44 protein-coding genes are annotated in these 56,799 nt (G+C 71.7%); 25 read left to right on the top strand and 19 right to left on the bottom strand.

Translation table 11 applies throughout. From position 1 onward, the window contains the following. The first annotated feature begins 168 nt into the window (after positions 1-168). A complete protein-coding gene (locus ABZV00_RS30695; RefSeq protein WP_355612610.1) occupies positions 169-900 on the top strand; it encodes a hypothetical protein in 732 nt (243 codons plus the stop codon). A 37-nt stretch (positions 901-937) separates the two neighbouring features. Here the strand turns inward: ABZV00_RS30695 and ABZV00_RS30690 are convergent, their stop codons facing one another. Continuing rightward, the gene (locus ABZV00_RS30690) at positions 938-1,819 is read right to left on the bottom strand and encodes an RNA polymerase sigma-70 factor (RefSeq protein ID WP_355612607.1); all 882 of its coding nucleotides are present in this window, start codon (positions 1,817-1,819) and stop codon (positions 938-940) included. A gap of 233 nt (positions 1,820-2,052) precedes the next feature. On the opposite strand from ABZV00_RS30690, the gene ABZV00_RS30685 reads away from it, so the two are divergent. After that, positions 2,053-2,436, top strand: a complete 384-nt coding sequence (locus ABZV00_RS30685; RefSeq protein ID WP_355612604.1) for a DoxX family protein — start codon at positions 2,053-2,055, stop codon at positions 2,434-2,436. A 146-nt stretch (positions 2,437-2,582) separates the two neighbouring features. On the opposite strand, the gene ABZV00_RS30680 is transcribed toward ABZV00_RS30685, so the two are convergent. Then, the gene (locus tag ABZV00_RS30680) at positions 2,583-5,291 is read right to left on the bottom strand and encodes a glucosidase (RefSeq protein ID WP_355612601.1); all 2,709 of its coding nucleotides are present in this window, start codon (positions 5,289-5,291) and stop codon (positions 2,583-2,585) included. 42 nt (positions 5,292-5,333) lie between these two features. Between ABZV00_RS30680 and ABZV00_RS30675 the strand changes: the two genes are divergently transcribed. The 13 genes from ABZV00_RS30675 to ABZV00_RS30615 all read left to right on the top strand — a co-directional run bounded on the left by ABZV00_RS30675 (position 5,334) and on the right by ABZV00_RS30615 (position 24,100). Beyond that, positions 5,334-7,280 (top strand): amylo-alpha-1,6-glucosidase, encoded by a 1,947-nt coding sequence (locus ABZV00_RS30675; protein WP_355612598.1) that lies wholly within the window; start codon positions 5,334-5,336, stop codon positions 7,278-7,280. A 140-nt stretch (positions 7,281-7,420) separates the two neighbouring features. Next, positions 7,421-8,755, top strand: coding sequence for a glycosyltransferase family 4 protein (locus ABZV00_RS30670; RefSeq protein WP_355612595.1), 1,335 nt, complete (start codon positions 7,421-7,423; stop codon positions 8,753-8,755). A 389-nt stretch (positions 8,756-9,144) separates the two neighbouring features. Next, positions 9,145-10,356 (top strand): transposase, encoded by a 1,212-nt coding sequence (locus ABZV00_RS30665; RefSeq protein WP_355612592.1) that lies wholly within the window; start codon positions 9,145-9,147, stop codon positions 10,354-10,356. Beyond that, positions 10,353-12,143: a serine/threonine-protein kinase gene (locus tag ABZV00_RS30660; RefSeq protein WP_355612589.1), complete on the top strand. Its 1,791-nt coding sequence runs from the start codon at positions 10,353-10,355 to the stop codon at positions 12,141-12,143. Before ABZV00_RS30665 ends, ABZV00_RS30660 begins: the two co-directional genes overlap by 4 nt. A 119-nt stretch (positions 12,144-12,262) precedes the next feature. Next, on the top strand, positions 12,263-13,897 hold the full coding sequence (locus ABZV00_RS30655; RefSeq protein WP_355612586.1) for a serine/threonine-protein kinase: 1,635 nt from the start codon (positions 12,263-12,265) through the stop codon (positions 13,895-13,897). Between the two features lie 102 nt (positions 13,898-13,999). Then, positions 14,000-14,809, top strand: coding sequence for a metal-dependent hydrolase (locus tag ABZV00_RS30650; RefSeq protein WP_328418644.1), 810 nt, complete (start codon positions 14,000-14,002; stop codon positions 14,807-14,809). After that, positions 14,806-15,717 carry an amidohydrolase family protein gene (locus ABZV00_RS30645; protein ID WP_355612583.1) on the top strand — a complete coding sequence of 304 codons (912 nt, stop codon included), beginning with the start codon at positions 14,806-14,808 and terminating at the stop codon, positions 15,715-15,717. The genes ABZV00_RS30650 and ABZV00_RS30645 overlap by 4 nt, the downstream gene beginning before the upstream one ends. A gap of 360 nt (positions 15,718-16,077) precedes the next feature. Then, positions 16,078-17,136 carry a LacI family DNA-binding transcriptional regulator gene (locus ABZV00_RS30640; protein WP_355612580.1) on the top strand — a complete coding sequence of 353 codons (1,059 nt, stop codon included), beginning with the start codon at positions 16,078-16,080 and terminating at the stop codon, positions 17,134-17,136. A gap of 85 nt (positions 17,137-17,221) precedes the next feature. Beyond that, complete coding sequence (locus ABZV00_RS30635) at positions 17,222-18,526, top strand: extracellular solute-binding protein (RefSeq protein ID WP_355612577.1); 1,305 nt, start codon at positions 17,222-17,224, stop codon at positions 18,524-18,526. A 67-nt stretch (positions 18,527-18,593) separates the two neighbouring features. Further along, positions 18,594-19,562, top strand: coding sequence for a sugar ABC transporter permease (locus ABZV00_RS30630; protein WP_328418648.1), 969 nt, complete (start codon positions 18,594-18,596; stop codon positions 19,560-19,562). 1 nt (position 19,563) lies between these two features. After that, positions 19,564-20,457, top strand: a complete 894-nt coding sequence (locus tag ABZV00_RS30625; RefSeq protein ID WP_355612573.1) for a carbohydrate ABC transporter permease — start codon at positions 19,564-19,566, stop codon at positions 20,455-20,457. After that, complete coding sequence (yicI, locus tag ABZV00_RS30620; RefSeq protein ID WP_328418650.1) at positions 20,454-22,694, top strand: alpha-xylosidase; 2,241 nt, start codon at positions 20,454-20,456, stop codon at positions 22,692-22,694. Before ABZV00_RS30625 ends, yicI begins: the two co-directional genes overlap by 4 nt. Continuing rightward, entirely contained in the window at positions 22,691-24,100 is a 1,410-nt protein-coding gene (locus tag ABZV00_RS30615) for a GH1 family beta-glucosidase (RefSeq protein WP_355612568.1), read from the top strand. The genes yicI and ABZV00_RS30615 overlap by 4 nt, the downstream gene beginning before the upstream one ends. Before the next feature lie 108 nt (positions 24,101-24,208). Here ABZV00_RS30615 and ABZV00_RS30610 read toward each other — a convergent pair whose 3' ends face one another. Further along, positions 24,209-24,802, bottom strand: a complete 594-nt coding sequence (locus ABZV00_RS30610) for an NTP transferase domain-containing protein (protein WP_328426735.1) — start codon at positions 24,800-24,802, stop codon at positions 24,209-24,211. A 141-nt stretch (positions 24,803-24,943) separates the two neighbouring features. Continuing rightward, on the bottom strand, positions 24,944-26,653 hold the full coding sequence (locus tag ABZV00_RS30605; RefSeq protein WP_355612565.1) for a bifunctional 3'-5' exonuclease/DNA polymerase: 1,710 nt from the start codon (positions 26,651-26,653) through the stop codon (positions 24,944-24,946). A 149-nt stretch (positions 26,654-26,802) separates the two neighbouring features. On the opposite strand from ABZV00_RS30605, the gene ABZV00_RS30600 reads away from it, so the two are divergent. Then, complete coding sequence (locus ABZV00_RS30600; RefSeq protein ID WP_355612613.1) at positions 26,803-28,593, top strand: ABC transporter ATP-binding protein; 1,791 nt, start codon at positions 26,803-26,805, stop codon at positions 28,591-28,593. Continuing rightward, positions 28,590-30,356: an ABC transporter ATP-binding protein gene (locus ABZV00_RS30595; RefSeq protein ID WP_355612562.1), complete on the top strand. Its 1,767-nt coding sequence runs from the start codon at positions 28,590-28,592 to the stop codon at positions 30,354-30,356. The genes ABZV00_RS30600 and ABZV00_RS30595 overlap by 4 nt, the downstream gene beginning before the upstream one ends. 37 nt (positions 30,357-30,393) lie before the next feature. On the opposite strand, the gene ABZV00_RS30590 is transcribed toward ABZV00_RS30595, so the two are convergent. The 5 genes from ABZV00_RS30590 to ABZV00_RS30570 are packed head-to-tail and all read right to left on the bottom strand — an operon-like array spanning position 30,394 to position 35,423. Further along, positions 30,394-31,323 (bottom strand): carbohydrate ABC transporter permease, encoded by a 930-nt coding sequence (locus ABZV00_RS30590; RefSeq protein WP_355612559.1) that lies wholly within the window; start codon positions 31,321-31,323, stop codon positions 30,394-30,396. Next, the gene (locus ABZV00_RS30585) at positions 31,323-32,231 is read right to left on the bottom strand and encodes a sugar ABC transporter permease (RefSeq protein WP_328418655.1); all 909 of its coding nucleotides are present in this window, start codon (positions 32,229-32,231) and stop codon (positions 31,323-31,325) included. Before ABZV00_RS30585 ends, ABZV00_RS30590 begins: the two co-directional genes overlap by 1 nt. Positions 32,232-32,251: 20 nt before the next feature. Then, positions 32,252-33,688: an N-acetylglucosamine/diacetylchitobiose ABC transporter substrate-binding protein gene (gene ngcE, locus ABZV00_RS30580; RefSeq protein WP_328418656.1), complete on the bottom strand. Its 1,437-nt coding sequence runs from the start codon at positions 33,686-33,688 to the stop codon at positions 32,252-32,254. Between the two features lie 26 nt (positions 33,689-33,714). Then, on the bottom strand, positions 33,715-34,464 hold the full coding sequence (locus ABZV00_RS30575) for an SIS domain-containing protein (protein ID WP_328418657.1): 750 nt from the start codon (positions 34,462-34,464) through the stop codon (positions 33,715-33,717). Continuing rightward, a complete protein-coding gene (locus tag ABZV00_RS30570) occupies positions 34,461-35,423 on the bottom strand; it encodes a MurR/RpiR family transcriptional regulator (RefSeq protein ID WP_328418658.1) in 963 nt (320 codons plus the stop codon). The genes ABZV00_RS30575 and ABZV00_RS30570 overlap by 4 nt, the downstream gene beginning before the upstream one ends. 204 nt (positions 35,424-35,627) lie before the next feature. Here ABZV00_RS30570 and ABZV00_RS30565 point away from each other — a divergent pair, with 204 nt between their 5' ends. Continuing rightward, positions 35,628-36,617: a BadF/BadG/BcrA/BcrD ATPase family protein gene (locus tag ABZV00_RS30565; protein ID WP_355612554.1), complete on the top strand. Its 990-nt coding sequence runs from the start codon at positions 35,628-35,630 to the stop codon at positions 36,615-36,617. A gap of 206 nt (positions 36,618-36,823) precedes the next feature. Here ABZV00_RS30565 and ABZV00_RS30560 read toward each other — a convergent pair whose 3' ends face one another. The 3 genes from ABZV00_RS30560 to ngcE (ABZV00_RS30550) all read right to left on the bottom strand — a co-directional run bounded on the left by ABZV00_RS30560 (position 36,824) and on the right by ngcE (ABZV00_RS30550) (position 40,109). After that, complete coding sequence (locus ABZV00_RS30560) at positions 36,824-37,729, bottom strand: carbohydrate ABC transporter permease (RefSeq protein WP_328418659.1); 906 nt, start codon at positions 37,727-37,729, stop codon at positions 36,824-36,826. Then, positions 37,726-38,634 (bottom strand): sugar ABC transporter permease, encoded by a 909-nt coding sequence (locus ABZV00_RS30555; protein ID WP_328418660.1) that lies wholly within the window; start codon positions 38,632-38,634, stop codon positions 37,726-37,728. Before ABZV00_RS30555 ends, ABZV00_RS30560 begins: the two co-directional genes overlap by 4 nt. 62 nt (positions 38,635-38,696) lie before the next feature. Beyond that, positions 38,697-40,109 carry an N-acetylglucosamine/diacetylchitobiose ABC transporter substrate-binding protein gene (gene ngcE, locus ABZV00_RS30550; protein WP_355612550.1) on the bottom strand — a complete coding sequence of 471 codons (1,413 nt, stop codon included), beginning with the start codon at positions 40,107-40,109 and terminating at the stop codon, positions 38,697-38,699. Between the two features lie 191 nt (positions 40,110-40,300). Here ngcE (ABZV00_RS30550) and ABZV00_RS30545 point away from each other — a divergent pair, with 191 nt between their 5' ends. Next, entirely contained in the window at positions 40,301-41,725 is a 1,425-nt protein-coding gene (locus ABZV00_RS30545; RefSeq protein WP_355612547.1) for an acyltransferase, read from the top strand. Here the strand turns inward: ABZV00_RS30545 and ABZV00_RS30540 are convergent. From ABZV00_RS30540 to ABZV00_RS30525, 4 genes are all read right to left on the bottom strand, one after another. Then, on the bottom strand, positions 41,697-43,184 hold the full coding sequence (locus tag ABZV00_RS30540; protein WP_328418663.1) for a CoA-acylating methylmalonate-semialdehyde dehydrogenase: 1,488 nt from the start codon (positions 43,182-43,184) through the stop codon (positions 41,697-41,699). The two genes, ABZV00_RS30545 and ABZV00_RS30540, sit on opposite strands and share 29 nt — an antisense overlap. Continuing rightward, entirely contained in the window at positions 43,181-44,479 is a 1,299-nt protein-coding gene (locus tag ABZV00_RS30535; protein ID WP_355612544.1) for an aspartate aminotransferase family protein, read from the bottom strand. The genes ABZV00_RS30540 and ABZV00_RS30535 overlap by 4 nt, the downstream gene beginning before the upstream one ends. 128 nt (positions 44,480-44,607) lie before the next feature. Next, positions 44,608-45,408: a hypothetical protein gene (locus tag ABZV00_RS30530; RefSeq protein WP_355612541.1), complete on the bottom strand. Its 801-nt coding sequence runs from the start codon at positions 45,406-45,408 to the stop codon at positions 44,608-44,610. 25 nt (positions 45,409-45,433) lie between these two features. Next, a complete protein-coding gene (locus ABZV00_RS30525) occupies positions 45,434-46,303 on the bottom strand; it encodes a hypothetical protein (RefSeq protein ID WP_355612538.1) in 870 nt (289 codons plus the stop codon). A gap of 167 nt (positions 46,304-46,470) precedes the next feature. On the opposite strand from ABZV00_RS30525, the gene ABZV00_RS30520 reads away from it, so the two are divergent. Next, positions 46,471-47,466, top strand: coding sequence for a hypothetical protein (locus tag ABZV00_RS30520; protein ID WP_355612536.1), 996 nt, complete (start codon positions 46,471-46,473; stop codon positions 47,464-47,466). Positions 47,467-47,526: 60 nt separating this feature from the next. Here the strand turns inward: ABZV00_RS30520 and ABZV00_RS30515 are convergent, their stop codons facing one another. Continuing rightward, positions 47,527-48,210, bottom strand: coding sequence for a Tat pathway signal sequence domain protein (locus ABZV00_RS30515; protein ID WP_355612533.1), 684 nt, complete (start codon positions 48,208-48,210; stop codon positions 47,527-47,529). Positions 48,211-48,606: 396 nt separating this feature from the next. Between ABZV00_RS30515 and ABZV00_RS30510 the strand changes: the two genes are divergently transcribed. The 3 genes from ABZV00_RS30510 (at position 48,607) to ABZV00_RS30500 (ending at position 50,708) form a co-directional block, all read left to right on the top strand. Then, the gene (locus tag ABZV00_RS30510; RefSeq protein WP_355612530.1) at positions 48,607-49,377 is read left to right on the top strand and encodes a TetR/AcrR family transcriptional regulator; all 771 of its coding nucleotides are present in this window, start codon (positions 48,607-48,609) and stop codon (positions 49,375-49,377) included. Positions 49,378-49,567: 190 nt separating this feature from the next. Beyond that, a complete protein-coding gene (locus ABZV00_RS30505) occupies positions 49,568-50,197 on the top strand; it encodes a DUF6230 family protein (protein WP_328418670.1) in 630 nt (209 codons plus the stop codon). Between the two features lies 1 nt (position 50,198). Continuing rightward, positions 50,199-50,708, top strand: a complete 510-nt coding sequence (locus tag ABZV00_RS30500) for a DUF6114 domain-containing protein (protein ID WP_355612527.1) — start codon at positions 50,199-50,201, stop codon at positions 50,706-50,708. Between the two features lies 1 nt (position 50,709). Here ABZV00_RS30500 and murD read toward each other — a convergent pair whose 3' ends face one another. Beyond that, positions 50,710-52,056, bottom strand: coding sequence for a UDP-N-acetylmuramoyl-L-alanine--D-glutamate ligase (murD, locus tag ABZV00_RS30495; protein ID WP_355612524.1), 1,347 nt, complete (start codon positions 52,054-52,056; stop codon positions 50,710-50,712). 91 nt (positions 52,057-52,147) lie between these two features. Here murD and ABZV00_RS30490 point away from each other — a divergent pair, with 91 nt between their 5' ends. Then, positions 52,148-53,497 (top strand): hypothetical protein, encoded by a 1,350-nt coding sequence (locus ABZV00_RS30490; protein WP_328418673.1) that lies wholly within the window; start codon positions 52,148-52,150, stop codon positions 53,495-53,497. A 25-nt stretch (positions 53,498-53,522) separates the two neighbouring features. Here the strand turns inward: ABZV00_RS30490 and ABZV00_RS30485 are convergent, their stop codons facing one another. Beyond that, on the bottom strand, positions 53,523-55,337 hold the full coding sequence (locus tag ABZV00_RS30485; protein WP_355612521.1) for a PucR family transcriptional regulator ligand-binding domain-containing protein: 1,815 nt from the start codon (positions 55,335-55,337) through the stop codon (positions 53,523-53,525). 74 nt (positions 55,338-55,411) lie between these two features. On the opposite strand from ABZV00_RS30485, the gene ABZV00_RS30480 reads away from it, so the two are divergent. After that, positions 55,412-56,695 (top strand): serine hydrolase domain-containing protein, encoded by a 1,284-nt coding sequence (locus ABZV00_RS30480; protein WP_355612518.1) that lies wholly within the window; start codon positions 55,412-55,414, stop codon positions 56,693-56,695. Positions 56,696-56,799: the final 104 nt, after the last annotated feature.

Below are 56,799 nucleotides of genomic sequence, written 5' to 3'. Positions count from 1 at the left end.
GGCGACGCAAAAACAGGACGTGGAGCCCACGTAAGACCCGTAAGACCTGCATGCGCAGGCGGGGCGGCGGGCCGTGAAGCGTCTAGACCGGCTCAACCGGTCAACGTCGCCCGGCAACGGACGACTGCCAATCAGGAGTCACGTTTGCTCACTGAAAGGTAACGGGATGTGGACTACACCTTCGGCGCCAGCATCAGCGTGACGCCAGCCCTGACCGTCGCTGGAGAGGATCACCGGCCGGTCGTCGTACGCCCGCAGGTCTGGTTTGCCACCTATGCGCTGGTCCCCGGCCGGGCCGCGCAACGGAGGCTGGACCCCAATTTCCACGGTACGGACGACGTGACCTGGCTGTTGTGTCAGCGGGTGGGTGGACGGGACCTCGCCGTGGGGGCCGAGGGTCCGCAGTTCTTGATTGATCTTGCCGAGAGTCGGGAGGCGCAGAAGGCCGCCGCCCCCGCCGTCGAGGACATCGAGGCCTGGCAGGGGCGGCGCTGCCAGTGCGCGCAGGCGGCCGACGATGACCAGCGGTGCGAGGGGCCCCTCGACCTGATCCGCGTGCTCCAGAACGACATTGTGCTCCAGGGTTGCTACGGGCACGCGGTAGATGTCCTGAAGCGCGACCCGTCGGCCGAAGCCGAACCGGGCACGACGCCGGGATATACGACGGCGGCATTGGCGGCGGCGGCGCAGGGGGTAGCGGAACTCGGCGGGCCGCGGCGTCGCGACAGCCTCGACCAGGAACAGCGGCAGGTCCCGCCGAGCCAGGAAGGCGAGCACGGGCAGCCCGAGTCCGGCCAGCCAGCCGCCCAAGAGGTTCGAAGCATCCCAGGACCGTCCGCACCAGGCGACGGGCACACCCGCCCCGCATGGTGGCGCCGCCTGCTCGGGTCGGCCCGCTGACGACCCGATGGCACCACCAGTCATGCGGGCCACGGATTCAGCGGTGCAGGGCGGTCTCCCGCTGCATATGCGACAGCTTCTCGGGATTGCGCACAGCGTAGAGCCCCGTGATGAGGCCGTCGTCGATGCGTAGCGCCACGACCGTGTCGATCTCGCCGTCGAGCCGGAGGACCAGCGCCGGGTAGCCGTTGACCTCGGCCGGCTGTATCGACATGGCCGCGATCCTGACCTTCCTGGTGACCAGCAGCCGGGCGACCTTGCCGGCCCCCGTGACGGGCCGCAGCAGCGCTTGTTTGACTCCGCCACCGTCACCCATGAGCACGACATCCGGCGCGAGGATGTCGAGCAGGCTCTGCATGTCGCCGGTCTCGACCGCCCGCTGGAACGCCTCAAGCGCACCCCGGGCCTCGGCCGGCGAAACAACCCCGCGCGGCCGGCGCGCGGCGACATGTACTCGTGCCCGGTGGGCGATCTGACGGACCGCCGCCGGGCTCTTGTCGACGGCTTCGGCGATCTCGTCGTAGGCCAGATCGAACACCTCGCGTAGTACGAACACCGCCCGCTCGGTCGGGGCGAGCGTCTCCAGCACCAGCAGCATCGCCATCGAGACGTTCTCGGCCAACTCGACGTCGTCGGCGACGTCGGGCGTGGTCAGCAGCGGCTCGGGCAGCCAGGAGCCGACGTAGGACTCCTTGCGGCGGCCGAGCGTACGCAGCCGGTTGAGCGACTGGCGGGTGGCGATCCGGACCAGGTATGCGCGCTGGTCCCGCACCGTCTCAAGATCGATGTCCGCCCACCGCAGCCAGGTCTCCTGGAGGACGTCCTCGGCGTCGGCGGCCGAGCCGAGCATCTCGTAGGCGACGGTGAAGAGCAGGTTGCGGTGGGTGACGAATGCTTCGGTACCCGGATCCGCGCTCATGACTGCGCTCCCGGGTTCCGGAATGTGCTGGCCACCGGCGGCTCCTGTCCTCGATCTCGGCTGCGTCGCTCACAAGACACCGCTCCGCTGGTTTCGGTGACAACAGGCGCTTGTGACGGGCGTCACCTGGCCGAGCTGTCACAGGAATCGAGCCGGCGGCATCTCCTGCCCGAGCCGATGGCGACGCTGACTTCGAGACCAGAGTCGCCGACAACCCTGCGAGGAGAAACCTCATGAACGTCACTCTGTGGGTCGCTGCCGGACTGCTGGCCATAGTCGCCCTGGTTGGCGGCATCAGCAAGACTTTCGTGCCCAAGGAGAAACTGGCCGAGGCCCCCGGCGGAGGGTGGACCGAGCACGCCAGCGTCGGCTTCGTGAAGACCCTCGGGGTCCTCGAACTCCTGGCTGCGGTCGGTCTGATCCTGCCGGCCGTGCTCGACATCGCACCGGTGCTGGTGCCGGTGACCGCCGTCTGCTGGGTTGCGCTGATGGTCGGCGCGATGATCACCCATCTCCGCAATGGCGACGGCGCGTTCATTGCGCTGAACCTGGCCTATCTCGCCCTGGCCGCCTACGTGGCCTGGGGACGATTCGGACCCGAATCCTTCAACGGCTGACGAGTAAGGTCGCACAAGGCTGAGCGACCCGCAAGATCGTGCTCGATCCAGGATCCAGTGGCCTCGGGGCGTCGGGATGCCACTACATCATGGATCGAGCACGATCATGCCGCCGGCGTACGCCGGGCCGCCCGGCGGCGGTGGGGTCAGCGGCGCAGCGTGAGGATCAGGTCGGCGACCAGGGCGGTCCAGCCGGTCTGGTGCCAGGCGCCCAGCCCGGCCCCGTTGTCGCCGTGGAAGTACTCCGGGAAGGCGATCAGGTCCCGCCAGTCGGGATGGGTCTGGAAGATCCGGCACGCGCCGTAGATCGGCCGTCGACCCCAGTCGTCCTGGGTGAACAGCGAGATCAGCCGGGCGGAGAGGTCGTCGGCGATCTCGTCCAGCGTGCGCTTCACCCCGGAGCGGGTCGGATACTCCACCTGAAGGTCGTCGCCGAAGAACGCCGCGTAGTCGCGCAGTGCGCTGATCAGCAGGAAGTTCGTCGGCATCCAGATCGGGCCGCGCCAGTTCGAGTTGCCGCCGAACAGCCCACTGGTCGACTCGGCCGGCTCGTAGCCGACGCAGAACTCCTGCCCGCCGAGGGTGACCGAGAACGGCTTGTCCAGGTGGGCGCGGGACAGTGTGCGCAGGCCGAAGTCGGACAGGAACTCGTCGGGGTCGAGCATCCGGGCCAGCAGCCGGACGACCTGCTCCGGACCGACCATGGACAGCAGCCGCTGCTGGCGGCCGTCCGGGCCCAGCCGGCGGGTGCCGATCACCTCGGCGTACTCCGGGCGGTTGGTGAGGAACCAGCGCAGCCGCGCCCCCAGCTCCGGCAGCCGGTGCAGGGTCCGGGCGGTGAGTCGGGTGGTGGCGGCCAACGGCAGCAGTCCGACCACCGAGCGGACCTTCAACGGCACCTTCGTGCCGTCAGCGAGCCGCAGCACGTCGTAGAAGAAGGCGTCCTCGTCGTCCCACAGCCCCTGCTCGTACGCGGCGGCGGCGATGTACGCGAAGTGTTCGAAGAACTTGGTGGCGGTGTCCACCCAGGTCCGGTCGTGCTCGGCCAGCACGATCGCCATGTCCAGCAGGTTCAGCGCGTACATGGCCATCCAGCCGGTGCCGTCGGACTGCTCCAGCACACCGGCCACCGGCAGCGCCGCCGACCGGTCGAACGGCCCGACGTTGTCCAGCCCGAGGAAGCCGCCCTCGAAGACGTTGTTGCCGCCGGTGTCCTTGCGGTTGACCCACCAGGTGAAGTTGAGCAGCAGCTTGTGCATCACCCGGGCCAGGAACTCGTAGTCCCGGCCGCCGTCGATCTCGAACACCTTGAGCGCCGCCCAGGCGTGCACCGGCGGGTTCACGTCACCGAACGCCCACTCGTACGCCGGGATCTGCCCGTTGGGGTGCAGGTACCACTCGCGCAGCAGGAGCAGCAGTTGCTCCTTGGCGAAGCCCGGGTCGACCCGCGCGATGCTCACGCAGTGGAAGGCCAGGTCCCAGGCCGCGTACCAGGGATATTCCCACGGGTCGGGCATGGAGATGACGTCGAAGCTGGTCATGTGCCACCAGGCACTGTTGCGCCCGTGCCGGCGTCCGGCCGGCGGCGGCGTCGAGCCCGGATCGCCGTCCAGCCAGCGCTTGACGTCGAAATGGTAGAACTGCTTGCCCCACATCAGCCCGGCGATGGCCTGCCGCGCCACCAGCGCCTCGTCGGGAGTGGCGGCCTCCGGGATCACGCTGGCGAAGAAGCGGTTCGCCTCGGCCCGCCGCGCCCACACCACCGCCTCGAAGCCGTCGCCAAGATCCGCGCGGGGCGGCGGCGCGGCGGCCGGCGGCGACGCGGTGCGGGTCAGGCGCAGCCGGATCTGGCGCTGACCGCCGGCCGGCACATCGAGTACGTAGTGCAGCGCCCCCTTGGTGCCCTCCCCCGCCGGGTTGACCGTCGCCGCGCCGTTGACCACGTGGTCGTTGATGCCGTCCTTCGGGTAGCGGGAGCGGCCGGGCAGGCCCCAGAGCCGTTCGGCGTTGGTGTCGTTGTCGCAGAGCAGCGGCACGGGGTCGCCGTCGCCCTCCAGCAGCAGTTGGCCGAACACCCGGTGCTCGCCGACCAGCCTCGCGCCCTCACCGGTCAGCCGGGGAATCCGGTCACCGCCGGGCAGCCCCCAGGCCCAGGTGTTGCGGAACCACAGGCTGGGCAGCACGTGTAGGGTGGCCGCCCGGTCGCCCCGGTTGGCCACGGTCACCACCATGCACAGGTCGGTGGGGGACGCCTTGGCGTAGTCGACGGTCACCGCCCAGTACCGGTCGTCGTCGAAGATCCCGGTGTCGACCAGCTCGTACTCGGTGTCGTCCCGGCCGCGCAGCGCGTTCACCGCGACCAGTTCGTCGTACGGGAAGGCGGCCTGCGGGTAGTGGTAGCGCCAGCGCATCCAGGAGTGGGTGGGCGTGGAGTCCTCGTACCACCAGTACTCCTTGACGTCCTCACCGTGGTTGCCGCCGTCACCGCCGAGGCCGAACATCCGCTCCTTGAGGATCGGGTCCGTGCCGTTCCACAGCGCGAGGGCGAAGGCGAAGGTCTGCCGGTCGTCGCAGACGCCAGCCATCCCGTCTTCATTCCACCGGTAGGCTCTGGACCGCGCGTGGTCATGCGGGAAGTAGTCCCAGGCCGTACCGTGCTCGCTGTAATCCTCCCGTACCGTCCCCCACGCCCGTTCGGACAGATAGGGCCCCCATGCGCGCCAGTCCTGCTCCCCCGAGTTGGCCTGAGCGAGCCGGAGCCGCTCAGCGTCGGGTGGCGAGGCGTCGGAGGACGATCGGTCAGTGATCACGTGCACATCTTTGACGTCGCCGCGGTACTTGACCACAGCGGCCATTCTCGTCGTGGCGTGTTACACCCCGCCGCCGGTGGAGGAAAGTTGATCGACATTCGCTTCGGCCCGCAGGTCTGCGGCGACCTGACCAGCGCCGCCAGCCGGGAGTGGCTGGTGCCCGACGGCATCGGCGGTTACGCCATGGGCACCGTCGGTGGGCTGCGGACCCGCCGCTACCACGGTCTGCTGGTGGTGCCCGGCGAGACCCCGGCGTCCCGTCGGGTGGGGCTGGTCAGCCTGGACCCGGCGGTCACCCTGCCGTCCGGCGCGCGGGTCCGGCTCGGCGCGCACGAGTGGTCCTCCGGCGACGTCGACCCGCGCGGCTTCGAGCTGCTGGAGCGCTTCGACCTGGTCGGCGGGCTGCCCCGGTGGCGGTGGCGGATCGGCGCGGTGGTGATCGAGCGCGAGCTGGCCATGCTGCCCGGCCGCTCCTGCGTGGCGGTGGTGCACCGGTTGGTCGCCGGCGGGCCGGTCCGGCTGGAGCTCTCGGCCGCCTGCACCTGGCGCGACGCGCACGGCGAACGGCGCGCCGACGGCCCGACGCCGCAGGTCGAGCCGGTGGCCGGCGGCGCGGTCGTCGAGGGGGCGTACCGGCTCGCCGGCCCGGGCTGGGCGCCGGAGGGGCAGTGGTGGCTGGGCGTGCACCACCGCGAGGAGGCCACCCGGGGCCTGCACGCCGACGAGGATCTCTGGTATGCGGGACGCTTCGCCGGCGAGTTGGCGCGCCCCGGCGACACGGTGTCGGTGCGGGCCTGGGCCGGTCGGCTGGATGAGGAGCCGCCGCCGGCCGAGGAGATCGTGGCGACGGCACGGCGGCGTAACCGGCAGGTGGTGGCCGCGGCGAAGCCGGCCGACCCGGTGCAGGCGACGCTCGCGCTGGCCGCGGACGCGTTCGTGGTGCGTCCCGGCGGCGGCGCGGCGATCGACGTGGTGGCCGGGTACCCGTGGTTCGGCGCCTGGTCGCGGGACACGATGATCTCGTACGAGGGGCTGTTCCTTTGCACCGGCCGCGCCGAGGAGGGTCGGGAGCTGCTGCGGGCGTACGCGGCGACGCTGTCCGAGGGGATGCTCGCCAACACGGCCGACACCGGGCGGGTGGAGTACAACACCGTCGATGGCACGCTGTGGTTCCTGCACGCGGTGAGCCGGCACGTCACGATCACCGGCGATACCGACCTCGGCGACGAGCTGCTGCCGGCGCTGCGCACGGTCATCGACGCGCACCTGGCCGGCACCCGCTACGGCATCGGCGTCGACCCGGCCGACGGGCTGCTCGCCCAGGGCGCCCCGGGCACCGCGCTGACCTGGATGGACGCCCGGGTGTACGGCGTGCCGGTCACCCCGCGTACCGGCAAGCCGGTCGAGGTCAACGCGCTGTGGATCAACGGGTTGGCCGGGCTCGCCGAGCTGGCCGAGCTGGCCGGGCAGGACGCGGGCGAGCTGTGGCGACGGCACGGGCAGGCCACCGCCTCGTTCCGGGACCGCTACCCGACCCCGACGGGCTGGCTGCACGACGTGCTGGACGCGCCCGCGCCGGCGTACCCGCTGGGCGGGGCGGCCCTGCACGACGACGACGCGCTGCGCCCCAACCAGTTGCTGGCCTGGTCGCTGCCGTTCGCGCCGTTGGAGCCGGACGAGCCGACGCTGCGCCGGGTCGCGGCCGGGCTGCTGACCCCGCTCGGGCCGCGCAGCCTCGCGCCGGACTCGGCGGAGTTCGTGGGCCGGCACCGGGGTGGCCCGGCCGAGCGGGACGGCGGCTACCACCAGGGCACGGTCTGGCCGTGGCTGCTCGGCCCGTACGTGGACGCGTGCCGTCGGGGCAAGATGTCGGTCGATGACGTCTTCATCGGTATTGAGGCGCATCTGACCGAGTTTGGGCTAGGCTCGGTGAGCGAAACGGCCGATGGCCTCGCGCCGCATGCCGCGACCGGCTGCCCGTTCCAGGCGTGGTCAGTGGCCGAGCTGCTGCGGGTGCGCCGAAAGGGCCAGTAGCGCTTTACACGACCGCAACGGCGGTGTCTCCGCTGGTTATCTCGACCCCGGCAGGATGGGTCGGAGATCCAGACGCGACGGCAGGCACCGGCTCCGGTGCCGGTCGGCGCGCGCCCGGGGACAACTCAAAGGGGGCCGCAATGTCACCCGACGCCCACGTGATCGACATCCACCCCGCCCGGCAGCTGCGGGTGCTGATGCTCTCCTGGGAGTACCCACCGGTGCTCGTCGGCGGCCTCGGCCGACACGTCCACGCCCTCTCCGTCGCCCTCGCCGCCGCCGGCCACGACGTCACCGTCGTCACCCGCCACGCCGACGGCGCACCCCTCGAGGAGTACGCCGACGGCGTCCGCATCCTGCGCGCCCCCGAAGACCCCGTCATCTTCCCCCTGGCCACCAGCTCCCTCCTGGCCTGGACCATGGCCTTCAACCACACCCTCACCCGCACCGCCCTGCGCGCCACCGAAGCCGGCACCTACGACGTCATCCACGCCCACGACTGGCTCGTCGCCCACACCGCCATCACCCTCGCCGAACACCTCGACCTGCCCCTGGTCACCACCATCCACGCCACCGAGGCCGGCCGGCACCAGGGCTGGCTGCCGGAGGAGATGAACCGCACCATCCACGGCGTCGAGCACTGGCTCAGCGCCTCATCCACCCGGGTGATCACCTGTTCGGGGTACATGCGCGAGCAGGTGACCGCCCTGTTCGACCTGCCGGCCGCGCAGGTCGACGTGGTGCCCAACGGAGTCGACAACCGTGCCTGGCGCGCCCGACCGCGCGCGGTCGCCTCGGCCCGGGCACGCTTCGCCGGAAAGGGCCCGCTGATCGGGTACGCCGGACGGCTCGTCTACGAGAAGGGCGTACAACACCTGGTGCACGCGGTGCCCCGGCTGCGCGAGCGGCACCCCGGGCTGCGCGTGGTGATCGCCGGCGACGGCCCGTACCGCCCCGAACTGGAGGAGGAGGCCCGGCGGCTCGCGCTCTGCTCGACCGTCCGCTTCACCGGCTTCCTCGACGCCACCCAACTGCCGGCGGTGCTCGGCGCCACCGACGCGACCGTGGTGCCCAGCCTCTATGAACCCTTCGGCATGGTGGCGCTGGAGGCGGCGGCCGCCGGGGCGCCACTCGCGGTGGCCCGCACCGGCGGGCTCGCCGAGATCGTCGAGTCCGGAGTGACCGGCGTGACGTTCCCGCACAGCGACCCGGACGCGCTCGCCGGGGCAGTCGGCCAACTGCTCGGCGACGAGGTCTTCGCCCGGCGGATGGCCCGGCGCGCCCGCACAATGGTCGGCGAGCGGTACGGCTGGGCCACCATCGCGGCCCGCACCGCCGCCAGCTACGCCTCCGCCCGTCGCGAGCACGGTCCGCTACAGGCCCGACGGGCCGCCGCCCGACTGGCGGGCGAACGTACCCGGATCGCCATCCCGGAGGGCAATCTGCTCGCCGCGGCCGACCACGCCGCCTGCTGAAGCTAAGCGGATGACCTATAGGCGGCCCCCGATCCGCTGGTTAGGGTGTACCCGGGACAGCGGCTGAAGAGAATGAACTCTAGGCGGGTGTTATTGCTTAAGCTCTTTCTAGAGTTGGTCATCATGAGGAGCATCTACCGGATAGGCGACTTTGCTAAGAAGCTCAAGGCGGCGGACGTGACCGGGGGGTCGTCGTGAAGGTGACCCGGATCGCCTATTCGCACCGCCTCAACGCGGGGAAATATCAGGCGCTGGCTGAGCAGGCGCGGCGGTTGGGTGCGGTCCGCATCGAGGTGTGGCAGCGGTACGGGTCGACCGCAGGGGCCGGGCTGAAGGACCGGCAGGTTCGCGACCGGTGGCTTGCTGAGGGCGTCCACCACCAGTTCGGGGTGCTGGCCAACGCGTGGAAGGAAACCGTCCGTGACGCCATGGCCGATATCGCCGCGGCCCGGGAAGCGGCGAAAGCGCGGGGGCGTCAGGCCGTTCGACGGCACGCCGGCGACCAGACGCAACGCAAGAGGCTGTTTGGACTGCTGAAGGCCGACCGATGGGCCGATGACCCGTACCTGTCGCGGCAGATGCGCTCACACTGGCGGCGCGGGCACAACCACACCCATAACCAGATCGTGGTGCGCGCCGATCAGCACCATACCCGGGCTGACGACGCCGGCCGGTTGTGGCTGGCCGTACCCGGCCTGGTGCGGCGCCAGATGATCCGCATCCCGTTGAACACCACCGTCGCCCCGACGGGCACGCTGCGGCTGATCCTGCGCGACGGCCGGGTGGAGATGCACTACCAGATCGACGCCGCCACCATGAAGACCTCACAGCGGCTGTGTGGCACCGCGACGCTCGGGGTGGACAAGGGTTACACCGAGGCGCTGACCGACTCCGACGGCAACCACCACGGCGATCGCCTCGGCGACCTGTTGACCGCCGAGTCCGACCGGATCAAGGAACGAAACCGCCGCCGGGCGAAACTGCGCTCGATCGCCAACACCGCCGCCCGGCGCGGCGACCGGGCGAAGGCCGACCGGATCGCCACGAACAATCTCGGCACGCTCAAGCGCGACCGGCAGGCCGCCCGTCACCAGGCGCGGGTGCGCACGGAGATCTTCATCGCCGTGCACCAAGTGGTGGACAAGGCCACCGTCGTGGTGGCCGAAGACCTGACCAAGACGTTCACCGGGCGCAAGCAGCTCGGCAAGAACACCAACCGGCGTCTCGCCGCGTGGACCAAGGGAGTCACCGCGGAGGCGCTGAAGAATGTGTCGGAGCGCAGAGGTTCTGCGCTCGTGCACGTCAACGCCGCCTACACCTCACAAGTCTGTCACCGCTGCGGCTGTTTCGGCCGCCGCGCCGGGGACCGGCTTCACTGCACGCCGTGCGGGGTGGTGTGGCAGGCCGACGTGAACGCCGCGATCAACGTCCTGCGACGACATGGTGACCCCGACATCAACCTGCACACCCCGCATCGCGCGGTGAGGCAGATCGTCCAGGCGCGGGCCGATCGCCACCGGAGCAGACTGCCGCTCCCGGACTCCAGCCCGGTACGCCGAGCGGAGAGCGAAACATCCGCATTGCCCATCAGAAGGCAATGACAAGGAAGCAGTGTGCACAGGTGCTGATCGCCGGTCGGTACCGGCTCCTCGACCTGGTGGGCCGCGGGGGCATGGGCCGGGTGTGGCGGGCCCGCGACGAGATGTTGCACCGCGAGGTCGCGGTCAAGGAGGTCGTGCCGCCGAGCTGGCTGGCCGACCACGAGCGGGCCGAGCTGCGCTCGCGCACCCTACGGGAGGCACGCGCCGCGGCCCGGCTCAACCATCCCGCCGTGGTCCGGCTCTACGACGTCGTCCCGGTCGAGGGCAGCCCGTGGATCGTGATGGAGTACGTCCCGTCGCGCACCCTGCAGGACGTGCTGGACGACGAGGGGCCACTGGAGCCGGCCCGGACGGCCCGGATCGGCCTGGCCCTGCTCGGCGCGCTGCACGCCGCGCACGCGGCCGGGGTGCTGCACCGCGACATCAAGCCGCAGAACGTGCTCATGGCACACGACGGGCGGGTGATGCTCACCGACTTCGGGCTGGCCACCTTCGACGGCGGCGACGGCGCGATGACCCGCCCCGGCATGGTGCTCGGCTCTCCGCAGTACGTCGCCCCGGAGCGAGCCGCCGAGGGGGTGTCCACCGTGGCCGCCGACCTGTGGTCACTCGGGGCCACCCTGTACGCCGCCGTGGAGGGCCGCTCCCCGTACGCCCGCAGCACCGCGATGGCCACGCTGAGCGCGTTGGCCACCGGGCCGCCGGACCCGGCCTCGCGCGCCGGATCGCTCGCGCCCGTGCTCGCCGGGCTGCTGTGCCGCGACCCGCGCCACCGCGTCGACCACGACGAGGCCCATCGGTTGCTCACGGCCGCCGCGACCGGCGTCACCGGCCCGCACCCGGTGCCCGACCCGGACGACCGGCCCGACGTGTCCACCGACCTGTCCGATCAGGACCTCACCAGCCGGCTGTCCGAGCCCGACGTACCCGCCGCCACCGGGGCCAACGCCCCGGACGAGCCGGTCGCCGGAGATGTCACCGCCGACCCACCGGCTCGGACGTTCGGCCGACCGGCCGGGCGGCGTGCGGCGCGCCGGGCGGGCCTGGTCGTCGCGGCGTTGCTGGTGGCGGCCGCCGCCGGCGTCGGCACCGCGCTGGCCGTCACCGGCGACGAGCCGACGGGGACCGCCAGCCGGCCGACCCCCACGCCGTCACCGGACCGTTTGCCCGGCGGTGGCGGCCCCGACCGCGCGCCCGGTGGTGGTGGCCCGGCCGGGCCGTTCGGCGATGGCGGCAACCGGCCCCCACCGTTGGGCGGGCGGGACCTGCCCCCGCCCCCGTTTCCGTGCGTCCGCCCGGACATCGTCGGCGCACCGGTGCCGGCCAGGTCGCCGGCTCCCGGCGAGGAGTTTCGCCCGCCGGACGGCTGGGTCTGGCACGCCGACACCACCGGCTTCCGGGTCTCCGTACCGGCGAGCTGGCACTACTACCGGGACCGAGCGGTGGCCTGCTTCCAGGACCCGGCGACCGGCCGGGTGTTCAGCGTCGCCGAGGGTGGCGCGGCGGATCCGCTGGCCCGGCTGCGGGCGCTCCGCGACGCGGCGGCCGGTGACGGGGCACTGCCGGGCTACGACGAGATCCGGTTCGCCGCCAGCGGCGGCGGGGCGGAGTGGGAGTGCCGGTGGGACGCGCCGTACGGCGCCCGGCTGCACGCCCGACAACAGGTCGTCGATCCACCCGCCGGGGGCGGTCGCTGGATGCTGGGCTGGACCACCGACGACCGGGACTGGACCGCCGCCGGCGCGGACTGGACAGTGTTGCGAAACAGCTTCCGATCACCCCGCTGACCTGCACCGTACGGTCGTGCTCCCGACCACCGTCCGGCGTGGATCGAGGCCGCTCAGCGGATGAGAAAACCCGCGTCGGTGGCTATCGTGTAACCCGGGGTGACCGAGGGGAAGCGGCCGTGCAGCAGTTGCTGATCGCGGGTCGGTACCGGCTGCTCGACCTGGTCGGCACCGGCGGGATGGGCCGGGTGTGGCTGGCCCGCGACGAGATGCTGCACCGCGACGTCGCCGTGAAGGAGGTCGTGCCGCCGTCCTGGCTGGCCGAGACCGAACGCGCGGAGTTGCGGCTGCGGACGCTCCGCGAGGCGCGCACCGCCGCCCGGCTCAACCACCCCAACGTGGTCCGCATCTACGACGTCGTGCACGACCGGGAGAGCCCCTGGATCGTGATGGAGTACGTGCCGTCCCGCTCGGTGCAGCAGATCATCGGCGACGAGGGGCCGCTGAGCCCGCAGCGCACCGCCCGGATCGGGTTGGCCGTGCTCGCCGCGTTGCGGGCCGCGCACAGCGCCGGGGTGCTGCACCGCGACGTGAAGCCGCACAACGTGCTGGTCGCCGACGACGGTCGAGTGGTGCTCACCGACTTCGGGCTGGCTACCTTCGACGGCGGCGACGGGGCGATGACCGGGCCGGGCATGGTGCTCGGTTCACCGCAGTTCGTCGCCCCGGAGCGGGCCCGCGACGGGGTGTCGAACCCGCGTACCGACCTGTGGTCGCTGGGCGCGACGCTCTACGCGACGGTCGAGGGGCATTCGCCGTACGCCCGGTCGAGTGCGATGGCCACGCTCAGCGCGCTGGCCACCGAACCGCCCGACCCGATTCGCCGTGCCGGGCCGTTGCGTCCCGCGCTCACCGGGCTGTTGCAGCGCGACCCCTGGCGGCGGTTGACCGCCGCCGAGGTGGAGCCGCTGCTGCGGAGCGCGGCGACGGACGACGACGAGCCCACCGAGCCGGCCCGTTCCGCGGCGGTGGCGGCGGTACGCAAAGCAGGCCGCGCCGCCGTGCCCGCTCTGATCGACCAGTCGGCCCAGCCCGCCGACCCGGCGAGCCGGCGACGCCGGCCGGCGCCCCTTCCCGGCCGCCGACGTCGGCGGCTGCTCGCCCTGGGCGGTGCGGCCACCGTCACCACGCTGCTCGCCGCGGTGGGCGTCACGCTTGCACTGATGAATCGCGGCGACGGACGAACGCCGCCGTCCGGCTCCGGGGGCGGCGTCACCACCCCCCGGCCGGCCGCGTTCGCCTGCGCGACGCCCCCGCCACCGACCGCCGTCCCGGTGCCGTCGGTGCCGCCGCCGGCTGGCGCACGGTACCGGCTGGTGGAGGGCTGGACCTGGCACGACGACCCGGCCGGCTTCCGGATCGCCGCGCCGGTGACCTGGCTGCGCTGGACAGAGGAGGCGGTGACCTGCTTCCGGGAGCCCGACGGCCCTCGGGTGCTCAGCGTCGAGGCTGGGCCGGCCCGACCCGATCCGGTGGCGTACTGGAAGGCCGAGGAGGCCCGGCTCACCGGCGGCGAGGCGCTACCGGGCTATCGCAAGGTGGACATCTCCGCGCTGGACATCTTCGCGGGCGGCGCGATCTGGGAGTGCGCCTGGGAGAACGCGGCCGGCGACCGGGTGCACAGTTTCCGGCTGCTGACCAACACCTCGGCCGGGCGCGCCTACACCGTCTCGTGGTTGACAAAAGAGTTCGACTGGCAGGTCAACGCGACATACTTGCCGATGATCCGGCAGAGCTTCACCCCCGCACTCTGAGACCGTCCGTTGTGGACCGTCCGGGTGATGCCCCTGCGGCGCCGACGCTGACTACAGTGGCGTAGTTTTGGCGCTCAAGATCCCTGGGGAGGGTGAGCCGACATGATGGGACCGTCGCACGCGCTGTCTGGCGCGGCGGTATGGCTGGCCGGGTCCTGGGCACTGGACCAGTTCGCTGACTACCAGCAATCGCCGCTCGCGTTGGCGGTGGGCACCGCCGTGTGCGCCGGCGGCGCGCTCTTTCCCGACCTCGACCTGTCGGGCAAGGTGACCCGCAACCAGGGCGGCGCCACCGTGGCCCGCACCTTCGGGGTCTTCTCGCTCTTCGTCGCCGAGGTGATGGAGAAGATCTCGCTCGGGGTCTACTACGCGACGAAGCTCAGCAAGGATCCCCGGCGCAACAACGGGCACCGGACGCTGACGCACACCATCCCGTTCACCCTGCTGGTCGGCTGGGGCACCACCGCGCTCTGCACCGCGTACGGCAAGTGGGCGGTGATCACCATCCTGTTCTTCATGTTCGGCCTGGCTCTGCGCGGGCTGTTCGACGGTTGGGCTGAGCGGGCCGGCTGGGTGATCGTGACCCTCGCCTCGGCCGGGGCGGCCTGGTTCACCTTCGTCAACCTCCCGGGCGGGCGCGGCTATCCGCTGATCGGCGTGGCCGTGGGGGTGGGCTGCTTCGTGCACATCCTCGGCGACATGATCACCCGGGCCGGGGTGCCGATCCTCTGGCCGATCCCGATCAGACGGCGGATGTGGACGATGATCGGCCTGCCGAACAGCATCGCGCTGCGTACCGGCAGCAAGACCGAGGTGGTCGTGCTGCGCGCCGTCCTGACCGTGGTCGCGTTGCTCTCCACCGCGGGTCTGATCGCTCCTTCGGTGCTGCAACGGTTCAACATCGAGATATGACCGACCCGGCGCCGCAGCAGTCACCGCCAGCAGCGGATGAGCAGGTGCCGGAGTTCTGGCGCGCGCTCGGGCTGCCCGGGCTGGCCGACGTGCACGTGCACTTCCTGCCACCGCGGCTGCTGCGCCGGGTGTGGGAGTACTTCGACGCCGCGGGGCCGCTGGTCGGCACCGAGTGGCCCATCCGCTACCGGTGGAGCGACGCCGACCGGGTGGCGCACCTGCGCCGGCTCGGGGTACGGGCGTTCGGCGCGCTGGCGTACCCGCACCGACCGGGCATGGCGGCGGAGCTGAACCGCTGGACGCTGGAGTTCGCCCGGACCACACCGGGCTGCCTGCCCTCGGCCACGTTCTTTCCGGAGCCGGACGCTCCCGGTTATGTCGAGGCCGCGCTGATCGGCGGGGCCCGGCTGTTCAAGGTGCACGTGCAGGTCGGCGGGTTCTCGCCGACTGACCCGGACCTCGACCGGGTATGGGGGATGCTCGCCGACGCGGGTGTGCCCGTGGTGGTGCACGCCGGGCACGCCCCGGTGGGGACCACGCACACCGGACCGGAGCCGTTCGCCGCCCTGCTGGCCCGCCACCCCCGGCTGACCGCCGTGGTGGCGCACCTCGGCGCCCCCGACTACCGGGCGTTCCTGGACCTCGCCGAGGCGTACGAGCGGGTCCGGCTGGACACCACGATGGCGTTCACCCCGTTCTTCGACCGGTTCGTACCCTTCCCGGCCGACGAGCTGCCCCGGCTGCGCGACCTGGGGTTGGCGGGCAAGGTACTGCTGGGCAGCGACTTCCCGAACATCCCCTACCCGTACGCCGATCAGTTGACCGGGCTGGCCCGGCTGGACCTGGGCGACGACTGGCTGCGCGCGGTCTGCTGGGACAGCGCCGCCGCCCTGTTCGACCTCTCCTGACCCCGCGGCCGCCGCCCGGCGGGTGGGCGGGGCATCGCCGTCGGGTGCGGCCCGTCGGGTGCCGTCGCATCCAAGATCGTGCTCGATCCTGGATGTAGTGGCCTCCGGTGCGGTACGAGGCGACTACATCCAGGATCGAGCGTGACCATGGCGTTCGGCGCGCCACCAAGGGGCGGGTGAGGGACGCGGCGCGGGCCAGGTGCGGGCGGTACCGAGGAGTCTCAGAGCGGCCCGACTTCTTTTCGACATCGGCTATTGACGTCGTCGTAACGGGTGGCCTAGCGTCTGTCGAAACGCTTCGTCGAAACGCTTCGACGATCATTCGGGAGCGATCCCACGCCCGGCCGGAGGAGGTGCGCGATGGCCACCATGCACGACGTCGCCCGCCTCGCCCAGGTCTCGGTCAGCACCGTGTCGTACGTGCTCACCGGCACCCGGCCGATCTCCCAGGCCACCCGGGACAAGGTGCTCGCCGCGATGGCCGAGCTGGACTACCAGCCCAACGCGATGGCCCGCGGCCTGGCCAGCCGGCGCAGCCGGATCCTGGGCCTGCTGATGCCGATGGACGAGCGCGGCCTCGGTGCGACCGAGACCGCCTTCGTCACCGGCGCCGCCGCCGCAGCCAGCGCCGCCGGCTACCACCTGGTGCTCTCGCCGGTCGGCGGCGGCGACCTCGACGACCTGCGGCGGCTGGCCAGCCAGCGGATGCTCGACGGGGTCGTGCTGATGGAGGTGCAGCTCGCCGACGAGCGGGTCACCGTGCTCCAGGAGGCCGGCGTACCGCTGGTCCTGATCGGCCGCACCGGCGACACCACCGCGCTCTCCTACGTCGATATCGACTTCGAGCAGACCGTGCGGGAGGCCGTCGCCCACCTGGTCGGGCTGGGCCACCGGAGCATCGTCTACGTCAACCACTCGGCCGCCACCCTGGCCAGCGGCTACGGCCCCGCGCTGCGTACCCGGGACGCCTTCGTGTCGGCGATGGCCGGGCACGGCCTGGAGCCGGTGATGATCCCGGCCGAGGACAGCGCCGCGGGCGGGCGGGCGGCCCTGGCCGCCGCGTTCGCGCAGGCCCCGGAGCTGACCGCCGTGCTGGCCATGAACGAGACCGCGATCTTCGGCATCCTCGGCGAGCTGACCGGCCGAGGGCTCTCGGTGCCCGAGGACGTCTCGGTCGTCTCGATGGTCACCTCACGGCAGGTCGCCGAGCTGGCCACCCCGGCGTTGACCGCGATGACGTCTCCCGGTTCGGCCATGGGTCGGATCGCCATCGAGGCGCTGCTGCGCCACCTGGACGGGTCCGGCGACGAGCGCCACCAGCAACTGCTGCCATGCGCGCTGGAAGTCCGGGGATCGACCGCCGTGCCACGACAGCCAGCACCGGACGCACCCGGGCGGTCACCGACCGACGGGGATTGACCAGCTAAAACGGCCCGCCGCCGCGCTGCAACGCGACGACGGGCCCAGTGAAGTACCGGCTAGATACTCAATGAGGAGGATAGCAATGCAGCGATTCCGCCGAATCGTCGCCGCGCTCGCCCTGGCAGCGACCGCGACGACCACCATGGCCGCGTGCGGCGGTGGGGACAGCGGGGACGACAGCGGGGCCAAGACCCTCAAACTGTGGCACTACGAGAGCGCCAACAGTGCAATGGGGGTCGCCTGGGACCGGTCGATCGAGATCTTCAAGGCCGAGCACCCGGGCGTCGAGGTGCGCTTCGAGCGCAAGGCGTTCGAGCAGATCCAGCAGAACGCCGGCATGATCATCAACTCGTCCGAGGGTCCGGACGTGATGGAGTACAACAAGGGCAACGCGACCGCCGGCCTGCTCTCCTCCCAGAGCCTGCTCACCGACCTGACCGCCGAGGCCGACAAGCGCGGCTGGGCCGGCAAGCTCAGCCCCAGCCTGCAGACCACCGCCCGCTACAGCGACAAGGGCGTGATGGGCTCGGGCAACTGGTTCGGCGTGCCGAACTACGGCGAGTACGTGACGGTCTACTACAACAAGGACCTCTTCCAGCAGCACGGCATCAAGGTCCCGACCACCATGGCCGAGATGACCTCCGCGATGGACACCTTCGTCGGCAAGGGCGTCACCCCGCTGGGCATGGCGGGCGCCGAGTACCCGGCCGGTCAGCTCTTCTACCAGTTGGCGCTGGCCAAGGCGGACCGGCAGTTCGTCGACAACTACCAGCTCTACAAGAATCCGGTCGACTTCAAGGCCGACCCGCTGAAGTCCGGCGCGGAGACCTTCGCCGACTGGGTGAAGAAGGGCTACGTCGCCAAGGACTCGGCGAGCCTGAAGGCCGAGGACATGGGCACCGCGTTCATCGGCGGCAAGACCCCGATGATCGTCTCCGGCAGCTGGTGGTACGGCCGTTTCAAGGCCGAGATGAAGGCCAACTGGGACACCTTCCTCTTCCCCGGCAACACCCTGCAGGCCGGCTCGTCCGGCAACCTCTGGGTGGTCCCGGCGACCAGCAAGGCCAAGGGCCTGGCATACGACTTCATCGACATCACCCTGCGTCCGGAGATCCAGGACCTGATCGGCAACAACGGTGGCGTGCCCGTCGCCGCTGACCCGGCGAAGATCAGCGACCCCAAGGACCGCAAGCTGATCGAGGACTTCAACACGGTCAGCAAGCAGGACGGCCTCGCCTTCTACCCGGACTGGCCGGTTCCCGGCTACTACGACGTGCTGGTCTCCGGCTTCCAGGGCCTGATCAACGGCTCCAAGTCGCCCGACCAAGTCCTCGACTCGATCGCCAAGCCGTACGCCGACGGCGTCAAGGAGATCACCGGCAAGTGACACGGCGAGCGGCGGGCGTGACCGGCACGACCGGCGCGCCCGCCCGCCCCGCCGGGAAGGATCTTCCATGGCAGTCTCCGAGACCGTCGCCGCCGCACACCCGGCGACGACACCGACTCAGCCCGCGCCAGGCCGGAAACGTCGCGGCCGCAACGCCTCGTACTGGCTCTACCTGCTCCCCGGAGCGGTGCTCTTCATCCTGGTCATCGGCGCACCGCTGGTCGGCACCGGCTACCTGTCGCTGACCAAGTGGTCCGGGGTCGGCGACCCCACCTGGGTCGGCCTGGACAACTACCAGCAGTTGCTGCACGACGAGGTGTTCTGGGCGTCGTTCCGGAACACCGTCGCGATGCTCATCGCGATGGTGGTGGTGCCCACCCTGCTCGGGCTGGTGCTCGCCTCGGTGCTCTTCGACATCATCGGCCGCCGGTTCCGGCCGCGTACCGCCGCCGCGCTGCGGGCCGCGTTCTACCTCCCGCAGGTGCTGCCCGTCGTGGTGGCCGGCATCGTCTGGGGCTGGATCCTGCGCCCCGACGGCGCGTTCAACAGTCTGCTCGACGCGGTCGGTCTCGGCGCGCTACGCCATGACTGGCTCGGCGACCCGGACACCGCGCTGCCCGCCGTGATGGCGGTGATGATCTGGGTGCAGATCGGCTACCCGGTGGTCGTCTTCATGGCGGCGCTGCAACGGGTCGACCCCGAGCTGTACGAGGCGGCCGAGGTCGACGGCGCGAACTGGGTCCACCGGTTCCGGGCGATCACCCTTCCGCAGATCCGGCCGGAGACCTTCGTGGTGGCCCTGACCTGCACCATCGCGGCGTTGAAGGTGTTCGGGCCGATCTTCGCCCTGACCCGGGGTGGCCCGGAGAACGCCACCAACGTGCCCTCGTACTTCGCGTACTACACGTTCTTCAAGAAGCTCCAGGTCGGCTACGGCTCCGCGATCTCCACAGTGCTCACCCTGATCATCGTGGTGGTGGCCGTGCTGTTCATCTGGATGCAGTACCGCAGCGAGCGCCGGGACCGGGGGATCTGACATGGCCGTCAAGCTCACTCCGGCGGACCGCGCGCCCGCCCCGCCCCGGACCCGTCCGGTCCGCGACCGGCACCACCGCGGCGTCAGCCGCTGGGTGGTGCTCGCCCTGGTCACGCTGGGCGCGCTGGTGATGCTGGTGCCGTTCGCGTTCATGCTGCTCAACGCGTTCAAATCGCCCAGCGACTACTCCAACGGCGGCCCGCTGAGCTGGCCGACGGAGTTCTACACCACGGGTCTGCGGACGTACTGGACCACAGTGAACTTCCCGCTGAAGCTCTGGAACTCCACGCTCATCGCCGGCTCCGTGGCGGTGCTCGGCGTGGCAGTCTCACTGCTCAACGCGTACGCCCTGGGCATCGGCCGGGTCCGCGGACGCCTCTGGATCGTCGGGCTCTTCCTGCTGGCGAACATGCTGCCGCAGGAAGCGTTGATCTACCCGCTCTACTACGTCGCGAAGCAGGTCGGCCTCTACAACACGCAACTCTCGGTGATCATCATCTTCACCGTCATCCAGAGCGCGTTCGGCACCTACCTGCTCGCCTCGGTGATGAGCACGTTCCCGCGCTCACTGCTGGAGGCCGCCTCGTTGGACGGCGCCGGCAAGTGGACGATCCTGTGGCGGGTGGTCTTCCCCAACCTGCGGCCCACCCTCGCGGTGCTGCTCATCTTCTTCTTCATCTGGACCTGGAACGAGTTCCTGATCCCGCTGGTCATGCTGATCGACAACCAGACGCAGACCATCCCGGTCGCGCTCGCGTCGTTGCAGGGCGACCGCCTGATGGACGCCCCGACCACCAACGCCGGCGCGCTGATCAGCCTGGTGCCGGCCATCATCTTCTTCCTCATCTTCCAGCGCACTCTGGCGCGCGGCATCACGGCAGGAGCCGAGAAGTGAAGTTCACCGACGGGTACTGGCAACTGCGCCCGGGGGTCAGCGTGCTGCGCCCCGGCACAGTGGAATCGGTCGAGCCGGACGAGCGCGGCTTCACCGTCTTCGCGCCGGCCGGTCAGATCACCGGACGCGGCGACACCCTCAACCGGCCGGTGGTCACCGTCCGGTTCTTCTCCCCCGCCCCCGGCGTCGTCGGCGTGACCATCGGCCACCACAGCGGCGGGCTGCCCCAGGAGCCGCACTTCGGGCTGGCCACCGACGACGAGCACCCGATCCACGTCGACGTCACCGGGATCAGCGCGTCGCTGACCACCGGCGAGTTGACCGCCCGGGTCGCGCTCATCGACGGGTGGCGGGTCGACTTCCTGCACGGCGACCGGCTGGTCACCGCGTCCACCGGGCGCAGCGTCGGCATCGTCACCGACGGCGAGGGCCGCCGGCACGTACACGAGCGGCTCGCCCTCGGTGTCGGCGAGACGGTGTACGGGCTGGGCGAGCGGTTCGGCCCGTTCGTGAAGAACGGCCAGACCGTCGACATCTGGAACGCCGACGGCGGCACCGCCAGCGAGCAGGCGTACAAGAACGTGCCGTTCTACCTGAGCAGTGCCGGCTACGGGGTGTTCGTGGACCACCCGGAGCACGTCTCATTCGAGGTCGGCTCAGAGGTCGTCACGCAGACCCAGTTCAGCGTCGAGGGCCAGTCGCTCACCTACTACGTCATCGACGGGCCCACCCCGAAGGACGTGCTGCGCCGCTACACCGCGCTGACCGGCCGACCCGCCCGGGTTCCCGCCTGGTCGTACGGGCTGTGGCTGTCCACGTCGTTCACCACCTCGTACGACGAGAAGACGGTGACCGAGTTCGTCGACGGGATGGCCGAGCGCAACCTGCCGCTGTCGGTGTTCCACTTCGACTGCTTCTGGATGCGCCAGTTCCACTGGGTCGACTTCGTCTGGGACCCGGCGACCTTCCCCGACCCGGAGGGGATGCTGCGCCGGCTGCACGAGCGCGACCTGAAGGTGTGCGTCTGGATCAACCCCTACATCGCGCAGCGCTCGTACCTGTTCGAGGAGGGCCGCGAGGCCGGCTACCTGGTCCGCAACGCCGACGGGTCGGTCTGGCAGTGGGACAAGTGGCAGGCCGGCATGGCGTTGGTCGACTTCACCAACCCGGACGCGGTCCGCTGGTTCACCGGCAAGCTCAAGGCGCTGCTGGACATGGGCGTCGACTGCTTCAAGACCGACTTCGGTGAACGCATTCCGACCGACGTGGTGTGGCACGACGGGTCCGACCCGCAGCGGATGCACAACTACTACTCCTACCTCTACAACAAGGCGGTCTTCGAACTGCTGGAGGCCGAGCGCGGAAAGGGCGAGGCGGTGCTGTTCGCCCGCTCGGCCACCACCGGAGGCCAGCAGTTCCCGGTGCACTGGGGTGGCGACTGCGAGTCGACGTTCGTGGCGATGGCCGAGTCGCTGCGCGGCGGGCTGTCCCTGGCCGCGTCCGGCTTCGGCTACTGGAGCCACGACATCGGCGGCTTCGAGGGCACCCCCGACCCGACGGTGTTCAAGCGGTGGATCGCCTTCGGGCTGCTCTCCTCGCACTCCCGCCTGCACGGCTCCGGCTCGTACCGGGTCCCGTGGGCGTACGACGAGGAGGCGGTAGACGTGCTGCGGCACTTCACCCGGCTCAAGCTCAGCCTGATGCCGTACCTCGCGGGCGCGGCGCAGGAGGCGCAACGCGACGGGGTGCCGATGATGCGGCCGATGATCCTGGAGTTCCCGGACGACCCGGCCGCGGCGCACCTGGACCGGCAGTACATGCTCGGCTCCGACGTGCTGGTCGCGCCGGTGCTCAGCGCCGACGGGGAGGTCACCTTCTACGTGCCCGCCGGCACCTGGACCCACCTGGTCACCGGCGCGCAGCTCACCGGCCCGGCCTGGGTCACCGAGAAGCACGAGTTCGACAGCGTCCCGGTGCTCGCCCGGCCGGGCGCGATCATCCCGTTCGGGGCGCGCTCCGACCGGCCGGACTACGAATGGGCGGACGGCGTGCAACTGCGGCTCTACACACCGGCGGAGGGGCAACGCCAACGGGTACGGATCCCGTCGCCCGGGGACGGGCCCGGAACGGAGTTCGAGGTGAGCTTCCGCGACGGCGTCGCCACCGCCGAACTGGTGGCGGGCGCCTCGTCGGCGTACCACTGCGTGGTGGCCGGGACCGAGGTGGCGGCGCGATGACGTCCCGTACCTTCCCGGAGAGCTTCGTCTGGGGCTCGGCCACGGCGGCGTACCAGATCGAGGGCGCCGCCACCGAGGACGGCCGCGGGCCGTCCATCTGGGACACCTACAGCCACACCCCCGGTCGGACGTACAACGGCGACACCGGTGACGTGGCCGCCGACCACTACCACCGCTGGCCGCAGGACCTGGACCACATCGCCGGGCTGGGCCTGGGCGCGTACCGGTTCTCCATCTCCTGGCCGCGGGTGCAGCCGGGTGGCGCCGGCCGGTTCAACCAGGCCGGCCTGGACTTCTACTCGCGGCTCGTGGACGGCCTGCTGGAGCGCGGGGTCCACCCGGTGGCCACCATGTACCACTGGGACCTGCCGCAGGAGCTGGAGGACGCCGGCGGGTGGCCGGCGCGGGAGACCGCGCTGCGCTTCGAGGAGTACGCGCGCGGGATCGTCGCCGCGCTCGGCGACCGGGTGCACACCTGGACAACGCTGAACGAGCCGTGGTGCTCGGCGTACCTGGGCTACGCCTCCGGCGTGCACGCCCCGGGGCGTACCGAACCGGCCGCCGCGCTGGCGGCGGTGCACCACCTCAACCTGGCGCACGGCCTGGCCGGGCGGGTGGTGCGGGAGTTGGCGCCGACGGCCGAACTCTCGGTGACGCTGAACCTGCACGTGATCCGCCCGGAGTCGGACTCGGCAGCGGACGCCGACGCGGTGCGGCGCATCGACGCGCTGGCCAACCGGTCGTTCCTCGGGCCGATGCTCGACGGGGCGTACCCGGCCGACCTGCTGGCCGACACGGCGAGCGTCACCGACTGGTCGTTCGTCCGCGACGGCGACGAGAAGGTGGCCGCCGTGCCGCTGGACGTGCTCGGCGTCAACTACTACTCCAGCACCCTGGTCCGCGCCTGGGACGGGCACTCGGCCCGGTCGGACGCCGACGGTCACGGCGCCTCGGCGCACTCACCGTGGGTGGGCGCCGACGACGTCGACTTCCTGCCCCAGCCCGGCCCGCACACGGCGATGGGCTGGAACATCGACCCGGCCGCGCTGACCGGCCTGCTGCTGCGGCTACGCCAGGAGTACCCGGGCCAGCCCCTGATGATCACCGAAAACGGCGCGGCGTTCGACGACGTCGTGTCGACCGACGGCACGGTCCACGACGAGCGGCGTGTCGACTACCTTCGCCGGCACATCGCCGCCATCGCGGATGCCCGCGAACAGGGCGCGGACGTCCGGGGCTACTTCGTCTGGTCGCTGCTGGACAACTTCGAGTGGGGCTACGGCTACGACCGGCGGTTCGGGATCATCCGGGTTGACTACGACACCCAGGAGCGCACCTGGAAGGACAGTGCGCACTGGTACCGGCGCCTGGTCGAGACCGGGACGCCGGACCAGCCGACGGACTGACGGCAGCCGCCGGGTCATCCCCGCGCCGGCCGACCCGACGGGCAACTGCCCGCCCGGCCGGCCGGCCGGCCGGGTCATGGCGCGGCCACGGCCCGGTTCGACCGGCGCTCAGACGCCGACGCGCTGCGGCGGAACGGTGAGCCCGTAGAGCGCCATCAGCTCCGGGGTGTCGACCCGGCTGCCGTCGGCCACCGAGTCGCACGCGATGTCGACGATCTGGTCCTTGTGCGCCAACAGGTAGGGCCGGGCACCCACGTCGGCGCTGGCCAGGGTGGCGATGCCGGACCAGTGCCGACGGCCGAAGAGCATCGGGTAGCCGCGCAGCCCGTCGTAGGTGGCGCAGACCAGCACATCCGGGTACGGCAGCGCGGCCACCCGCCGGACCGCGACCGCGGTCAGGCCCGGCATGTCGACCGGGACCACCACCACCGCCTCGATCCCCTCGTCATCCATGGCGGCCAGGCCGGCCCGGATCGACGAGCCGACCCCGGTGCCCCACGCTTTGTTGATCACTACCGTTGCCTTGCCCAGGTCGGCGGTCTCCCGGACCTGTTCGGCGGCGGCACCCAGCACGACCACGATCTGCTCGCAGCCCGCCTCGGTCATCGTGTCGATCATCTGGTTGACCAGGGGTTTCTCCCCCTGGTGCAGCAGCGCCTCGGGACCACCGATGCGGCGCCCCCCGCCCGCGGCGATGATCATTCCTGCGATCCGGTTCAGCTGCGCCCCCTCCACCGTGGAACGGACCGGGCACGGCGGTACCCGGTCCATCCCGTCCTACGGACACCGGATGCAACGAGTGCGGCCAGCCCCGGGTAGCGGGGCAAATAGGAAAATTGTGCGCTATGCCGCGTCGGCGTAGCAGTCGACGATGGACAGATCCAGCGGAAACCGCACCGGGGTGTCGCCGAACAGCAGCCCCGCAGCCCGCTCACCGCTACGGCCCACCGCCGCCGCCACCGCCTCGGCCTGCGCCGCCGGACAGTGCACGATCACCTCGTCGTGCTGAAAGAAGACCAGCTCGGCGTCGGTGCCGGCCAACTCGGTGCGCAGCGTCGCCAGCAACGTGGAGGCCCACTCCGCGGCGGTGGCCTGGATGACGAAGTTACGGGTGAAACGCCCCCGCGACCGCGCGGCGCGAGCCCGAGGACTCTGCCGGTCGGCTGCGCCATCCGGGTCGGTCGGCACGTCATCGGGGTCGCCGAACCCCGCCGAGCCGGGCGGGCAGGTGCGCCCCAGCCAGGAGCGCACCAACCCGCCCGCCTCACCGGTGCGCGCCGCCGCCTCGACGTAACCGAACGCCGTCGGGTAGCTGCGCTTCAACACCGCCAGCGCGGGCACCGCGGAACCGCCGGTCTGCCCGTACATCGCCCCGAGCAGGGCCACCTTGGCCTTGGCACGGTCTCCGGCGAAGGCGTCCCGGGCCAGTGCGGCGTACAGGTCGCCGGCCCCGCCCGCCGCCGCCAGCCGGGCGTCGCCCGAGACCGCGGCCAGCACCCGGGGCTCCAACTGACCGGCGTCGGCGACCACCAGCCGCCAGCCCGGGTCGGCCACCACCGCCCGGCGGATCACCTTGGGGATCTGCAAAGCGCCACCGCCCCGGGTGGCCCAGCGGCCGGAGACCACCCCGCCCGGGACATACTCCGACTGGAACCGCCCGTCACGGACCCACTGCTCGCGCCACGACCAGCCGTGCGCCGTCCAGATCCGATAGAGCTCCTTGTACTCCAGAACCAGCGGCACCGCCGGATGGTCCACCCCACGCAGCACCCAGGCCCGCGTGTTGGGCAGCTCCACCCCGACCCGGGCGAACGCCTTCAGCAGCTCCGCCGGGGAGTCGGCGTGCAGCCGACGGACGCCGAACGCGTCGGCGATCCGGGCGGCCAGCTCGGCAAGCCGGCGCGGCGGGCCGCCGACCGGAGACGGCTCACCCAGCAGCTCACCGAGGATGGCGTCGTGCACCTCGGCCCGCCAGGGCAGCCCCGCGACGCCCATCTCCACCGCGATGAGCGCGCCGGCCGACTCGGCAGCCACCAGCAACCGGAACCGGCCCGGGTGCTCGGTGTCGGCGATCCGGGCGAGCTGGTCGGCGTACACCTGAATCAGGGCGTCGATGCCCGGGCCGGCCGGGCCGGGCAGCGCGTCGAAGAGCGCGCCCTGACCGTGCCCGGGCGGAGCGGCCGGGCGCGGCGGCGGATCGGGCGGCACCGGCGCGCCGCTGAGCCGGGCCCAGGCGGCGGCGAACGATCGTGGCTCGCCCCAGCGGCCGGCGTGGCCGAGCAGCAGCGCCTCGGTCAGCTCCACATCGTGGCAGCGCTCGACGCGCACCCCGGCCCGCAGCAGCGCCGGGTAGACCGCACCGGCGGTCGGCCACACCCAGCGCGGATGCCCGGCGGCCTCCCACCTGGCCACCGCGGCGGTCAGGTCGGTGACGATCTCGGTCGGGCCGGACGGCCGGCCGGCGGCATCCAGCGGGCGCAACTCTCCCCCGCCCCGCTCGTCGGACACCACCGCCACCAGCACGGATGCGATTCTGCCTCGCCCCTGTGACATCGGCCGAGCCCATCCGTCGAAACCGGGCCGGCGCGCGCGGTCGGGCGCGCGAAAACCGGACAGTGGATCGTGGGAAGGCTCGGTAGCGTGGACGGGTGCCCCCGCAGATCCCGCATTCCGACCCTGGCATTCCGGACACCGGGGGGCCAATGCGCTATCTCTGGTGGCTGGTCCGCCGCCAGCCCTGGCGGGTGCTGCGCGGCAGCCTGCTCGGAACGGCCTGGATGGTCGGGTTGTCCCTCCGGCCCTACCTGATCGCCCGCGCCGTCGACGACGGGCTGCGCGCACGCGACACCCGTGCCCTGGCACTCTGGGTCGCGGCGATCGTCGTGGCGGGCGTCGGGCTGTCGTACCTGGGCATCATGCGGCACCGCACGATGACCTTCATCCGGGAGGACGCCAAGGCCCGCTCGGCGGCCGTCGTGCTGCGTCAGGTGTCCCGCATCGGCGCGGTACTGCCGCGCCGGGCCGCCGCAGGCGAGGTGGCCACCATCGGCGGCTCCGACATCGACTGGTCGGCGCAGGTGCTGACGCTGACCGGGCCGGGGGTCGGCGCGGTCGTCGCGTACGCGGTCATCGCCGTGCTGCTCTGGTCGATCTCCCCGGTCCTCGCGCTCTGCGTGCTGCTGGGAGTGCCGGCGGTCGCGCTGGTCGTCGGGCCGCTGCTACGCCGCCTCGAACGGGCGGAATCGGTCTACCGGACGCAACAGGGCGCGCTCACCGCCCGATCCGGCGACATCGTGGCCGGGCTGCGAGTGCTCGCCGGGGTGGGCGGCCGGGACCTCTTCGCCCGCCGGTACGCGGCCAGATCCCGGGACCTGCTCGCCGAGGGTTACCGCGTCGGCGCGGTCAACAGCTGGATCGACGCGGCGACGGTGGCCATCCCCGGGCTGTTCCTGGCGGCGGTGGTGTGGCTCACTGCTCGGATGGCGGTGACCGGTGACGTCACGGTCGGCGAGTTGGTCGCCGTCTACGGTTACGTGGCGACCCTGATCGTGCCGGTCTGGTTCCTGCTGGAGGGCAGCCACCAGCTGATTCGCGGCCGGGTCGCCGCCCGGCGGATCGTGGCCCTGCTCAAGCTCACCCCGGACGACGTCGGCGGCCCAGGTCGGCGGGGCCGGGGCACCGTGCCCGACCCACGAAGGCCGGATGTCAGGGCCGCGCCCGACCGCCCCGCCGACCTGCACGACCCGATGACCGGGCTGACCGTCCGTACCGGCCGGCTGACCGGCGTGGCCGCCGACGATCCGGCGGCGGCGCTGGCACTGGCCGATCGACTCGGCCGGTACGTGGCCAGCGAGTCCACCTGGGGCGGTGTGCCGCTGACCGGAATCGCCCTGGACGAGGTCCGGGCCCGGATCCTGGTCGCCGACCACGACTCGTACCTCTTCGCCGGGACGCTGCGCGACATCCTGCTGTCCCCGCCGGACGGCCACCACGACGATGCCCGGTCGGGAGCCGACCACGATGCCCGGCCGGAGGCCGACGACGACGGGATCCGCGCGGCTCTGCGGGCCGCGTCGGCCGAGGACGTCGTCGATGCCCTGCCGGCCGGCCTGGACACGGTGATCGACGCCCGAGGCCGCACCCTCTCCGGCGGTCAGCGCCAGCGGGTACGCCTGGCCCGGGCGCTGCTGGCCGAGCCGGAGGTGCTGATCCTCGTCGACCCGACATCGGCGGTGGACGCGCACACCGAGGCGCGGATCGCCGACCGGCTGCGTACCGCGCGGGCCGGGCGGACCACCATCGTGCTCGCCACGTCGCCGCTGCTGCTGAGCCGGGCCGACCTGGTCGCCCACCTGCGGGCGGGCCGGATCGTCGCCACCGGCACCCACACCGACCTGCTCGACCAGGACCCCGGGTACCGGCACCTGGTGGCCCGGGGCACCGCCGATCCCGACATCGACCGGTCCGCCGACGCCGCGGGGGTCCACCCGTGAGCCGGCTGCCGGTGGCCGAGCGCGGCACCGTCCGCCGGGCGCTGCGTGACCTGATCGGCCGGCACCGGCGCGCGGTCGGCGTCGTGCTGGCGCTGCACAGCGCCGCCGCGGTAGCCGGACTCGCCCCGCCCTGGCTGCTGGGCACCATCGTCGACCGGGTCACCGCGGGCGCGGGTGTGGCCACGGTGGACCGACTGGCGCTGGCGATCGGTGGTTGTGTCCTGGTGAGCGCGTTGCTCTCCCGGTACGCCCAGTACGCCGGCCACCGGTTCGGGGAGCGGGCCGTCGCCGAACTGCGCGAGGAGTTCGTCGACCGGACACTCGGGCTGCCCGTCTCGGTCGTCGAGCGGGCCGGCTCCGGGGACCTGGCCACCCGCAGTTCGGTCGACGTGTCGACGGTCGGGACCACCGTCCGGGACGTGGTGCCCACCATGGTCATCGCGTCGGTGCAGCTGTCGTTGCTGTTCGGGGCGGTCTTCCTGCTCCACCCGCTGCTCGGGCTGGCGGCGCTGGCCGGGCTGCCGTCGATCTGGGCGGTGACCCGCTGGTACCTGCGGCGGGCCACCTCCGCGTACCTCGCCGAGGGGGCGGCGGCCGCCGAACTGACCGAGACGCTGACCACCACCGCCGAGGGTGCCCGGACCGTGGAGGCGCTGCGGCTGGCCGACGACCGGATCGGGCACGGCACCACTCGCATCACGCGGGTGTGGTGGGCCCGGCGGGCGACTCTCGCGCTGCGCACTGTGTTCTTCTCGGTGGTGGAGGCCAGCTATCCGCTGCCGATCGCCATGGTCCTGCTCGTCGGCGGGTACCTGCTCTCCCGGGAGATGGTCTCGCTCGGCGCGGTGATCGCCGCCGCGCTCTACCTGCAGCAGGCGATCGATCCGCTGGACCGGCTGCTGCAGTGGACGGAGCAGGCGCAGCGCGGCTTCGCGTCGTTCGCCCGGGTGCTCGGCGTGGGCCTGGTCCCGCCGGAGCCGCCCGGCACGACGGCCACGTCGCGGGGTGAGCGGCTCGTCGTGCGCCAGGCGCGGTTCGCCTACGCCGGCGGGCACGACGTGCTGCACGGCATCGACCTGGAGGTACGGCCCGGCGAGCGGCTGGCCGTCGTCGGCCCGTCCGGGGCGGGCAAGTCCACCCTGGCCCGGCTGCTGGCGGGGATCGACGCGCCGCGCCGCGGCGTCGTCAGCATCGGTGGTTGCCCAGTGACCGACCTCGACCCCGCCGAGCGTCGTCGCCGGATCGCCCTGGTCACCCAGGAGCACCACGTCTTCATCGGCTCGGTGCGCGACAACCTAGCCTTCGCCGCGCCGGACGCCTCGGACGAGCAGATGCGCGCCGCGCTGGCCACCGTGGGCGCCGACTGGTACACCGAGCTGCCCGACGGCCTGGACAGCCCGCTCGGCGACGGTGCCCGGCAACTCGGCGCGGCCGAGGCCCAGCAACTGGCGCTGGCCCGGCTGGTGCTCGCCGACCCGCACACGCTGATCCTGGACGAGGCGACCGCCGCGCTCGATCCGACCACCGCCCGGCGTACCGAGCGGGCGTTGGCCGCCGTGCTCGTCGGGCGGACCGTCATCGCGATCGCGCACCGGCTCAACACCGCGCACGACGCCGACCGGGTCGCCGTCCTGGCGGACGGCCGGATCACCGAGATCGGCAGCCACGACGATCTCGTCGCGGCCGGCGGGGCGTACGCCGCCCTCTGGCACTCGTGGCACGCCGACGAGCGTCCGCAGTCCCGGAAGGAGTGGCCATCCTGACCACTCCTTTCCGGAACCCGCGCCTACTGAGCGGCGGCTACTTCACCGCGCCGGAGGTGAGACCGGCCTGGATCTGACGCTGGAAGACCGCGTACACGATGATCATCGGCAGGATGGCGATGGTCAGCGCGGCGAACAACCCGGACCAGTCCGCCTCGTAACCGGCGTTGACCGAGATGTCTGCGATGCCCTGGGTGAGCACCCACTTGTCCTTCGAATTGGAGAGCAGCACCAGCGGAAGTTGGTACTGCGCCCACTGACCGATGATGTTGAAGATCGCCACGCTGATCAGGCCCGGCTTCGCCATCGGCATCATGACCTGGAAGAACAGCCGGGTGTGCCCGCAGCCGTCGATCAACCCCGCCTCGGCCACCGAGGACGGCAGCGTCTTGAAGAACGCGGCCAGGAAGAAGATCGTGAACGGCAGCGAGTACGCGATGTAGACCAGCACCACCCCGGTGTGGGTGTCCAACAGGCCCAGGTTCTTCACCACGAAGAAGAGCGGCACCAGGGCCAGGAAGACCGGGAAGGCCAACCCCGAGACGAAGAGGTAGTAGATCGCCCGGTTGCCCCAGAACTTGTACCGGGCCAGCACGTACGCCGCCATCGAGCCGAGCAGCATCGTGCCGAAGGTGCTGCACGTGACCACGATGACGCTGTTGAGGAAGTACCGACCGACGTTCGCCTTGGTCCAGGCCCGGCCGAAGTTCTCCCACCGCAACTCGGCCGGGAGCGTCCACGGACTGCTGAAGATCTCGCTGGTGTTCTTGAACGCGGCGAGGAAGGTCCAGAGGATCGGCACGATCACGATCACCGCCCACACGGCGAGCGCGATGTGCCCCAGGCCAGCGAAGAGCCGTACCTCCGAGCGAGGGCCCTTCCGCCCTCGCCCACCGGAGGCACCCGGGTCGCCGGTCTTCGGCGGTTTCGCCGCCGGCGTCGGCGGCAGCGTCGACTGCGGGTTCATCAGTACTCCACGCTTTCCCGCTTGCTGAGCCGCAGCGTCAGCGCCGCGAACGTGAGGGTCAGGAAGAACAGGGCCACGCCCATGGCCGAGGCGTAGCCGTATTTCGAGTAGACGAACGCGTTGCGGTAGATCTCCATGGCCAGCACCGTGGTGGCGCCGTCGGGGCCGCCGCCGTCCACCGAGAGCACCGCGACGATGGCGAACGCGTCGAACGCCGCGATGCCCAGGTAGACCCAGGCCACCTGGAGGGTGTCCCAGAGCAGCGGCAGCGTGACCCGGAAGAACAGGGTCACCTTGGTCGCCCCGTCCATCTCGGCGGCCTCGTAGATCTCACCCGGGATGGAGGCCATCCCGGCCGAGAAGAGCACCACGTAGAAGCCGACGGCCTGCCAGACCAGCACCGCGATGATCGACCAGAGGGCCAGGTTCGGCCGGACCAGGAAGAGCACCGGGTCGAAGCCGAGCTTCATCAACACGCCGTTGATCAGGCCGGACTCGTTCGGCCGGTACACCATCTGGAACAGCACCGCGATGATGGCCACCGCCAGGACCTGGGGGAAGAAGAACACCACCCGGTAGAACTTCGCCCCCCAGACCCCCTGGCGTTGCCCCCCGCTGCTCTTGCCACCCACGTTGAGCAGGAAGGCGAAGAACAACGCGATGGCGATGGTGATCAGCGGCAGGGCAAGCAGCAGTACGCCGTGGTGCTGGACCGCCTTCCAGAAGGCGCCGTCGTCGAGAAGCCTCCGGTAGTTGTCGAAGCCCACCCACTGTGGGGCCGACAGCCCCCGCCAGTTGGTCATCGAGATCTGGAACGCCTGCGCGTACGGCGCGATGACGAAGACCACGTACAGCGTGACCGGGGCAAACAGGAACCCGATCACGAATGGATACTTGCCGTGCCGCATGACCCCTACGCTCCGATCGATCAGCGCTTGAACTTGGCGACCGAGCTGTCCTTCTTGATCGCGTCGGCGCGCTTCTGGATCCGCTCCAGGTACGCGTCCGCGTTGATCCGGCCGAACATCAGCTCGTTGGTGGCGGTGCGCGCCTCCGTGTCGAGCTCCTTGTACCAGCCGTCGAAGTACAGGTTGAACACGTCCTGGCCGGCCGCCTTGAGCGCGGCCTGCGAGCTGGCCACACCGGGCGGGAAGGCGAAGCCCTCCGAGCCGGCGGTGACCACGGTCGGGGCCTTGACCACCTCGGTGAAGCCCTTCGCGCCCGCCTTGGAGAGCATCTGGCGCATGTACTCCAGGCCGCCCTTGGGGTTCGCGCTCTTCGCCGAGACGAAGTAGCCCTCGCCCGCGGTGGCCCGCAGCGCGGTGGCCGGCAGCTTGTCCGAAGCGGTCAGGCTCGGCACCGGCATGAGCTGGTACTCGAAGCCGGACGGCGTGTCCTTCTTCTGCTCGCCCTCCAGCCAGTCACCGCTGGGGTACAGGCCCACCTTGTACTGGTTCTGCCGCAGCTGCACATCGGTGTGCTTGAGCCCCTCGAAGCTCTTGTCGATGAACTTCGAGCCGACCTCGGCCCACGCCGTGGCCGCCTGCTTGACCGCGTCCTGCTTCCAGGCGCCGTCCTCCAGGTTGTCGATGTTCTTCAGCACCTCGACGCCGCCGATCTTCGCCGCCTGCGTGAGGATCACGTTCCACTGGTAGTAGGCCGCGTTCGCCCCGGCGTAGCCGTACGGGGTGATGCCCTTGGCCTTGATGGCGGTGAGCAGGGTGATGAACTCGTCCCAGGTCTTCGCCGGCGCCCAGCCGTTGTCCTTGAACAGCTTGCCGGAGTACCAGATACCGAAGACGGTGGAGACGTAGTACAGCACGTACGGCTTGCCGTTGAACGAGCCCGCCTCGATGGTGCCGGGCACCACGGTGTCGCGGACCTTCTTGGCCGGGTCGTCGACCGACGGGGCGTCCCACAGCTCGGTGAGGTCCTGCAGCTGACCGTCGGCGACCAGCGCGCCGAAGTCCATCAGCTTCTCGCCCGAGTTGTTCACGAACTCCGGCGGCTTGCCGGAGGCGAAGCGCGGCTGGAGGATGGTGGAGATCGCCTGGGTGGACTGGTGCTTGATCTCCGCCTTGGGGAACGCCTTCTTGTACAGCGGCTCGTGCACGTCGGTGGCGTACTTCTCGCCGTAGCCGCCGTTGAAGATGACCACCTCGATCGGTGCGTCGTCCTTGACGCCGAGCGGGTTGGTGGCGCTCTTGGTGCCGCCGGCGACCTGCTCGTTCTCCTCGTCGCCGCCGCTGGTGGCGCAGGCGCTGAGCAGGCCGATGGCCGGAGTGGCGAGCATGCCCACGGCGGCGGCGCGACGCAGCACCGTGCGACGGTCGAGTGCGGCCGGGTGCTCGGGGGTAATCGACATCGTCGTCTCTCCTTGTGGAATTCGGGTCAGGCGGTACGCCGGAGACGTCCGGCGTACCGCGACTCGAGGGCGATGTTGTGCTCGTCCCCGCCGGGGACGTTGGCGGAGAGGTAGATAGGGGGCACCTCTCCGGCCTGGTGGAACCGTCGTACGACCTCCGCGGTCAGCAACTGCGCCAGCAGCGCCGTGGTGACCGAGGAGACCGCACAGACCGCGCCGCCGCCCTCGAGCGGCAGCAGTGCATCGCCGTACGGCGCGCCGTTGTCCAGCACGACGTCGGCGAGGTCGGCGAGCCGTTGACCGGACGGGTGCCGCGGGGCGACCCGTGCGGTGTGCTCGACGGAGGTGACCGCGATCAACGGGTGACCGCGCTCGGTGACCAGCGCCGCCAGCTCGACCACCGAGCCGTTGATGCCGGATTGGGACGCCACCACGAACACGTCGTGCGGCTGCGGCGCCGCGAGCGCGTAGATCTGGTGGGCGATGGAGGGGTCGCGTTCCAGCTTGGGGTCGGCGAGGACGTCCCGCGGGGCGTCTCCGTGCACCACCAGGTCACGTACCGAGAGCCGGTTGGTGGGGACCAGCCCGCCGGCCCGGGCGACCAGTTCGGCGGCGAACGCCTCGGAGTGCCCGGCGCCGAACGCCTGGAGCACCCCGCCGGCGCGCAGGCTCTCGGCGATCAGGTCGGCGGCCCGGGTGATGCCGTCGGCCTCGGAGTCGAGCAGCCGGTCGAGCACCGGGCGGACCGCGTCCGCGTACCCCTGGGCGCTGATCATGAAACGGCTCCCTTCGCGGCCTTGTGCCCGTCGACGGCCTGCGCGGTGCGCCGGAAGGCCGCGTGCGCGCGGTCGTGGGTGCGCTGGGCGACGGCGATGTAGAGCAGGTCGAGCACGACCAGCTGGGGGTGGCGGGCGGAGAGCGCGTCCGGCCGGAAGGTGGTCGCCTGGCTGGCGGTGAGCAGCACGATGTCGGCCAGCTCGGCCAACGGCGAACGGGGGAATCCGGTCAGCGCGATGGTCGTGGCGCCCCGGCTGCCCGCCTCGGCGAGCATCTCGATGGTTTCCCGAGTCTGCCCGGTGTGCGAGATGCCCAGCGCCACGTCACCGGCGCGCAGCAGCGCGGCGCTGGCAAGCCCCTCGTGCACGTCGTTCCAGGCCCACGCGGCCACACCGATGCGGTGCAGGCTGAATTGCATCTCCTCGCCGACCAGCGCGCTGCCGCTGGCACCGAAGATGTTCACCCGGCTGGCGCCGGCGATCGCCACCGCGGCCCGCTCCACCTCGGCGAGGTCGAGCAGCGTGGCGGTGTCGTGCATGGCCCGGGTGTCGGCGGCCATGATCTGGTCGAGCACCCGGGCCAGCGGGTCGCTCGGTTGGATCTCGCGTCCGATGTCGATGGTCCACCCGGCCGAGCGCGCCCGCCCGGTCTCGGAGGCGATGCCCAGCCGCAGGTCGGCATAGCCCTCGAAGCCCATCGCCCGGCAGAAGCGGGTGATGGTCGCCGGGGAGGTGCCGCTGCGCTCGGCCAGCTCCACGATCGTGGATCGGGCGGCGGCCTCCGGATCGCTCAGCACGTGCTCGGCGACCCGACGCAGCGCGCCGGTCAGCTCACCGAGACCGTTGCGGACCCGGGCCAGCACCCCGTCGGAGGCCGACCCGAGCGCGCCCCGCCGGTCGAACGCGTCGGCGTCGACCACCGCGGTCCCCGCGGCGGTGTCCACCTCGTGATCAACCATGGGACGCCTCACCTTTCCGAAAAGACTGTTAACTGTTAGTGGTAAAATTTCTTACTGAACGACCGTCTATGTCAAGACCGTGGGCGAAGTTTTCAAACTGTTACCTGGCGCACACTCTGCCGGGCCCGCCGGATCTTGCCCTCTGGGACGCCGCCGACCAGCATGAACAGGCCGATCGCCGCCCAGCGCAAGGAGGCCGTGCCGATGTCCGACACCGTCGTGGTCGGTCTGGACGTCGGCGGTACGTCCACCCGGGCGACCGCCCTGACCCTGACCGGCGAACGCCTCGGCACCGGTCGCGCCGGCGGCGGCAACCCCACCAGTCACGGCGCCGACCAGGCCGCCGCCGAGTTGTTGACCGCGCTACGCGGCGCGCTCGCCGACGTCGACCCGACCCGGGTGGCGGCCGGCACCATCGGGCTGGCCGGGGCAGCCCGGCTGCTCGCCGATCCGGCCGGACGAGCCGCCTTCGACCGGGCCTGGCACGACGCCGGCCTGCGCTGCCCGTACGCCGTGTACGGCGACGCCCTGGTCGCCTACGCCTCCGGCACCGCCGCCCCGGACGGCACGGTGCTCATCGCCGGCACCGGGGCGATCACCGCGCAGGTCCGCGACCTGCGGCTGGACCGGGTCGCCGACGGCCACGGCTGGCTGCTCGGCGATGCCGGGTCCGGCTTCTGGCTCGGCCGTGAGTCGGTCCGCCGGCTGCTCGCCGACCTGGACGCCGGCCGCACCCCCGGCGCGCTGCCCACGGCGGTCCTCACCGAACTGATGGGCAGCGCCGAAATCGCCCCCCGCCCCCGGGACACCGTGGACGCCACGATCCAGGCGGTGACCCGCCGGCCACCGGTCGAGCTGGCCCGCCTGGCGCCGCTGGTCGTCACCGCCGCCGCCGACGGCGAACCCGTCGCCACCGCGCTGGTCACCGAGGCCGCCGCGCACCTCGCCGAGAGCGTGGACCGGATCCGCCCAGCCGGTGCGGTGACGCCGGTCGTGCTCGGCGGCGGGCTGCTCACCGGGGACACCCCGCTGGCGGCCGCCGTCCGAGCCGAGGTCGGCCGGCGCTGGCCGCAGGCCCCGCTGCGCACCGCCGGCGACGGGGCCGCCGCCGCGGCCTGGCTCGCCGCCCGCGAGCTACCCGAGCTCACCGACCCGGCCACCCTGCACGCCCGCCTCTTCCCCGCCACCCCCTGACCATCCCCGGGCGGCCCGCCGCCGCACGGCGCGCGGCCGCCGCGCGATGATCGCGCTCGATCCAGGATGTAGTCCCCTCCCGCCACGAGGTGGGGACTCTTTCCCGGATCGAGCGCGATCAAGGGGCACGAGGCGCGATGAGATCAGGATCGGTCAGACGTCCGCCAGGCCCGGAGGGTGAGACTCCCGGGTCGGCACCGGCCGTGTTACTTGAGCTGGCCTGCGGTCAGCCCGGCCTGCACCTGCCGCTGGAAGCCCACGTACACGGCGAGCACCGGCAGCACCGCGATGCTCAACCCGGCGAAGAGCCGGGCGTAGTCGCCGGCGTAGCCCTGGCTCACCGACAGGGCGAACAGCCCTTGGGCGAGCACCCACTTGGACTCGTCGCCCTGCATCAACACCTGCGGCAACAGGAACTGGTTCCAGTGGCTGAGGAAGTTGAAGATCGCCACGCTGATCAGTCCCGGACGCGCCATCGGCAGCATCACCCGGAAGAAGAGCCGGAAGTGACCGCACCCGTCGACCATCGCGGCCTCCGCCACCGAGGTCGGCAGGGTCCGGAAGAACGCGGTCAGGAAGAAGACCGTGAACGGCAGCGAGTAGGCCGCGTACACCAGGATCAGCCCGGTCCAGGTGCCGAAGAGACCGGCGTTGCGGACCACGAAGAAGAGCGGCACCAGGGCCAGGAACACCGGAAACATCAGGCCGCCGACGAACAGGTAGTAGACGAACTGCCGACCGCGGAACTCGTACCGGGCGAAGACGTACGCGGCGGTGGCACCCATCAGCATGGTGAGGCTGACCGAGCCGGCCACCACCACCAGGCTGTTGAGGAAGTACCGGCCGATGTGCGCGCCGGTCCAGGCCCGCACCCAGTTGTCCCAGTGCAGCGTCTCGGGCAGCCCCCACGGGTCGGCCAGGATCTCGCCGTTGGTCTTGAACGAGCTGATGAACATCCACAGCAGCGGCAGCACGGTGAGCAGGCCCCAGAGCAGCAGGAAGCCGTGCGAGAAGGCGTTGGCCACGCCGAACTCCCGGCGGACCGGGCGGTCCCGGCCAGCGCCTGGTGTCGGTGCGGTGGCGGCGGGGGCGGGCTTGTCCAGTGTGGTCACGAGTACTCGATCCGATCGCGCCGGCCGGCCCGCAGCGACAGCGCCGCCACCGAGAGGGTCAGGAAGAACATCACCACGCCGATCGCCGAGGCGTAGCCGAACTTGGTCTCGCTGCCGAAGGCGGTGTCGTACATCCGGACGCCGATCACGTCGGTGGAGAAGTTCGGCCCACCGTTGGTCATCAACTGCACGAGGATGAACCCGTCCAGGGCGAAGATGGCCAGGTAGACCCAGGCGACCTGGACGGTGTCCCAGAGCAGCGGCAGGGTGACCCGGCGCAGCGTGGTGAAGCGGGACGCACCGTCGAGCAGCACCGCCTCGTAGATCTCCTTCGGCACGGCCGACATCGCGGCGCCGAACAGCACCACGTAGAAGCCGACGTTGCTCCACACCATCACCGCGAGCACGCACCAGAAGGCGGTCGCCGGATCGCCGAGCCAGGTCGGCGCGGACAGGCCGATCCCGTGCAGAGCGGCGGTGAGCAGCCCTTTGTTGGGGTGGTAGACCTCCTTCCAGAGCAGCGCGATGATCACCACGGAGAGCACCTGCGGGAAGAAGTAGACCGTGCGGTAGAGCGCGCCGCCGCGTACCCCGGTCACACCGGCGCGGCCCTTGCGTCCGCCCATGGCGAGCATGGTGGCGAAGAAGAGGCCGAGCACGATGGTCAGCACCGGCACCAGGGCCAGCAGGATCGCGTTGTTCTTCAGCGCGTTCCAGACGTAGTCGTCGTGCCACAGGGTCTTGAAGTTCGCCAGGCCGACGGAGTTGGCGTCGGGCGAGTAGCCGAGCCAGTCGGTGGTCGAGATCTGGAACGCCTGCAGGTACGGCGAGACCACGAAGACGACGTAGAGCAGGACCGGCGGCACCAGGAAGGTGACGATCAGCGGCCACTTGCCATGTCTCACAGTGAGGACCTTTCCCCGGAATACGGCCGGCGGGGGTGGGTCCACCCCCGCCGGCCGGGCTGTCAGGCCGCTCGCTTGTACTTCTTGATCGAGCTGTCCTGGGCGATCGAGTCGGCGCCCTTCTGGCACTGCTCGAGGAACTCCGCCGGGCCGATCCGGCCGCTGAAGAACTCGCCGCACGCGGCGTCGACGAGGTTGCGCTCCAGCTTGCGGTAGTAGTTGTTGTAGACCCAGTTGAAGCCGTTGGCGCCGGACGCGTCGAGCGCCTTGACCACGCTGGTCAGCCCGTACGGCAGCTCGACGCCCTCGGTGGCGCCGGCGACCACGGTGAGGCTGGCGACCTTCCGGGTGAAGTCCTGGGCGCCCTTCTTGGAGAGCATGGTCCGGAAGTACTCCAGGCCACCGGCCACGTTGCGGGCCTTGGCCGGCACCATGAACGGCTCACCCGCCGTACCCCGGATCGCCTCGAACGGCAGCTTGTCGCCACTGCCCAGGCTCGGCGTCGGCGCGATGGTCATGTTGAACCCGGCCGGGGTGACGTCCTTCTGCTCGCTCTCCAGCCAGGAACCACAGGAGATGAAGGCGGCCTTGCCCTGGCACCAGGCGGTCTGCGACTGCTTGTGGTCCAGGCCGGGCGAGCCCTCCAGGATGAACTTGTCCTTGACGATCTGGTGCCACGCGTCGGCGGCGGTCTTCATCGAGTCGGACTTCCAGGCGTTCGGCTCCAGGTTGTCGATCGCCGTGGCCACCGAGGGGCCGCCGAGCTTGATCGCGGTGGCGATCACCGGCCAGCTCATGTAGCGGGGGTGCAGGCCGGCGTACGTCCAGGGGGCGATGCCTGCGGCCTTGATCTGCTTGCAGAGCGCGATGTGCTCGTCCCAGGTCTTGGCGTACTCCCACTTACGCTCGGTGAGCAGCTTGTTGGAGTACCAGATGCCGTAGGCGGTGTAGGTGTAGTTCAACACCAGGAACTTGCCGTCGTACGAGCCGACCTCGACCGCGCCGGGCAGCAGGGTGTCCTTGACCGTCTTGCCGGGGACGTCGAGGCTCGGGGCGGCGAGCAACTCGCCGAGGTCGGCGATGGCGTTCTGGCTGACCAGGCCGTTGAAGTCGATCTGACCGGCGCCGGAGTTGTTGACCACGTCCGGCGGGGTGCCGTCGACGAAGCGCGGCTGGAGGGTCTTGCTGATCTCCTGGGTGGCGGAGTGCTTGACCTTCGCCTTCGGGTACTTCTCGGTGTACATGGCCTCGTGGGCCTTGGCGTACTCCTCGCCGAAACCACCGCCGAAGATCACCACCTCGAGCGGTGCGTCCTCCTTGACGCCGAGCGGGTTCTGCTCGCTCTTGGTGCCCTTGTAGGCAGCGTTGTCGTCCTTGTCACCGCCGCCGCTGGCGCAGCCGGTCAGCAGGGCGGCGGCGGGGGTGGCCAGCAGGCCGGCAGCGGCGCTGCGCTGCAGGATGTCACGCCTGTTCATGGGTTCTCCTCGGGTCGGGTCGGGCGGTCGCCGGGTGAGTGGGGGAAGGCGTCCGTCTCGCGAGGCACGTTGATTCTCTTCAGTTCACACGATGTTACTGAAGAATTTCTACGACAGCCGGGGCCCGACTTCAAGTCCTGACAGCGAACCGTTACACCACCGGCCGGTGCCGGGGCGCATAGCCTGAGGCGATGGGCCGCCTGCGCCAGCTCGCCGAGCGCACCCCGGCCGACCGGGAGCGGTACATCGATCTGCTCCGCGCGCTCGCCATCACCATGGTCGTTGTCGGACACTGGGGCGTCACGGTGATCGAGCGGGACGACGCCGGCCTGCCCACCGGGCACTCCGCGCTCGGCGACCTGCGGTGGGCGTACCCGCTGACCTGGATAGCCCAGGTGATGCCGGTCTTCTTCCTGGTCGGCGGCTACGCCAACGCGGCCTCGCTGACCCGGCTGCGCGCCCGGGGCGGCGACGCCGCCGGCTGGCTGCTCGACCGCAGCGCCCGACTGGTCCGCCCCACCAGCGTGCTGGTGCTGGTGCTCACCGTCGCGGCTGCGCTGGCCCGGCTGCTCGGCACCGACCCGACCCAGATCCGCGAGGTGGTCTGGTTCGCCACCATCCCGCTCTGGTTCCTGGTCGCCTACCTGGCGGTGGTCGCGCTCACCCCACCGATGTACGCGCTGCACCGCCGCTTCGGTCTCGCCGTCCCGCTGCTGCTGGTCGCCCTGGTCGGTCTCGGCGACCTGGGACGGCTGACCGGGCCGGTGGAGCTGAGCTACGGCAGCTACCTGTTCGGCTGGCTGGCCGTACACCAGCTCGGCTTCGCCTGGCACGACACCCGCGCCGCCTCGGCTGCCGTCGGTGAAACCACCCCAACACGTGCGGTGGCCGACGCCGTCGGGCCGTCGGCTGCCGGGCATCCACGGGTACGCCGACGACGGCTGCCCACCTCCCGACGGGCCGGCCTGGCGTTCCTGGCCAGCGGGCTGGCCGCGCTGCTGCTGCTCACCGTGCCCGGCCCCTGGCCGGTGGCCATGCTGAACGTGCCCGGCGAGCGGCTGCACAACGCCGGGCCGCCCAGCCTCGCGCTGCTGGCCGTCGCCGCCGCCCAGCTCGGCCTGATCCTGCTGCTGCGCGGCCCGGCGGAGCGCCTGCTGCGCCGCCGGCGCCCGTGGCAGCTGGTGATCGGGGTCAACCTGGTGGTGCTGACCGTCTTCCTCTGGCACCTGACCGCCGCGATCCTGCTGATCGGGCTGCTCGACGCGACCGGGACACTGCCCACCCCAGCGGTCGGCTCGACCGCCTGGTGGGCGTGGCGGGTGCCCTGGCTGCTGCTGCTCACGGCCGTCCTGGCGGTCCTGGTCGCGATCTTCGGGCCGGTGGAGGCCCGTAGCGGTCGGCACCGCACCGGGCGCCGGGCCGGCCGGGGCACCACGACCCGCACGGTGCTGACCGTGGCCGGCTACACCGCCGTGGTGGCCGCGCTGCTGATCAACAGCGTGACCCCGAAAGGCGCCCAGGAGCCGCTCGGCATGCCCGCCCCGGCGCTGCTGGCGTACCTGGCCGGGGCGGGCGTGCTGCGGCTGCTCAGGTCTGGGTGGGGAACCCGAGGTTGACCCCGCCGTGGCGCGGGTCCAGCCACCGGCTGGTGACCACCTTGCCGCGGGTGAAGAACCGCACCCCGTCCTCGCCGTGCGCGTGCAGGTCACCGAAGAGCGAGGACTTCCAGCCGCCGAACGAGTGGTACGCCATCGGCACCGGGATCGGCACGTTGATCCCGACCATGCCCACCTCCACCTCGTGCTGGTAGCGCCGGGCCGCACCGCCGTCGTTGGTGAAGATCGCCGTGCCGTTGCCGTACGGGCTGGCGTTGACCAGCTCCACCGCCTCGTCGTACGAGCCGACCCGGACCACGCCGAGCACCGGCCCGAAGATCTCTTCGGTGTAGATCGACATCTGCGGGGTCACCCGGTCGAACAGCGTCGGGCCCAGCCAGAAGCCATCCGGGTCGCCGTCCGGCGTCACGTCCCGGCCATCGACCACCGGCACCGCTCCGGCGGCCACCCCGGCGTCGACGTAGGACCGCACCTTCGCCGCGTGGGCGGCGGTGACCAACGGACCCATGTCGCAGCCCCGCCGGCCGTCACCGGTGCGCAGACCGGCCATCCGCGCGGCGATCCGCCCGACCAGCGCGTCCGCGACCGGCTCCACCGCCACCAGTACCGAGATGGCCATGCACCGCTCCCCCGCCGAGCCGAACCCGGCGTTGACCGCCGCGTCGGCCGCCAGGTCCAGGTCGGCGTCGGGGAGCACCACCATGTGGTTCTTCGCCCCACCGAGCGCCTGCACCCGCTTGCCGGCGGCGGTGCCGCGCTGGTAGACGTACCGGGCGATCGGGGTGGAGCCGACGAACGACACGGCCCGCACCTCCGGGTGGTCCAGCAGCGCGTCCACCGCCTCCTTGTCCCCGTTGACGACGTTGAGCACCCCGTCGGGCAGGCCCGCCTCGGCGAACCACTCGGCCAGCAGCAGCGCCGCGCTCGGGTCCTTCTCGCTCGGCTTGAGCACCACCGCGTTTCCGCAGGCCACCGCGACCGGCACGAACCACAGCGGCACCATCACCGGGAAGTTGAACGGGGAGATCACCGCGACCACCCCGACCGGCTGCCGGATGGTGTACGAGTCGACCTCGGTGGAGACGTTCTCGCTGAACGCCCCCCGCAGCGCCGAGGGCAGGCCGCAGGCGTACTCGATCACCTCCAGGCCGCGCTGCACCTCGCCGGCGGCGTCGGCCAGCACCTTGCCGTGCTCGGCGGTGATCACCTCGGCGAGCCGGTCCCGGCGGGCGTGCACCAACTCCCGGAAGGCGAACAACACCGCCGACCGCTTCGCCAACGACGCGTCCCGCCACGCCCGGGCGGCGCGGGCAGCGGCCTGCACCGCGACGTCGACGTCCGCGGTCGAGGCCAGTTCCACCTCGGCGGTACGCCGACCCGTCGCCGGGTCGAACACGTCGCCGCGCCGCTCGGAGGTGCCGCCGACCCGCTTACCGTCGATGAAGTGTCCGATACTCATGCCGCCACCCCCGCCGAGGAGCGGATCGCGTCGACGAGGATCGCCAGGCCCTCGCGGGCCTCCTCCTCGGTCAGGGTCAACGGTGGACCCATCCGCAGCACATTGCCGTACAGGCCGCCCTTGCCGGTGAGCAGGCCGCCGGCCCGGCACGCCTCGAACACCCGGTTGGTCAGCGCCGGGTCGGGCTCGCTGGAGCCCGGCCGGACGAACTCGACGCCGAGCATCAGCCCCTTGCCGCGTACCTCCGCGACGCAGTCGAGGCTGCCCACCTCGGCGCGCAGGCCGTCGGCGAGGATCGCGCCGACGCGGGCCGCGTTCGCCTGGAGATCGTGCTCAAGCAGGTAGTCGAGCACGGCGTTGCCGGCCGCCGTGGAGATCGGGTTGCCACCGAAGGTGGAGAAGCTGATCGCCGGCACCGACTCCAGCACCTCGGCCCGACCGACCACCCCGGCCAGCGCGAACCCGTTGCCGATGCCCTTGGCGAAGGTGAGCAGGTCGGGGGTGACCCCGTGTGCCTGGTAGCCCCAGAAGTGCTCCCCGGTACGCCCCCAACCGGTCTGCACCTCGTCGGCGATGAACAGGATGCCGTGCTCGTCGAGGACCTTCTTCCAGCCCGCGAAGAGGCCGTCCGGCGGGTGCACGAAACCACCGACCCCCTGGATCGGCTCGGCGATCAGCGCGGCCACGTCACCGGCGGTCTGCGTCGCCAGCACCTCACGCAGGTCCTCCACCGCCGCGTCGACCTGCTCCTCGGCGCTCAGCCGGGCCAGCAGACCGCGTACCCGGTCGCCGGAGTGCAGCCAGGCCACCTGGAGCGGGTTGAGCCCGCTGGCCGACCAGTTGCGGTTGCCGGTGACGCCCATCGCCGCGTAGGACCGGCCGTGGTAGCTGTTGCGCACGGCCAGGATCTGGTGCGAGCGGCGGTGGTTGGTGGCGACCAGCAGCGCCGCCTCGTTCGCCTCGGTGCCCGAGTTGGTGAAGAACACCCGAGCGTCCGGGATGCCGGAGCGCTGCGCGATCTTCTCGGCCAGCTCCACCTGCTGCCGGATCAGGTAGAGCGTCGAGCTGTGCACGATGCCGGTGGCGAGCTGACGCTCGACCGCCTCGCGGATCTCCGGAATGTCGTAGCCGATCATGTTGGTCAGCACGCCGCCGAAGAAGTCCAGGTAGCTGCGGCCCTGGGCGTCGGTGACCCGGCGACCCGAGCCGGCGACCAACTCGATCGGCTCGGCGTAGTACAACGGCATCCAGGACGGGAGCACGGCCCGGTGCCGGGCCAGCAGGTCGTCGGTCATCGTGGCAACCCTTCAGCGGCATTCGTGGATACCGCACGCTCCCACCGGCGGCCGGTGTGGACAACTGCCACTGTGTAGCGCAGGGCGCGTTCGCACCTGACAGTGCGTCAGCCGGGCGACGGCAGTGGTCAGCCGGCGGTGGGCAGCGCCGAGCGGCGCCGGGCCACACCGCCGGGAGCCGCCGCGTGCAGCGCCACGGCCACCAGCGCGAAGGCCACCCAGCCGGCCGCCAGCGCGGCGACCGGCGAATCGTCCTGCCACCGGTGGTACGCCGTCAGGAAGCCGACCAGCGCCAGGCTGTTGCGGGCGAAGTGCCCGGTGAACGCCACCAGGTCGCGGCGACTCTCGATCGCCACCAGCACCCCGGAGTAGGGGAAGGTCACCACCATCGCGCGCAGCAGTTCGCCCAGCAGCCCGGTGAGCGTCGCGCCGAGCAGGATCACCAGCAGCTTGGCCGGCGCCGGCAGCCGAGTCCGCTGCCCCGTCTCCGCGGGCGGCTCGGCCTCCGGCGGCGGCTCGACCTTCGGTGGCGGCTCGACCTCCGGTGGCGCCGTCGGCGCAGAGTGCTGCCGGCGCAGCAGCAGCATCGTCAGCACCCAGAGCGCCACGGCGCCGGCCAGCGCTGGCCCGAACGGCACCGGCACGGCCAGCAGGCCGGCGCTGAACGCCACGTACCCGGCGATCCCGGCGGCGTCGGCGAGCAGGATCGGCCAGCGCAGCCGGTGGTGGGTGACCGCCACGACGACGAAGAACAGGTTGAGGCCGAGCACCCCGAGCAGTTGTGCGCCCTCCACCCGGTGCCCGGTGCTCACCAGGGCCAGCGACATCGGCAGCGGGAGGCTGTAGACGAACGCCCGCAGGCGTACCGACCGGATCAGGCTGACCGCCCAGACCACCGCCGTCACCAGCAGCACGGCGCTCAGGGTCATCGGCGGTCCGCCCCTCTGGTCGCGGTCAGTCGAGGAAGGTCGCGGCCCCGACGCAGACCTCGAAGACGTCGGTCAGCCGGGCCAGGTCGGCGGCGTTGACCGAGAACTGGTTCTCGGTGATCTCGCCGTGCGCGCTCATCACACCCTCCCAGCACGCCACGCCGTCCCACAGGGTCAGGTTGACGTGCCGTGCGGCCTCCACGACCCCCCACGGCAGCAGCCCCACCCGCACCCCGGCCTGGCGCTGCGCCCGGACCAGCTCGGTCAGCTCGTCGGTCATCCCGGCGTGCAGGAAGACCCGGGTGATCCGTACGCCCCGGGCCAGCGCCTCGACGTTGGCCGCCCAGTAGTGCCGGCCGATGTCGCCGCGCCACCAGCTCAGCTCGCCGCTGGCCCGCGGCATCACGTTGGTCACCGCGTCCAGCCGCCGGACGCAGTCCCGGGTGGCGCCGAGCAGGTCCTGGCAGTCGTGGCCCGGCCGGATGATCCGCCCGGCGCGCAGCTGTTCGGTCTCCGCCCGGAACCGCTCGAAGCGGCGCCGGGCCTCCTCGGCGACCCGCGTGCCCGGATGCCGCTCGACCGCCTCCCGGGTGCCCGTGACCACCTCGGGCACCGCGTGTACCAGCCAGGACGGCCCCTCCAGCAGCGTCCGCAGGTGGAAGCGGCGCTCGGCGCGGGCCAGCGAGTCGACCAGCAGCGAGATGGTGGTGCCCATCAGGCCGGCGAGCAGCGACTCCACCCCGGTCGCCGCGTTGGTCAGATCCAACGTGACGGAGAGCGAGATCGACAGCAGGATGCCGACCAGCGCGACCGGGTCGGTGTGCGCCAGCAGCCGGACGAACCCTCCCGCCGGACCGACCCGGTCGGCGCGGGGTCGGCGAAGCAGATCGGCCATCGACGTACCTCCCGGGCGCTGGCTGCCGCCAGGGTAAGCCGCCCCGCCAACCGGACCGGGCCACGCCGGCCCGCGCCGGGACCACCGCTCGGTACGATTCGGCGGTGCCCGAGATCCCTGCTCCGCCACCGGTACGGACGGCGGATGGACCGATCGGAATTACGCCGATGACCTCCGGATCGGTACTCGTCGGGCCGGACGTGGCGCTGCCCGCCGGGACCGTGGGCGCATCGACCACGGCGATGATCGCGGGGATCGACGGGTGGATCGGCGCCGACCCGCTGCGCCGGCTTGTCGCCCGCTTCGGTGGCACCTGGCCGGCTGGCGACCTCGCCGACACCCTCGGGTTCCTCGACGAGTTCTCCGCCCGGCACTGGGACTTTCGGGGCGGCCGGGAGCGGCCCGACGCCCGGGAGCCGGACCTCGACGCCGGCACCGTCGAGCTGGTACGCGCCGCCGCCGCCGCGCTCGGGCTCGTCCGGCCCGTGGCACCGGTCACGTCGGCGTACGCCCACCTGGTCGTGCTGGGCGGTCTGGCGCACGCCTGCCTGCGTCGCGTCGCGTACGCCGCGCACCTGCTGCGACGTGGGCTGCGGGTGACCGGCGAGGTGGCGGTGCTGGGCAGCTTCCGGCCGCTCTCCGACCTGGAGCACCGGACGTTGGCCGCGGCGGGCGTGCCCGGCTGCGAGACCGAGGTGGACGCCCTGGACGCGGCGGTCCGGCTGGCGTTCGGGGTGACCGCCCCGGCGCAGGAGGACGGCGTCGACGCGGGCCACGTGCACCACTCGTGGTCGTCGCGCACGTACCTGCCAGCCGCACTTCCGCCGGTGCGGGTGCTGGCCGCGCCGTCAAGCGAGCCGCAGCGTCGGCGCGCGCACACCGCGGACACCCAGCGGTTCTGGGCCGGACACGTCCGGCTGGCCCCCGGCGACGCGGTGCTGCTGGTGACCGCGCCGATCTACGTGCCGTTCCAGCACTGCGACGCGCTGCGCACCCTGGCCGTGCCGTACCGCTGCGGGATCGACACCGTCGGGGTCGACCCCACCCTGGCGGACCTTGCCCGGCTGCCGGAGCCGACCCTCAGCCCGGGCCGCTACCTGCAGGAGATCCGCTCGGCGATCCGGTCGATGCGCGCCCTGCACGCGGTGCTGACCGCCGGCTGACCGGCGCGCGTCGAGGGCCGGCGCACGGCGGATCGCCGCGCACCGGCCCGTGGGCCGTGGTCAGTTCACGTAGACGGGGCTGTTCCCCTTGGTGGTGTCCCGCACCGGCGAGTACGTCGCGGAGAAGTACGCGGTGCCGAAGCAGAGGGACGGGCCGGAGAACTTGTTCAGCGGCTGGTTGGTGAAGGTGATCGAGTTGGTGGCGTTGGACGCCGCGCCGGTGAGGCTGTTGGCGCTGGTCCGGTAGACGCAGGTGATCTGGCCGAGCAGCGTGTTCAGCACGACGGTGCTCTGGATGGGCGCCGCCGCCGTGCCGGAGATCGTGACCACGCCGGCGCTGGTGACCGAGGTGGTGTACGGCAGGTTGTTGACGGTCACGCTGCTCACCCCGGTGGTGCCGAACACGTTGGTGGTGCAGCTCGTGAAGGTCTGGGCGGTGAGGCTCTCGGTGGCGGTGCCCGGGGCGATCGGGTTGGTCAGCACCCTGGCGCTGAAGCTGGACACGGCGCACTTCAGGCCGGTGGTGCCGCTGGCGGAGTTGTAGAAGGTGGCGTTGGTGCCGGTCTTGAGGCTGGCCTGGATGACGTCGTTGACGGCGACGGCGGTGCCGCCGGGCGTGGGGTAGGTCAGCACGTTGCCGGCGAGCGAGGACGACGGGTCGGCGGAGGCCGGCGCGGCGGCTACGACACCGGCCAGCAGTGCGAGGGCAGCGAGGCCCCCGCCGATTCTTCCGTACCTGGGCATGGTTCTTCCTTCCGGTGGTGGGACGGGATTGAGCGGACCGCACAGGCGGTCACCGCCGGGCGGGGAGACCCGGGCGGCGATTGTGGCCATCCGCAGTGGACGGCGGTGGTGGAGGGTGCCGGGCGGCCGTCGGGGCCGGTCGGCGGTGATGGAGGTGCCGCTGCGTCAGCGGGCGGGCCGGCGTGGCGCACTGCGGCTGAGCCGCGTCACCTGCGCCTCTCCGACCTTGGGAGAGCGCTCGTGGTCGGCGATAATGGCAACCATCGAGCCCTCCTTCGACGAGCCAGGGTGACCATCCGGGGAGATCACCAACGGTGACTGCATGCCAACTGAGCGTGCAGAAAGTTATAAACCCCGGAGGGTCGCAAAGTCAACGCATCAACGGAGGTCGATAAGTTGACCACGCAGGGCCACCCGCAGCCGGCGCCCCTGCCGGGCGCACGTCCCGGCCGTGACCCGGACCGCGCGATCAAGCGCGGCCCGCGCCGCGTCTCCGCCGAGGTGGTGGCCGCGACCCAACGTGACCGCCTCTTCGACGGGCTCGTGCACGAGGTGGCGACGAAGGGCTACGACAACGCCCGGGTCAGCGACATCTGCCACGCCGCCGGGGTGACCAGGCCGGCCTTCTACGCCCTCTTCACCGGCAAGGAGGACGCCTTCCTCGCCGCGCACCGGCACGGCATCGCCGTGGTGTCACAGCTGATGGAGGGCGCCTACCGCGAGGCCGGCCCGGCCTGGCCGGACGCCGCCCGCGCCGCGCTGCGCACCCTGCTGGAGGTGTTGGCGAGCGTGCCCGCGTTCGCCCGGATGGCGCTCGTCGAGGTGGACGCGGCCGGCCCGGACGCCCGCCGGGAGCGGGACGCCCTGCTCAGCAGTTTCCGCCGGTTCTTCGCCGACGCGGGCCCGGGGCCGACGGTCGCTGGCGTGGACCGGGACGCGCTGGTGTCCACGGTGGTCGGCGGGATCTACGCCACCATCCGTGGCCGGGTGGCGCAGGGTCGTGCGGCGGAGTTGCCACAACTGCTGCCGGTGCTCACCTACGCGGCCACCGCGCCGTTCCTTGGCACCGACGGCGCGGCCCGGGCGACGCGGCCGATACGCCCGGACGACGGCCCGAGCACGACCGCGCCATGCGTGTCGCCCAGCGAGGCGACCGTCCACTCCTGATCATTCGGGGTCGGAAACCGCAGCGGTTTTTCACTTTGGCCGCATTTGACAAATGCCGCCCAACTGTCTGCTACACGCTGTTGACCCGCCCTTTACTCGGCGGTAACTTCGGCTCTGCGCCTCGATGCGCCTTCATCCCGGGTCGCAATTCCCATTGTCGCCAGTGAATTGATCTCAAAGGGGAGCCGCCATGTCGGAGCAGACCGCACCGATCGAGCCCGGTCCACCACGGAGCGGTGTGCGCTGGCGCCGGTTCGCCGTCACGTTCGGCACCGTCGTGGCGGGTGCGGCCGGCATGGTCGTGCTCACCGCCCAGGGCGTACTGGGCGCACAGTTCGCCATCTCGGGCATGCCGTTCACCGTCACCGCCGACAAGCTCACCGGCACCGGGTTCGAGCAGTTCGCCACCCTCGACCAGATGATCCCGGACAGCCCCAACCAGGGCGACACCGGCGGGCAGGTGCTGGTGATCGTCTCGGCGATCGACCGGGCCGAGCTGACCAACCTCTGCCAGAGCATCAACCTGGGCGGCGTCTACCTGAAGATCACCGCCGGCGGCGCCGGCACGCCGGTCACCGCCCGGACCCTGGTCGTCGACGGCGACGAGATCGCCGGCAACGCCTCGTTCCGGAACATCGACGTCGGGCAGGACGCCAGCACCCTGGACAAGGTGCCCGGCGTGAAAGGTAACCCCGGTGTCTTCTCCCAGCAGGCGGACACGGTGACCATCGACAACCTGCGGCAGAACAACTACGCCACCACGGCCGCCGTCTTCAACCTGCCCAACCTGCGCATGGCGTTCACCTCCGACGGGTGCTGACGTGACCGCCGGACGACACCAAACGGCGCCGGCCGCCCACTGGACCGGCGGGCGCTGGCGCCGCTGGCGGCGGGGCCGCCCGCTCACCGCCGGAGTGCTGATCGCCCTCGGGGGCGCGGAGATGCTGGTGACCCTGCGGGCGCCGCTCGGGGTGCTGCTGCACATCGGGCCGCAGGGGCTCGCCGCGTACCTGGTGCCGACCGTCCTGGTGATCTGCGGGGTGCTGCTGATCACCGCCCCCCAGCAGCGGGTCTTCTACGCTCTGGTCTCGCTGGTGTTCGGGCTGGTCTCCTGGTTGACCTCGAACCTGGGCGGCTTCCTGATCGGAATGCTGCTGGCCCTGGTCGGCGGGGCACTCGCATTCGCCTGGACCCCGGACAAGCAGCGCCGGTCGGCCGGTGCCCCGGCGGAGCCCGCGGCACCCGCACCGCGAGAGCCCGCGGACGACGACGACACGGCAGTGCTGCCCCTGACCGAGACGGCGGACCCGACCCCGGCGGACCGGAGCTGAGTCAGCGGGCGGTGTCCGCGACCGCCTGCGCGAACACCTCCGAGCGGTGCTCGAAGTTGCGGAACCGCCCGTAGCTCGGGGCGGCCGGCGAGAGCAGCACCACCCCGCTCGCGGGGGTGAGCTTGCGGGCCAGCCCCACCGCGGCGACCAGGTCCTCGGCGAGCTCGGTGCGTACCGCCGGCAGCCCGGCGAGCGCCTCGACGATCCGGGGGCCGCTGTCCGGGATGCCGATGACGGTGATCTCACGCTCGGCCAGGTGCTCCCGGAGCGGCGTGTAGTCGAGCCCTCGGTCGCTGCCCCCGACGATCACGGTCAACGGCCGCCCGTCGTACGCGTCGATCGCGTGCATGGCCGCGTACGGGCTGGTGGCCAGGGTGTCGTCGACGAAGGTCAGCCCGGACGGGTCGGTGATCTCGGTGAGCCGGTGGGCCAGCCCCTGGAACTCGGCGACCGCGACGGCGAGGCTGTTCCGGTCGGCCACCACGTCCACGCCGAGCGCGTCGAGCGCGGCGAGCGCGACGCAGAGGTTGCCCTCGTTATGCCGGCCCACCAGGGGCAGCACGGCGCGCGGGAAGAGCGGCTGGTCACCGAGGTGGAACCAGGGCGTGCCGTCCGCGCCGGTGGCGACGTGGGTGGTGTCGGTGCGACCGGCGCGGACCGCCGGCCGGTCACCGAGCTCGGCGGCGAGCCGGGGGTCCGCGCCGTTCACCACGATCGTCTCCGGGCCGTGGGCGAGCAGGTTGAGCTTGTCCCGGTAGTACTCCCGCTCCCCGCCGTGCGCGTCCAGGTGCTCGGGGAAGAGCGCGGTGACCACGGCCACCCGAGGCGAGTCGGTGAGGTCACTGCACTGGTAGCTGGACAGCTCCAGCACGTACAGCTCCGCCTCGGGCAGGTCCAGGGTGGGCACGCCGATGTTGCCGCCGAAGACGTTCGGCCGGCCCATCGCGGTGAGCAGGTGGCTGATCAGGCTGGAGGTGGTGCTCTTGCCCTTGCTGCCGGTGACCCCGACGGTGCGCGCGGCGTGGTCGGCCATCCACAGCGCGGTGCCCTGGGTGACGGTGACGCCGCGCCCGCGCAGCTCGACCAGCCACGGGTGGGTCTGCGGCACGCCCGGCGAGCGGACCACCACGTCGGCGGCGGCCAGCCGCTCGAAGCCCGCCTCGCCGGTGACCAGTGGGGCTGCCTCGGCCAGCGGGCCGTCCCAGGGCAGCGAGAGGAAGTTGGCGCTGTCGTCGACGGCGACCAGCTCGGCCGGGCCGTGCGCGGCGATCGCGGTCACCGCGGCCCGGCCCTCCCGGCCGGTCCCCCAGACGGCGACGGTACGTCCGCGCAGGTCAGACAGGCGCACGGGGCTCTCCTCAAGGGTCGCGGCGGCGGTGGGGCGGGCGCGGTCCGGCGCAGCCGGACACGGCCGGACGAACCAGGGCCTAGTATGGCGTGTGCCCAACGAGCAGCTCCGGCGGATGGACGCCTTCACCTTCCCGTCCTACTCGATCGACTTCGCCACCGGCGAGGTGTTGTTCGACTACGCCTTGACCGGCCCAGCCGGCGAGCAGCGGTTCACCGAGGTCATCACCCTTCCGCTGCCTGCCGAGCCGCCCTCGGACGAGACGGTGGCCACCCTCGGCCGGGTGCTGGAGGTGCTGCACCTGGTCGCCGGGGTCAGCTACTACAAGGCCGCCGCGCCGCCCCGGCTGGTGCTGCCGGCGCCGCTGGGCGCGGCCGCCGTCGACTACGTCACGGCCATCTACACCCAGGGCCTGGCGGAGTACGCGTACCGCAACCAGCTGCCGCACGTGCTGGAGCTGCGCCCGGAGGTGCCGGCCGGTGAGGTGCCACCGGCCCGGGTGTACGACGACTCCGACCGTCGCCCGCTCTCCGCGGTCGGTGGCGGCAAGGACTCCATCGTCAGCCTGGAGGCACTGCGCCGGGCCGAGCTGGACCCGGTGCCGTTCTCGGTCAACCCGAATCACGTGATCGTCTCGGTCAACGAGGCGTCCGGGCTGACCCCGCTGGCCGCCCGGCGCCGGATCGACCCGGTGCTGTTCGACCTGAACGCGGCCGGCGCGCTGAACGGGCACATTCCGGTCACCGCGATCAACTCGCTGATCGCGGTGGCCACTGCCGTGCTGCACGGGCTCGGCCCGGTGGTGATGTCCAACGAGCGCTCGGCGTCCGACCCGAACCTGGTCTGGAACGGCCACGAGATCAACCACCAGTGGTCCAAGGGTGTCGAGGCGGAAGGGCTGCTGCGGGCGGCACTGGCCGAGCACGCCGGCCTGACCGAGCCGTACTTCTCGCTGCTGCGCTCGCTGTCCGAGCTGCACATCGCCCGGCTCTTCGCCGAGTTCACCCGGTACGACGACGTCGTGACCAGCTGCAACTCCGCCTTCAAGCTGCACAACGCGAGCGAACGCTGGTGCCGCGACTGCCCGAAGTGCCGGTTCGTCTTCCTGGCCATGGCGCCGTTCATGCCGCGCGAGCGGGTGGTGGGCATCTTCGGCGGCGACCTGCTGGCCGACGAGTCGCAGATCCCCGGTTACCGGGAGCTGCTGGGCGTGGACGGGCACAAGCCGTTCGAGTGCGTGGGCGAGGTAGAGGAGTCGGTGGTGGCTTTGGGCCTGCTCGCCGAGCAGGACCAGTGGCGCGACGCCCCGGTGATCCGCGCCCTGGTCGACGCCGTCCCGGCCACCGCCTGGTCCGCCGTAGCCAACTCCGACGTCTTCACCCCTGGCGGCCCCAACCACATCCCCCCGACCTACGCCAAAGCCCTGACCACCCTCACCTGACCCACCCGTCTTGGGTGGGGGTGGGTCAGGGGGTGCGGACGGCGTCCAGGGCCAGTAGGGCCACGTGCAGGGAGAGACAGGCTTCGACCGAGTCGAGGTCGACGTCGAGGATGCGGGCGATACGGGCCAGGCGCTCGTAGAAGGCCGGCCGGGACAGGTGAGCGGCGGCGGCGCCGGCGGACTTGTTGCGCCCCTGCTCCAGGTACGCGCGCAGGGTGTCGAGCAGCCGCTCCCGGGGGTGCCGGGCGTCGTACTCCAGCAGAGCCCCGAGTTCGCGCTCCACGAAGGTCTGCAACCGGGGCTCGTCGCGCAGCAGGTGCAACAGGCCGGCCAGACCCACGTGCGGTAGCCGGAAGATCGGCAGGTCACGCCGGTCGCGGCGGGCCGCCTCGGCGATCTGCCGCGCCTCGATCAGCGATCGTCGGGCCTCCCGCAGGCTGCCCACCCCGGACCCCGCGGCCACGATCACCCCGCCCACCCACCGACCTACTCCGTCGGCCACCACCCGGGAGGCGTCGGCACCGGACGCCACCGGGGACGCGTTGGCACTGGACGCCACCCGGGACGCGCCTGCGTCGAGGCGTACCCGGCGCAGCGCGGCGGCGAACGCGGACAGCGCGCGGTCCTCGGCGGCCGGGTCCGGCAGGGCCAGCAGCGCGCCGACCGAGTGGTCGTCGACCGCGCTGGTCAGTGCGGTCAGCTTCGCCTCCCGCAGCGCCTGGCCGACCGCCTCGGACAGGTCCCGCAGCCGGGCCGGGCCGGCCTCGGGACCGCCCTCGCCGGCCGGGTCGTCGGCCCGGTGCCGGACCATCACGCCGACCAGATGCCGGCGGTCGAGCACCACGCCGAGCGCCTTGGCCCGCAGCGCCACCTCGTCCACCGATCGGGAGTGGTCGAGCAGTGCGGTGAGCAGGGTGCGGTGGATCTGCCGTTCCAGCCCTTCGGCGTCGCGGCGGATCAGCCGGCCCAGCGCGAGGGTGGACGCGGCCCGCTCGATCAGGATGGTGAGCCGGGTCGGCGGCCCGGGGCTCGGGTCGGGCCGCGCCGGGTCGGTGCCCCGGCGGGTGGGCAACTCCCCGCCGCCGGGCCAGCGCAGCAGCAGCCGCCCCCAGTCCTGCCCCCGGGCTCCGACGACCGTCACCAGCCAGCCGCTGTCCGGGTCGTACGCGGTCCGCCCGGCCGGCCGGATCCGCCGGGAGTGCTGCTCCCAGCCGTCCAGGAGCAGTTCGGCGCTCTCCCCCGCCGGGTCGTACCCCAGCACCTGCCGGGACAGGTTCTCCAGCACCACCGGGCAACCGGACAGCTCGGCGGCCTGCCGGATCACCTCGGTGGCGTCGGCGCCCTCGACCGACAGGTCGGTGAACCGCTGGTGGATCTCCTCGGTGGCGCGCAGCTCGGTGAGTTGCGCGTCGACGATCAACGCGTGCACCGCCTCGGTGATCCGCACGAACGGGGTGGCCCGGCGCAGCTCCACCAGGGGCAGGCCGCGCCGCTCGGCGGCGGCGGCCATCACCCGGGGCACCCCGCTGACGTACCGGCGGCCCAGCTCGACGACGAGCCCGGAGACACCGACGTCGGCCAGGTCCCCGATGAACGCGCGCAGCCCCGCGTCGTCGCCGGGCAGCCCGATGCCGGTGGTGAGCACCAGCTCGCCACCGCCGAGCAGGGTGGCGATGTCGGGCACCTCGGCGACGTGCACCCAGCGGACCGGCCGGTCCAGCCCGGCGTCCCCGGCGACCACGCGCGGCGCGCCGTGGCGGACCGGGTCCAGGGCGAGGACCTCACGGACGGTAGGGAACACGGCCGCCACGCTACCGTCCGTGACGCCGGAACTCGACATCCCGCTGTGGGAGCATCGTTCGAAGATCACATCGAGTAGCGTGCCGCTGATTGTGATCTTTGGGAGGTGGAGGCATGAACAGGACAACGATCAGCAGGCGCGCCTTCGGCAAGCTCGTGGGCGCGGCGGGCGCGGGGACCCTCGCCGCCGGGGCGTTGGGCGGGTCGCCCGGCCAGGCGGCACCGCAGGCCACCTGGGTGGCCAGCGGTACGGCGGTGGCCGCGCTGTCGGCCTTCGACAGCGCCATGCAGACCTTCATGCAGGCCCGGCACGTCTCCGCTGGGCAGCTCGCCGTGACCTACAAGGGCCGGCTGGTGCTGGCCCGCGGGTACGGCAACGACTCCCCGCAAGTGATCCAGCCGACCTCGCTGTTCCGGGTGGCCAGCCTGTCGAAATCACTGACCGCGGCGGCCCTGCTCCGGCTCGCCCAGGACGGCAGGCTCAGCCTCGGCGACCCGGTCGGCAGGTACGTCGACCTGACCCCGCCCGCCGGCCAGGCGGTGGACCCGCGGCTGGCCAACGTCAGCCTCTGGCGGATCCTCCAGCACACCGGCGGCTGGGACCGGAACCTGACCAACTTCGACCCCCTGTTCAAGGACCTGGTCATCGCCCGGTCGCTCGGCGCGCCGCTGGAGCTGACCCACGCCGACGTGGTCCGGTTCATGTCCGGCCAGCCACTCAGCCACGACCCCGGCTCGTACGTGTCGTACAGCAACTACGGGTATCTGCTGGCCGGCCGGGTGGTCGAGGCGGTGACCGGCCAGCCCTACGAGACGTACGTCCGGCAGGAGCTGCTCGCGCCGCTGGGCATCACCCGGATGGCGAACGGCTGGTCGGTCGCCCGGCACAGCGGTGAGGTCGGGTACGAGTCGCAGTACACCGGCACCACCGTGCTGGACAACTCGGGCACCATCGTGGACTCCCCGTACGGCACGTTCAGCATGCGAATGCACGACGCCAACGGCGGGTGGATCGCCTCCGCCGTGGACCTGGTGCGCTGGGCGTCGGCCTTCGACACCGGCAGCCCGATCCTGAACAGCACCTCGCTGGGCCGGGCGTGGGCGGTGCCGAACCCGACCGGGGTGAACGCCAACGGTTGGTACTACGGCCCCGGTTGGCAGGTGCGTCCGGTGACGACCGGCGGCACCGGGCGTAACACCTGGCACACCGGTAGCCTGCCGGGCACGTACAGCATCGTGGTACGCACCTACCACGGGCTGAGCTGGGCGGCGGTGTTCAACCGGCGCGACGACGAATCCGGGCTGACCTACGGCGACATCGACCCCGCGCTCTGGGCCGCCTCCCGCGCGGTGACCAGTTGGCCGACCCACAACTTCTGGTCGAAGTACTTCGCGTGACGCCGGTGGTGAGGGCGGGCGCGCCCGCCCTCACCACCGCCCCGGCAGCGGGGTTGGGGACCCGGCCGGGTCACTCAGAACTGAACGCCCCGAGCAAGCCGCAC

The organism is Micromonospora sp. NPDC005173, from assembly GCF_040608515.1.
GTDB lineage: Bacteria > Actinomycetota > Actinomycetes > Mycobacteriales > Micromonosporaceae > Micromonospora.
Note: the sequence above shows the minus strand (reverse complement) of the source record. Positions and strands in the feature narration are given on the sequence as shown.

Excerpts from the sequence above, each read along its gene's own strand:
- ABZV00_RS30690 (WP_355612607.1), bottom strand. The coding sequence starts at position 1,819 with ATGAGCGCGGATCCGGGTACCGAAGCATTCGTCACCCACCGCAACCTG.
- ABZV00_RS30685 (WP_355612604.1), top strand. The coding sequence starts at position 2,053 with ATGAACGTCACTCTGTGGGTCGCTGCCGGACTGCTGGCCATAGTCGCC.
- ABZV00_RS30680 (WP_355612601.1), bottom strand. The coding sequence starts at position 5,291 with ATGGCCGCTGTGGTCAAGTACCGCGGCGACGTCAAAGATGTGCACGTG.
- ABZV00_RS30670 (WP_355612595.1), top strand. The coding sequence starts at position 7,421 with ATGTCACCCGACGCCCACGTGATCGACATCCACCCCGCCCGGCAGCTG.
- ABZV00_RS30660 (WP_355612589.1), top strand. The coding sequence starts at position 10,353 with ATGACAAGGAAGCAGTGTGCACAGGTGCTGATCGCCGGTCGGTACCGG.
- ABZV00_RS30650 (WP_328418644.1), top strand. The coding sequence starts at position 14,000 with ATGATGGGACCGTCGCACGCGCTGTCTGGCGCGGCGGTATGGCTGGCC.
- ABZV00_RS30645 (WP_355612583.1), top strand. The coding sequence starts at position 14,806 with ATGACCGACCCGGCGCCGCAGCAGTCACCGCCAGCAGCGGATGAGCAG.
- ABZV00_RS30640 (WP_355612580.1), top strand. The coding sequence starts at position 16,078 with ATGGCCACCATGCACGACGTCGCCCGCCTCGCCCAGGTCTCGGTCAGC.
- ABZV00_RS30635 (WP_355612577.1), top strand. The coding sequence starts at position 17,222 with ATGCAGCGATTCCGCCGAATCGTCGCCGCGCTCGCCCTGGCAGCGACC.
- ABZV00_RS30630 (WP_328418648.1), top strand. The coding sequence starts at position 18,594 with ATGGCAGTCTCCGAGACCGTCGCCGCCGCACACCCGGCGACGACACCG.
- ABZV00_RS30625 (WP_355612573.1), top strand. The coding sequence starts at position 19,564 with ATGGCCGTCAAGCTCACTCCGGCGGACCGCGCGCCCGCCCCGCCCCGG.
- ABZV00_RS30615 (WP_355612568.1), top strand. The coding sequence starts at position 22,691 with ATGACGTCCCGTACCTTCCCGGAGAGCTTCGTCTGGGGCTCGGCCACG.
- ABZV00_RS30610 (WP_328426735.1), bottom strand. The coding sequence starts at position 24,802 with ATGATCATCGCCGCGGGCGGGGGGCGCCGCATCGGTGGTCCCGAGGCG.
- ABZV00_RS30605 (WP_355612565.1), bottom strand. The coding sequence starts at position 26,653 with ATGTCACAGGGGCGAGGCAGAATCGCATCCGTGCTGGTGGCGGTGGTG.
- ABZV00_RS30600 (WP_355612613.1), top strand. The coding sequence starts at position 26,803 with ATGCGCTATCTCTGGTGGCTGGTCCGCCGCCAGCCCTGGCGGGTGCTG.
- ABZV00_RS30590 (WP_355612559.1), bottom strand. The coding sequence starts at position 31,323 with ATGAACCCGCAGTCGACGCTGCCGCCGACGCCGGCGGCGAAACCGCCG.
- ABZV00_RS30585 (WP_328418655.1), bottom strand. The coding sequence starts at position 32,231 with ATGCGGCACGGCAAGTATCCATTCGTGATCGGGTTCCTGTTTGCCCCG.
- ngcE (WP_328418656.1), bottom strand. The coding sequence starts at position 33,688 with ATGTCGATTACCCCCGAGCACCCGGCCGCACTCGACCGTCGCACGGTG.
- ABZV00_RS30575 (WP_328418657.1), bottom strand. The coding sequence starts at position 34,464 with ATGATCAGCGCCCAGGGGTACGCGGACGCGGTCCGCCCGGTGCTCGAC.
- ABZV00_RS30570 (WP_328418658.1), bottom strand. The coding sequence starts at position 35,423 with ATGGTTGATCACGAGGTGGACACCGCCGCGGGGACCGCGGTGGTCGAC.
- ABZV00_RS30565 (WP_355612554.1), top strand. The coding sequence starts at position 35,628 with ATGTCCGACACCGTCGTGGTCGGTCTGGACGTCGGCGGTACGTCCACC.
- ngcE (WP_355612550.1), bottom strand. The coding sequence starts at position 40,109 with ATGAACAGGCGTGACATCCTGCAGCGCAGCGCCGCTGCCGGCCTGCTG.
- ABZV00_RS30545 (WP_355612547.1), top strand. The coding sequence starts at position 40,301 with ATGGGCCGCCTGCGCCAGCTCGCCGAGCGCACCCCGGCCGACCGGGAG.
- ABZV00_RS30540 (WP_328418663.1), bottom strand. The coding sequence starts at position 43,184 with ATGAGTATCGGACACTTCATCGACGGTAAGCGGGTCGGCGGCACCTCC.
- ABZV00_RS30535 (WP_355612544.1), bottom strand. The coding sequence starts at position 44,479 with ATGACCGACGACCTGCTGGCCCGGCACCGGGCCGTGCTCCCGTCCTGG.
- ABZV00_RS30530 (WP_355612541.1), bottom strand. The coding sequence starts at position 45,408 with ATGACCCTGAGCGCCGTGCTGCTGGTGACGGCGGTGGTCTGGGCGGTC.
- ABZV00_RS30525 (WP_355612538.1), bottom strand. The coding sequence starts at position 46,303 with ATGGCCGATCTGCTTCGCCGACCCCGCGCCGACCGGGTCGGTCCGGCG.
- ABZV00_RS30520 (WP_355612536.1), top strand. The coding sequence starts at position 46,471 with ATGACCTCCGGATCGGTACTCGTCGGGCCGGACGTGGCGCTGCCCGCC.
- ABZV00_RS30515 (WP_355612533.1), bottom strand. The coding sequence starts at position 48,210 with ATGCCCAGGTACGGAAGAATCGGCGGGGGCCTCGCTGCCCTCGCACTG.
- ABZV00_RS30505 (WP_328418670.1), top strand. The coding sequence starts at position 49,568 with ATGTCGGAGCAGACCGCACCGATCGAGCCCGGTCCACCACGGAGCGGT.
- ABZV00_RS30485 (WP_355612521.1), bottom strand. The coding sequence starts at position 55,337 with ATGTCGAGTTCCGGCGTCACGGACGGTAGCGTGGCGGCCGTGTTCCCT.
- ABZV00_RS30480 (WP_355612518.1), top strand. The coding sequence starts at position 55,412 with ATGAACAGGACAACGATCAGCAGGCGCGCCTTCGGCAAGCTCGTGGGC.